This window comes from Oceanicella sp. SM1341, assembly GCF_003448965.1.
GTDB lineage: Bacteria > Pseudomonadota > Alphaproteobacteria > Rhodobacterales > Rhodobacteraceae > Paroceanicella.
Genome location: NZ_QRGC01000035.1, coordinates 1 through 52,171, shown reverse-complemented (window position 1 = coordinate 52,171; position 52,171 = coordinate 1). Strand labels below are relative to the sequence as shown.

Here is a 52,171-nt window from a genome sequence, read left to right as displayed (position 1 = left end):
GGTCCGCGGCCGCCCGCGCGGAGCGAACTCCGGGCGCGGCGTGCCCCCGCTCGGGGTCCCCGCCACGCTGCAACGGCCGGCCGGGCCTCGCGCCTGAGCGCGCGATCACGCGCGCGAGGCAGGACGCGTGGCCGGAACGGCCTCCGCCGGGCCCCGGCAAGGGGCCCTGCCCGGCCGGCCACCCCGGGCTGCCCGGAAAGCCTTTGCCATTCCCGCCCGGCGGGAGTATGCCCCGCCTGCCCCGAGGGCCCGTCCGCATGTGCCCGCCGAACCGCCAGAGGCCTGTACCCGGATGCCCGAATTCACGCTCACGCTCGTCGCCGAAATCCTGCTCGTCGCCCTCTGCCTCGCCGGTGGCGGCGTGCTGAAGGGCGCCACCGGCGCGGGCGCCCCGCTGCTCGCGGTGCCGGCCATCGCGGCGATGTTCGACGTGCGCCTCGCGGTGATGGTGATGCTGGTGCCCAACCTCGTCACCAACCTCTGGCAGGCCTGGCGCTACCGCTCGGAGATGCCGGTGCGCGCGCTCATGCTGCCGCTGGTGGCGGGCGGCATCGCCGGGATCCTGCTCGGCACCTGGGCGCTGCGCGACCTGCCGATGACCGTGCTGCCCCTCACCGTCGCCGTGGCGGTGGCGGGCTACATCGGCCTGCGCCTCGCCCGGCCCGGCTGGGGGCTCTCGCTCGCCCAGGGGATCCGCTACGCCTTCCCCGCCGGCCTCGCCGCCGGACTGCTGCAGGGTGCTACGGGCATTTCCGCCCCGGTGTCCATCACCTTCCTCTCTGCCCTGCGGCTCGGCCGGGTGCCGTTCATGGCCGGCATCTCGCTGTTCTTCTGCACCTTCACCGCGGTGCAGATCCCGGCCTTCTGGGCCGGCGGGCTGATGACCGGGTCCGGCCTGCTCGCCAGCGCCTGCGCCCTCATCCCGATCACCGCCGCCATGCCGCTGGGCGCGCGGCTGGCGCGGCATGTCTCGCCCGCCACCTTCGAGCGCATCCTGCTGGTGCTGCTCGGCACGCTTTCGGCCAAGCTCGCGATCGACGCGCTCACGGCTCTCGCCGCCTGAGGCGGGGGCAAGCGGGGGCCTCGCCCGGGGCCCGCGCCTTGGCTATACTCCCGGTGCGGCCCGCGTCAGGCGACGGGCCGGCAGACCGGAAGGAACCCCCGATGCGTCTCGTCCCCGGCTTCACGCCGCGCCGTGCCCCCCGCTCCCGCCCCCACCATACCGCCATGCCCCCTGCCGGGCTGCGCGCCGCCCTCCTGCTCCTCGCCGGGCTCGCGGGCGCCCAGCTGCCCGGTGCGGCGCCGGCGCAGGAGCTTTCCCCGGTGCCCGCGCGCCGGGCCGTCGCCACCTCGGGGGTGGATTTCTTCGGCGCCGACCTGCGCTCCATCCTCGACACCGAGCTGCGCTTCTGCGACAGCGCCTGCCGGGCCGACGCCTCCTGCACCGCCTTCACCTACAACCTCTCCGCCTCCGCCTGTTTCCTGAAATCGGGACCGGGAGAGGAGCGCCCCTTCGCCGGCGCGCTCTCGGCCCGGGTGCTCGACGTGCCGGCCGCCACGCGCCAGACCGCGGCCGCCCGCGCATCCTCGCTCACCTTCCTGCCCCGCGGCCGGCTGCAGGGTGCCGCCGCCCTGGCCCGCAGCCTGCCCTATGATTATCCCGCCCCGCCGGGCGCTGCCCCCGCCGCGGCCGGAAGCCCGGTGGCCGCGGCCGCCGCCACCGCCGCGGCCGAGGACACGGCGGAGGCCTGGCTCGCCCTCGCCCGCGCCGCCGCCATGGCATCCGAGCGCGGCGGGCAGGACCGCTACCAGCTCGCCGAGCTCTCCCTCAACGCCGCGGTGAACGCCGTGTTGCGCGCCGGCCCGCCCGAGCTCGCCGCCACCGCGCTCGACATGCTCGCCGCCCGGCTGGAAGCGGCCGAGGAGGGCGAAGCAGCCCTGGGCGCCCTGAAGCTCGCCGCCTCCCTCTCCCCCGCGCCCGAGATCGCCGAGGCGCTGGAGCGGGCCCGCCGGCTCTGGGGCTTCCGCATCCTCGACCAGCAGGTGGAGGCCGACAGCGCCGCCCCGCGCCTGTGCATCCGCTTCTCCGCCCCGCTCGCCCCCGCGGGGGTCGATTACGCGCCCTTCGTGCAGATGGGCGGCCCCGCCCTGCCGGCCGAGCCCGAGGGCGACCGGCTGTGCATCGAGGGCCTGGCACATGGCGAGACTTACGCCCTCACCCTGCGCCGCGGCCTGCCGGCGCGGGACGGCGAGACCCTGCGCACCGCCGCCACGATCGAGGCCTACCTGCCCGACCGCGCGCCCGCCGTGCGCTTCCCGGCCCGGGCCTGGGTGCTGCCGCGCAGCGCCGAGGCCGCCCTGCCGGTGATCACGGTCAACACCGACACCGTGCGCCTGCGCATCAGCCGGGTGCCCGAGCGCGGCCTGGTCGACACCCTGCGCAACGGTCGCTTCCTCGGCGCGCTCGACGCCTGGGACGAGCGCCGCATCGCTCAGGACAGCGGCGCGCTGGTCTGGGAGGGCACCGGCGACGTGGCGCGCCGCGACAACGCGGAGGTGACCACGCTGCTGCCGCTGGGCGCCGCGATCCCCGAGTTCGAGCCCGGCGTCTACCTGATGACCGCCCGCACCGGCGCGGACGAGGAGGACTGGCAGTCCGCCGCCACGCAATGGTTCGTGGTCACCGACATCGGCGTCGCCACGCTGGGCGGGGCCGACGGGCTGCATGTCTTCGCCCGCTCGCTGGGGGAGGCCACGCCGCTCGAGGGCCTCACGGTGAAGCTGCTCGCGCGCAACAACGACCTGCTCGGCACCGCGCGCACCGATGCCTCGGGCGCCGCCCTCTTCGCCCCGGGCCTCACCCGCGGCGCGGGCGGCATGGCCCCCGCCGCCGTGACGCTGGAGGGGCCGGACGGCGATTTCGCCTTCCTCTCGCTCGAGGACGCGCCGCTCGACCTCTCCGATCGCGGCGTCTCCGGCCGCCCGGCGCCCGGCCCGGTGGACGTGTTCCTCAGCCTCGACCGCGGCGCCTACCGCCCGGGCGAGACCATGCATGCCACCGTGCTCGCGCGCGATGCGCAGGCCAAGGCCCTGCCCGGCCTGCCGCTCACCGCCATCCTCACCCGCCCCGACGGGGTGGAGGCCACGCGCCGGCTGCTCGCCGATGCGGGCGCCGGCGGCCATGTCTTCGACGCCGCCCTGCCGGCGGGGGCGATGCGCGGCACCTGGTCGCTGCGCATCCACGCCGACCCCGAGGCGCCGGCCCTCGCCGAAACCGCGCTGCTGGTGGAGGATTTCGAGCCCGAGCGCATCGATTTCGACCTCACCCTGCCCGACGCGCTGCTCGACCCTGCCGCCCTGCCGCCCCTGGGCGTGACGGCCCGCTACCTCTACGGCGCGCCCGGCGCGGGGCTCGAGGCCGAGGGCGAGCTGGTGCTCGCCCGCACCGACCGGCTCGAGGCCTGGCCCGGATACCGCTTCGGCCTCGCCGAGGAGAGCATCGCGCCGGTCGCCGCTCCCTTCGCCCCGGGGCTCATCACCGGGCCGGAGGGGCGGCTCTCGCTCGCCCTGCCCACGCCGGAGGTGCCCCCGGTCTCCGGCCTGCTCACCCTCACCGCGCGGCTGCGCCTCGCCGAGGGCTCCGGCCGGCCGGTGGAGCGCGAGATCACCCGCGCCCTGCGCCCCGAAGGCCCGCGCATCGGCCTGAAGCCGCTGTTCGAGGGCAACCTGGGCGAAGGCGCCACCGCCGCCTTCGAGGCCATCGCCCTCGCCCCCGGCGCCGACGGCACGCTGGCCCCCGCCACGCTGACGGAGGTGCGCTGGACCCTCTCGCGCCTGCACATCACCTACCAATGGTACCAGGACGGCCAGGACTGGCGCTATGAGACCCTCACCCGCCCCGAGCGCGTGGCCGCAGGCACCGTGAGCCTCGCGCCCGGCACCCCCGCGCGCATCGAGGCACCGGTGGACTGGGGCCGCTACGCGCTCGTGCTCACCGCGCCCGATGGCGGCGGCATCGCCACCAGCGTCACCTTCTCCGCCGGCTGGAACACCGCCGCCGCCGGCACCGACACGCCGGACCGGCTGGAGGCAGCCCTCGACAAGCCGCGCTACGCCGTGGGCGAGACCGCGCGCCTCCACCTCGTGCCGCGCGAGGCGGGCGAGGTGCTGGTGCAGGTGATCACCGACCGGCTGGTCGCCATGCGCGCGGTGCGCCTGGGCGCGGAGGAGACCACCGTCTCCCTCCCCGTCACCGACGACTGGGCGCCGGGCGCCTATGTCTCGGCCACGCTCATCCGCCCGGCGGACGCGGGCGCGGGGCGCAACCCCACCCGGGCCATCGGCATCGGCTGGGCCGGCATCGAGCCGGGCGCCGGCGCGCTCGACGCGCGCTTCACCTCCGCGCAGGAGGCCCGCCCCCGCGCGCCATACGAGGCGGTGTTGGAGGTGGAGGGCCTCGCCCCTGGCGAGACCGCCCATGCCACGCTGGCGGCGGTCGACCTCGGCATCCTCAACCTCACCGGCTTTGAGACGCCCGACCCGCTCGGCCATTACTGGGGCCAGCGCCGCCTCGGCATGGAGATGCGCGACCTCTACGGCCGGCTCATCGACGGCTTCACCGGCGAGACCGGCGCCCTGCGCTCGGGCGGCGACAGCTCGCCCTCGCGCCTGCAGGCCCCCGCCCCCACGCAGGAGCTGCTCGCGCGCTTCGCCGGCCCCCTCACCGTGGGCGCCGACGGCACCCTGCGCGTGCCCCTCGATGTGCCGGCCTTCAACGGCACCATGCGGCTGATGGCGGTGGTGTGGTCGGCAAGCGGCGTGGGCGCGGCCACCAGCGACGTGCTGGTGCGCGACCCGGTGGTGATGAGCGAGGCCCTGCCGCGCTTCCTCGCCCCGGGCGACGAGAGCCGCCTCGGCCTCACCCTCACCCATGCCTCCGGCCCCGCCGGCGAGGTGAGCGTGCGCGTGCAGGGCACCGGCGTGGAGATCCCCGCCCAAGCCCGCGAGCAGGTGGTGACGCTGGCGGAGGGCGGGCGCGCCACGCTCGACATCCCCCTCACCGCGGGCGCCGCCGGGCCGGGGCACATCGACGTGTCCCTCACCACCCCGGGCGGCGAGACGCTCGACACCCGCCTCGCGCTCGACGTGATGGCGAACGACCTGCCGGTGGCCCGCCAGACCCGGGTGGAGATCCCGCCGGGCGGCAGCCTCACCCTCGGGGCGGATGCGTTCGACGGGCTCGTGCCGGGCACCGCCTCCGCCACCCTCGCCCTCGGCCCCGCGGCGCGCTTCGACGTGCCGGGCCTGCTGCTGGCGCTCGACCGCTACCCCTACGGCTGCACCGAGCAGCTCGCCTCCGCCGCGCTGCCGCTGCTCTACCTCGGCGACATGGCGGCCGCGGCGGGCATGGACACGCCCTCCGGCCTCGCCGCGCGCATCGAGAAAGCCATCGCGGGGGTGCTCGCCAACCAGTCCGGCTCCGGCGCCTTCGGCCTCTGGGGCCCGGGCGACGGCGACCTCTGGCTCGACGCCTACGTGACCGACTTCCTCTCCCGCGCCCGGGCCACCGGCCACACGGTGCCCGATGTCGCCTTCCGCATGGCACTGGGCAACCTGCGCAACCGGGTGAGCTATGCCGGCGACTTCGAGCATGGCGGCGAGGGCATCGCCTATGCGTTGATGGTGCTGGCGCGCGAGGGCGTCGCCTCCACCGGCGATTTGCGCTACTACGCCGACACCCGCGCCCATGCCTTCGCCACGCCGCTGGCCCTCGCCCAGCTCGGCACCGCGCTCGCCTATTACGGCGACCAGCCCCGGGCCGACGCTCTGTTCCGCCGCGCCGCCACCCTGCTCGGCGCAGGCGAGGCGGACGACACGCTCTGGCGCGTCGACTACGGCTCCACCCGGCGCGACGCGGCCGGCGTGCTGGCGCTGGCAGCCGAGGTGAACAGCACCGCGGTGGACCGCGAGGCGCTGGCGCGGCAGATCACCCGGCCGGGCCCGCTCTCCGAGCGCTCGACGCAGGAGAACGCCTGGGCGCTGCTCGCCGCCCGCGCGCTGCTGGAGGGGGGGGCCGTCGAGGCCACGCTCGACGGCGCGCCCCTCACCGGCCCCGCCATGCGCCGCCTGCCCGCGCCGGCCGAGGGCGCGCCGGGCACGGTGATCGGCAACGCGGGCGCGGCACCGCTCGAGGCCGTGGTCACCACCCTCGGCGTGCCCGACCAGCCCGAGCCCGCGGGCGGCAACGGCTACCGCATCACGCGCGACTACTACCACCTCGACGGCACCCCGGCCGACCTCACCGCGCTCAGGCGCTCCGAGCGGCTGGTGGCCGTGCTCACCGTCACACCCGAGCGCGACACGAATGCCCGGCTGATGGTGGACGACCCCCTGCCCGCGGGCCTGGAGATCGACAACCCGAACCTGCTGCGCGCCGGTGACATCGCCGGGCTCGACTGGCTGGGGCTCATCGAGACCGGGGCGCATACCGAGGCGCGGGCCGAGCGCTTCCTCGCCGCGGTCGACTGGTCGGGCGACGCGCCGCTGCGCCTCGCCTACGTGCTGCGCGCCGTCTCTCCGGGCGTGTTCCGCCAGCCGGCGGCGAGCGTGGAGGACATGTACCGCCCCGCCTACCGCGCCCGCACCGCGGCCGGCGAGGTGACGGTGCGCCCGTGAGGCGGCTGGCCCGGCGGCTCGCGGCGGGGCTCGGCCTCACGGTGCTGGGCTGGCTCACGGCCGGCGCGGTGCTGGACGCCTGGGTGGCCCGCACCGAGCTGCCGCCGCTCGCACCCGCGATGTCGGAGACCGTCACGGCCCGCGACGGCACGCTGCTGCGCGCCTACACGGTGGGCGACGGCACCTGGCGCCTGCCCGCCGGGCCCGCCGAGGTCGACCCCGGCTATATCGCCCAGCTCCTCGCCTGGGAAGACCGCCGCTTCGCCCGCCACGATGGCGTGGACTGGCTGGCGCTGCTCCGCGCCGCGGCCCAGGCACTGCGCCACGGGCGCATCGTCTCGGGCGGCTCCACGCTCACCATGCAGGTGGCGCGGCTGATCGAGCACGGCGCCCCGGGCAGCCTGCCGGCCAAGCTGCGCCAGATCCGCGTGGCGCTGGCGCTGGAGCAGCGGTTGGGCAAGGACGAAATCCTCGCCCTCTACCTCGCCCGCGCGCCCTTCGGCGGCAACGTGGAGGGGGTGCGGGCGGCCGCGCTGAGCTGGTTCGGCCACGAGCCGGCGCGGCTCTCGCCCGCCGAGGCCGCGCTCCTCGTCGCCCTGCCGCAATCCCCCGAAACCCGGAGGCCGGACCGCTTCCCCGAGGCCGCCCGCATCGCCCGGAACCGCGTGCTGGAGCGCGCCGCCGCCCGCGGGCTCATCGACGCGCGCACGCTGGAGGGCGCCCGCGCCGCCCCGGTGCCGCGCGCCCGCATCCCCTTCCCGATGCTCGCCCCGCATCTCGCCGACCGGCTGCGCAGCGGCGACGGCGCGCGGCACGAAACCACCCTCGACGCCGGGCTGCAGGCGCGGCTGGAGCGCCTCGTCTCCGCCCGCGCCCGGGCGCTGGGGCCGGGGCTTTCGGCGGCAATGATCGTGGCCGACCACCGCAGCGGCGAGGTGCTGGCCGAGGTCGGCTCGGCCGATTACCTCGACACCGCCCGGCGCGGCTTCGTGGACATGACCCGCGCCCCGCGCTCGCCCGGCTCGCTGCTCAAGCCGCTGATCTACGGGCTCGCCTTCGAGACCGGCATCGCCCATCCCGAGACGCTGATCGAGGACCGCCCGATGCGCTTCGGCGCCTGGGAGCCGCAGAATTTCGATCATGCCTTCCACGGCACGGTGAGCCTGCGCCGCGCGCTGCAGATGTCGCTCAACATTCCCGCCGTGGCGCTGCTCGACGCGGTGGGCCCGGCCCGGCTGATGGCGCGGCTGCGCCGGGCGGGGGCGCGGCCGGTGCTGCCCGACACCGCCGGCCCCCCCGGGCTTGCCATCGGGCTCGGCGGGCTGGGGATGTCGCTGCACGATCTCGCCACGCTCTACGCCGGGATCGCCCATGGCGGCGTGCCGATGCGACTTTCCGCACTGCCCGGCCAGGGCGGCGACGCGGCGGGGCCGCGCCTGCTCTCCGCGCCCGCGGCCTGGCAGGTGGGCGACGTTCTCGCAGGTGTCGCCCCCCCGCCGGCGGCGGCACCCCGGCGCGTCGCCTACAAGACCGGCACCTCCTACGGCAGCCGCGACGCCTGGGCCATCGGCTTCGACGGCGCGCATGTGATCGCGGTGTGGATCGGCCGGGCCGATGCCGCGGCGGTGCCCGGCGCGCTGGGGGCGAGCGAGGCCGCCCCGCTGCTCTTCGACGCTTTCGGCCGGCTCGCCCCCCGCGCCACCCCGCTGCCGCCGCCCCCCGGCCCGGTGCTCACGCTGGCGAACGCCGGACTGCCGCCGCCCCTGCGCCGCTTCCGCCCGCGCGGCGCGGCCCTTGCCGCCGCCCCCGGCCCGGAAATCGCCTGGCCGCCCGACGGCGCGCGCATCCCTCTCGCGGCCGGTCCCGCAGCCGCGCTCACCATCCGCGTGCGCGACGGCAGGCCGCCCTATACCTGGCTCGTCGATGGCCGGCCGCTGCCGAGCATGCCCTTCGACCGCGCCGCCCGCTGGACCCCCGCCGGCCCCGGCTTCGTCTCCATCTCGGTGATCGACGCGAGCGGCGCCGCCACCCGCGCCCGCGTGCGCCTGGAGGCAGCGGCCCCCGCAGGCCTCTCCGCCACCTGCTCCGGCCCCCTGCGCCCGGTGACCTGCGGCAACTGAAGCGGCACAGGGGCGTGCGCCCGCGCCGGTGTCACGCCCCCGGGGCCATGCCCATCCCAGCTCTGCCGGTATCGCGCGGCCCCGTGGCGGGCGCCGCCGGCCCCTCGGGAAAGGCGCCCCGTCCCCTTCTCGGCCAGGCCGACACCGCCACCCGCGGTCCCGCCGCCAGGCGGGGCCGGGCCCGACGAACTCCCCTCCCGCCCCGGGAGGGGATGAGGAGGGCCTCCCCCCGGGTGCCGCCCCCCCGCGCCGTCAGGACCGCGGGCGGTCCTCCGGGTGCCGCGCCTCGGGGCGGGGCACCCGGGAGGCGTCGCGCAGCCAGCCCTTGCGCAGGATGAAGGTCAGGATGCCCCCGGCCACCAGCACCATCACGCCGAGCGCCGCCGGGTAGCCGTAGGCCCATTGCAGCTCCGGCATGTTCCAGGGCGAGCCCTCGAAGTTCATCCCCCAGAGTCCGACGAGAAAGCTCAGCGGGATGAACACGGTCGAGACCACGGTGAGGATCTTGATGATCTCGTTCATCCGCGCGTTCTGCATCGAGAGATACACCTCGAGCAGGCTGGAGGCGGTCTCGCGGTAGCTCTCGTTCATGTCGATGATCTGCACCACGTGGTCGTGCACGTCGCGCAGGAAGACACGGGTCTCCTCGCTCACCAGCGCGATGTCGCCGCGCTGCAGGCTGTTGACCATGTCGCGCGTCGGCCACATGGCCCGGCGCACCGCCATCAGCCGGCCGCGCATCTCGTGCAGGCGCAGCATCTGCGAGGGGTCCGGGCCGGTGAGGATCTCGTCCTCGAGGTCGACCAGCGTGTCCCCCGCCCGCTCCAGCGCCGGGAAATAGCCGTCGACCACCGCGTCGATCAGCGCATAGGCGAGATAGCCGGTGCCGCGGCGGCGCATCTGGCTCTTCGGGTCGCCCAGCCGGCGGCGCACCTCGCCGAAACAATCGCCCCTGCGCTCCTGGAAGGTGATCAGGAAGTCCTCGCCGAGGAAGAGCGAGATCTGCTCGCTTTCCAGCGGCCGGTCCTGGTGGAACATGCGCAGCACGGCGTAGACATTGGTCTCGAAGCTCTCCAGCTTCGCGTGCTGGCCGAGGTTCACCACGTCCTCCAGCGCGAGCTGGTGCAGTCCGAACTCCTCGCCCACCGCGCGGATGAAGCCGATGTCGCGCAGGCCGGTGACGTCGAGCCAGAGCTTCCGGCCGGCGGCGCGGGCGGCGCGCACGGCCTCGAGTGTGCCGGGCCCGGACGCGCCCGCCGACCCGTCGTCGAAGGTGATGAGCGTGGCTTCGGTCTCGTGGGCCTGGGGATCGGGCGTGAGGGTGCCCGGGCGGGCACCCACGGGTGTGCGCTTGCGGCGGCGGGATCGAAGGCGCGGCGAGGACATGGGCAGGCTCCGTTCGGCGGGCCGCGACGGGCACGCGGCGGAAAGGCGTCAGGCCGCGGGCGCGGCCGGGGAAACCACCCGCCGGAGTGCGGCGCGTGGGGGCGGGGCGGCCCCGCTGTCCACATATGGACGGGCGCGCGGCCCTGTCAAACCGCCCGCGCTCAGCCGCCGCCCAGGGCGACCTGCAGCGCCACGGCCCCGGCATAGAGGGCGAGCATGATCGCGCTCTCCGAGCCGATGCGCGCGAAGCCCACGCGCTCGCGCAGGATGAGCCCGCCGGTGAGCGTGCCGGTCATCAGCAGCCCCACGGCCACCCAGAAGTAGTCCTGCATCCCCACCGCGTGGTAGAGCGAGCCCTCGCGGTAGGAGATGTCCGCGGCGGTGAGGAACAGGGTGTCGAACGTGTTGCCGCCGATGATGCCGCCGACCGCGAGCTGCAAGGCCCCGCGCCGCACCGCGGCGAGGGTGGTCACCAGCTCGGGCAGCGAGGTCACCACCGCCGTCAGCAGCGCCCCCACCAGCGAGGCCGACAGGCCCAGCCTGTCGGTGCCCACCGCCGCGGTCCGCGCGATCACCCATCCCGCCAGGCCCATCGCCAGCATCAGCAGGCCGAATTCCGCCGCCAGCCGGGCGGTGCTGCGGCGGGCGACATGCGCGGGCTCCTCCTCCGGCGTGTCGGCGCGGGTGTCATGGGTGTGCACCGGCGTCCACATCGGCGCCTCGCGCACGCCGCGGCTGGCGCGCAGGCCGAAGAGGTAGACGAGCAGGATCGCGAGCGACACCGGGTGCACGCCGAGCAGGGTCCATTCCGGCAGGGTGAGGGCAAGCACGGGCAGGCCCAGCAGCACCATCAGCAGCAGGCCCTGGAAGATGTTGGTGAGCTCTGCCGCCGCGTGTTCGAGATTGGCCCGGCGGAACACGAGGTCGGCGAGGCCGAGGAAGGCGGTCTGCGCCGCGATGCCGCCGATGCTGTTGGAGAAGGCGAGCGAGGCGCGCCCGTCGAGCGCCGAGGTGATCGAGACGATCGTGCCGCTGAGCGAGGTCGCCGCCCCGAGCAGCAGCCCGCCCACCAGCGCCTCGCCCAGCCCGGTGCGGTCGGCCAGCCGGTCGGCGAGCCCGGTCATCCGCAGCCCGCAGCCCAGCACCACCGCGCCGGCGGCAACGAAGGCGAGCGCCAGCCAGCCGGTGGCGAGATCGGTAAACACGTGCTTCCCCCTTCCCTTGCGCGACGGCCTGCCGCGCCTCCCCATGGTGATCGGGCCCCGGTCATCGGCACCCCGGTCCTCGGAGCGCTCCCCGACAGCCCGCGCCCGACCTCGCGTCGCGCCGGAACGCGCGCCGGCGAGTTCGCGTCGCGCCGGGACGGGCGCCGGCAACATGGCGGGCCGGCGGCGCCCCCGGGGGGTCAATGCCTGCCTCCGCGACAGGGTTTCGCGCCGCCGGGCGCGGCAATCGGTCTCCCCGCCCGCCGCGCCTTCTCGCGCCCTTCCCCCCGCGGCCCGGTTGCGCCAGCGAGGGGGCCGTGCGCCCGCGCGCACTCCCGGGACCGTGCCCGTGCCGGCACGGCAAATCGTGCCCGCGGCGCGCTGTCGTGGCAATCGGCCTGAGCCCGAGGGGCGCGACTGCTCTGCCCGCGCTCGCCTTCCCGCCCTCGCAGCAGGCCGGCGCGCCCCTGCCTCACGCAGCGGTGAGGCGGGCCGGCCGGAACCCATGCGGGCCGCCTCCCGTTGAGCAGCCATCACCGGATACAACGGAACACACGAAAGGAGACCCGGCATGACCGACATCCGCGACTCCCGCATTCTCATCATGGCCACCGACGGGTACGAGCGCTCGGAGCTGCGCTACCCGCATCTCGAGCTCAGCCGCCGCGGCGCGACCGTGGAGATCGCCGCCCCGCATGACGGAGAGATCCGCAGCTGGGACGAGACGGACTGGGGCGACAGCATCGCCGTCGACCGCCAGGTCTCCCGGACCAGCGCCGAGGATTTCGATGCGCTGGTGCTGCCCGGCGGCCAGATCAACCCCGACAAGCTCCGGCTCGACAAGGATGCCGTGGCGTTGGTGCGCGCCTTCCTCGATGCCGGCAAGGTGGTGGCCGCGATCTGCCACGGCCCCTGGCTGCTCGTGGAGGCCGACGCCCTGCGCGGCCGCGAGGCGACCTCCTTCTGGTCGATCCGCACCGACCTGCGCAACGCCGGCGCCCATTGGGTCGACAAGCCCGTGACCGCCGACCAGGGCATCGTGACCTCGCGCTGCCCGGACGATCTGCCCGCCTTCGTCGACAAGATCGAGGAGGAACTGCGCGAGGGCCGGCACGAACGCCGCGCGGCCTGAGCCGGCGCGACACGGACGCAGCGCCGCCCGAGCCGGCGCAGCACGCAGCATCCTGCGCGAAGGGGGCCCGCCGGGCCCCCTTTCTGCTGCGCTCTCAGCGCCCTATCGCATAGGCCTGCTGGAGCCGCGGCGTGGCCGCTGCCTGCACCTGGCCGTCGGCATGGCGCATCACCGCGGTGAGGCGGCCGAGCGACCATTCCGGCGCCACGCTCACCCGGTGGCCGCGGCGTCGCAGGCCGGCGATGGTGGCCTCGCCCAGCCCCGGCTCGACCACCAGCTTCCCCGGCTCGGCCCTGCGCGGCCAGAAGGACGACTGGAAATGCGCACTGTGAAACAGCGGTGCGTCGATGGCCCGCTGCATCCCGTAGCCGTGGTGGACCATGCGCAGGAACCAGACGAGCTGCCACTGGTCCTGCTGGTCGCCCCCGGGGGTGCCGAAGGCGAGCCGGGTGCCCCCCTTCTCCGCCAGCGTGGGGGTGAGGGTGGTGCGCGGCCGCCGGCCGGGGCCGAGCGAAGCGGGCTGGCCCTCGTCGAGCCAGAACATCTGCGCGCGGCTGTTGAGGCAGAAGCCGAGGCCGGGGATCACCGGCGAGCTCTGCAGCCAGCCGCCCGAGGGCGTGGCCGAGACAATGTTGCCCCAGCGGTCGGCCACGTCGAGATGCACGGTGTCGCCGCGCCCCGCTTCCAGGTGCGCCATCGTGGGCTCGCCCGCCCCTCCGGCCACCTCCCCCGCGAGCGGCGGCCAGGCCGCCCGCTCCACCACTGCGCGGGCGAGATGCTCGCGCCCCGGCAGCAGGCCGGGCCGCTGGTCGAGCGACGCGGAGGGGCCGATGAGCCTGCGCCGCCCGGCGGCATACTCCTCCGACAGAAGGTGGTCGAGCGGGATATCGTGCCAGGCGGGGTCGCCGTAATAGGCCTCGCGGTCGGCATAGGCGAGCTTGATCGCCTCGGTCACCAGATGGACGAATTCCTCGCCTTCCGGGTCCATGGCGCCCAGATCGAAGCCGCGCAGGATGGCCAGCGCCTGCAGCAGCACCGGGCCCTGCCCCCACGGTCCGGTCTTGTGCAGGGTCCAGCCGGCATAGTCGAGCCGCACGCTCGGCTCGTAGCCCGCCCGCCATTCCGAGAGGTCGGCGCGCGAGAGCAGGCCGCCATGCGCGGCGCCGCTCGCGTCGACCACCTTCGCGGTGGCGAGGTAGCCGAGGACGGCCTCGGCCACGAACCCCTCCCGGAAGATGCGCCGTGCCGCCTCGATCCGGGCCACGCGATCGGTGGCGGCGGCCTCCGCCTCCTCGACCAGGCGGGTCCAGGTGGCAGCGAGCGCGGGGTTGGCGAAGAGCGCGTCGGGCCGGGGCAGCGCGCCGCCGGGGGTCCAGGTTTCGGCCGAGCTCGGCCAGTGCCGGGCGAAGAAGGGCGCGAGCCCGGCGATCTCTTCCGCCGCCCGGGGCAGCAGCGGGTGGCCGTCGCGCGCATAGCCGATGGCGGGCATCAGCGCCTCGCGCAGCGACAGCGTGCCATGGTCGCGCAGCAGCAGCATCCAGCCGTCGAAGGCGCCGGGGATCACGGTCGCGAGCAGGCCGGAGCCGGGGATCTCCTCCAGCCCTTCGGCGCGGTAGCGCGCCGGGGTGGCGGCGCGCGGCGCACAGCCCTGGGCGCATAGGACCCTCGTCCCGCCCTCGCGCACCGCGTGGAAGATCGCCGGCAGGTCGCCCCCCGGGCCGTTCAGGTGCGGCTCGACCACCTGCAGCACGAACCCCGCGGCCACGGCGGCATCGAAGGCGTTTCCGCCCCGCTCCAGCACCCCGAAGCCCACCGCGGACGCCAGCCAGTGCGTGGTGGCGAGCGCGCCGAACGTGCCGCGGATCTCCGGGCGGGTGGTGAAATGCTGCATGCGGTCTCCGGAAAGCTGCGGCGAGGGAGGCGCAGGAATTCATAGCGCCATCCCGGCCCCGTTGCACGCGGCAATGCGCCGGCACGCGCTCCCCCGGGCGGGGCCGCGGTTGACATCCCGGTCGCACCGGCGGCACCCTTTGCCGGTCCACGCCCCGCCACGCCCGAGACAGGCCATGCCGCATCCCGCACCCGACACCGCAGCCACGCCCCACGCGGCGCTCTTCGCCCGCCTCGGGCGCTCGCGCTTCCGCAGCCGCTTCCGCCTCGGCGCGCGCGAGCGGGCGGAGCTGGACCGGCGCGGCAGGGAGAAGATCCTCGCGCACGGGAGCGATTTCATCGCCGACCGCCTCGCGCCCGCCGCCCCGCGCAACGACGGCCGCCAGACCCCGATGCGCGGCCATCCGGTGTTCATCGCCCAGCACGCCACGGCCACCTGCTGCCGAGGCTGCCTGGCGAAATGGCACGGCATTCCCGCCGGCCGCGCCCTGTCGGCCGCCGAGCAGGCGCATGTGCTCTCGGTGATCGCAAGCTGGCTCGACCGCGAAGCCGGCATCCCCTGACCCCCGCCCGGACCCGGAAGGACCCGCCATGGCCGCAGCCACTCCCGGAACCCGCGCCCTCCGGGCCGCCGGGGTCGATTTCGAACTGCACCCCTACCCCTACGATGCCGCGGCCGCCCGCACCGGCCTGCAGGCGGCCGAGGCGCTGGGCATCGCCCCCGGTCTGGTGCTCAAGACCCTGATGCTCGAGGCGGACGGACGCCCCGCCTGCGCCGTGATCCCCTCAGACCGCGAACTGTCGATGAAGCGCGCCGCAGCGGCCTTCGGAGCGCGCCAGGCCGGGATGATGCCGGTGCCGAAGGCGGAGCGGCTCACGGGCTACCATGTCGGGGGCATCAGCCCCTTCGGCCAGAAGCGCCGGATTCCGGTGGCCTTCGAGGAAACGGTGCTGGGCGCGGATCGGGTCTGGATCAACGCCGGCCAGCGCGGGCTCCTGCTCTCGCTCGCGCCCGCCGCCGCACTGGCGGCGCTCGGTGCCGTCGGTGCCGTCGGTGCACCGCTGGTGGCACAGGCAGGCCGAGACCATCCCGAATGATTTAATTTTCCGTATAAGTATATCGCATATCATTTACCATTTCTTGAACATCGTTTATTTTATAATATCGTCTTTATTTTTATCTCATCTCTACTTCGTATGTATTTTGGTAAACTACTTTTTTACGGATCGCTCCGAACAATCCAGCCCAGCAAACCGGACGTCGGAGGCATTGCAGCGTGACCGTAAAGCAGGACAGAACCGCCGGGGCCAACCCCCCGGCGACGGGGTATCTCTCGGCCCGGTCAGAGGGCGTGGCGGCGTCGCCGAGCGCCGCGGAGACCGGGCAGATGCAGCCTGCCCTCCGCGGCCCGGCCCGCTCCCCGCACCACGTGCTTCCCGCCGGACAGCCCGCGGCCGTCGCGGCGCGGCGCGGCCCCTCGGCGGATGCCATGGAGGCCGGGGAGATCGATGCGCTGCTGCGCCGCGCCGCGGCCGCCCGCACGCAGGAGGGGCCGGAGGCCGCGGCGGAGATGCTGCTCGGCCCGTTTCCCGCCGAGGCCCCGCCGGAGCGGCTGTTCCGTGCCGCCGTGCGCCATTTCATCGAGGCGGGGGAGCCCGCGGGCGCCGTGCCGCTGTTCGACAGGCTGGCCCGCCCCTCGCCCCTGCGTGCCCGGCTCGCGCCGCTGTTGCTCGAAACGCTGATCCGCGCCGGCGCGCTGGACCGTGCCGCCGCGGTGCTGGAGAATGCCACCGGTCGCGCCCGCCCGGACCCGCAGGTCGAGCAATGGCGCATCGCGCTGCTCTGCGCGCGCGGCGACATCGAGGGCGCGGTGGCGGAGCTGCACGCCCATCTCACCCGGTTCGGGGAAGACGCGCAGCCGCTGCTCGGCGTGCTGCGCATCCTGCAGCCGCGCGAGCCGTTCCTGGACGTGCTCGCCCTGCGCTGCGGCGACACGCTCACCGACCCGAAGGTGATGGTGGCCTTCACATGGGGCTACTGGACGGCCGGGCGCCCCTCCGACGCGCTGCACTGGGCCGAGCGCGCGCTCTCGGCCGGCGCCACGGCGGCCAGCCTCAACCTCATCGCCGCCCGCGCCGCCCAGGCCTCCGGAGAGGCGGAGAAGGCGCGCCGGCTGCTCTCGGTCTTCCTGATGACCTGCGTGCCGCAGGAGCACGCCGGCAACGGGCTCGCCGCCCTGCAGGAAGTGCTGCTGTGCGAGGACAACCTGCAGGAGTTCCAGGCCGCGCTGCTGAGCCAGGGCGAGTTTCCCTTCTCCCGCCAGATGCGCAGCGCCCTCGATCTCGCCCGCGGCGACATGCAGACGATCATCGATCGCTACCTTGAGGACAGCCGCGCGCCCGACTTCGTCTTCGACGCGGGGGAATTCATCTGTTTCTGCGGCGCCTGCATCGAGACCAGTCGCTACGAGCTGATGCGCAGCGAGATCCTGCGCATCCCGCCCGGCGCCGAGCTCGAGCGCAACCACCTGATGCGCATGCTGCGCATGCCCACGGTGGAGGAGACGGCGGAGACCCGGGCGCTGGTGGTCAGCCGGCTGCACGCCCTGCCCCAGGCCGACGAGGACACGGCCGAGACGCTCATTCTCGGGCTGAGCCTGGCGGAGAGCGGCAGCGAGCTCGAGCGTTTCGCCGCCCGCGCCGCGGCCCATCTCGACCGGGGCCACCCCGCGGCCGAGCTGCGGCTGTTCCTCGCCGAGCATGGCGCGGCCGTGGCCGGGCGGCTGGCCGACGGCGCGGTGGCAGAGCGCCTGCGCCTGCATGCCACCACCGCGATGGAGGTGCTCACCGACCCCTATTGCGTGAGCTTCGTGGAAAGCGAGCGCCACCTGTGCGAGATCATGCACCAGCGCATGGTCGCGGCGGAGCAGAGCACCCCGAGGGTGAGCATCCTCGCCCCGGTCCACCGCGCCGACGACCTCCCCAACCTGCGCGACAGCATCGCCCGCCAGAGCTGGCCCGCGCTGGAGGCGGTGGTGGTGGCCAACGGCCCGCTGCGCGGCGATCCGGCGGTGGAGCGCTGCTTCGAGGACCTGCCGGGCGTGCGGGTTCTGCACCATGACGGCCGCCATGTGGGCGCCTTCCTCAACGCCGCGGCCGATGCCGCGACGGGCGACTACCTGGTGCGCTTCGACGCCGACGACATCTACTTCGACCATTACGTCACCACCGCCATCCGCACCATGCAGTCGGCGGATGCCGACATGGCGGGGAAATCGGCGGTCTTCTTTTATTCGCAGGCCTTCGACCGCATCTTCCTCGCCCGGCACGCCCGCTACTTCGGCGAAGCGCGCAAGCTGGGCTGTTACGGCACCGGCTCCACCCAGTGCTTCAGGCGCGAGGTCTTCGAACAGATCCGCTTTCTCGAACACATCGACCGGGGCGAGGACTACCTGTTCTACACTGCCGCGATCCAGACCGGCTGGCGCGTGTTCAACCTCGATCCGTTCAACCATCTCATCATCCGTCGCGCCGACCGCTCGGCCCACACCTGGCACGCGGGCGACCGGGCGCTCTTCCCCGGCGCGCTGCACTGCATCGGCGGGCCGCAGAACCTCGGCCGCCTCGCGACCATGGGCCCACCGACCCCGCCGATCCGTCTCTTGCACATCGGCATGCCCGGCATCCCCTCCGCCTCCGGCCGCTGAACCGCGGCCGGCGCATGCCGCGCCACGGGGCCGGCCCGCCTGCCGCCGGCGACACGAGAGCCCGGAATGCGCGCCGGCACGACCACCCCCGGGCCCGGCGCCATGCGCGGCGCGGGGGCGGGCCGGCGAGGCCCGTTGCCGCCGGCGCGCCCGAGGGCTCCCGGCGGGCAGCGTTTGTCGGGGGCACCCTGTCCCTGCCCGGCGGGTCCGGGGCCTGCGCCGGAGCGGCGGGCCCATCGGACGCGGCCCCCGCCATCGGCGGAGCCCGGCCGGGCGGGCGGGACACTAAAGGTCCAATGGAGCGACGCAAGCGCTCCGGCCCGCCTTGGGGGATGTCTGCGGCCCGGCGCCGCCCGCCGGGCCGGAGCGCGGCTCAGAGCTCGGATTGCTGCATGATCAGCGCGGCGAGCGCCCCGGAGAAGCCGGCGTTGTAATCTGTCGCCACTTCGTTGGAGATGTAGTCGGAGCGCAAGTCCGAGTAGGTTCCCCCCGCGTCCGGCCCGCCGACCAGCGCGCCGTAGAGCACATGCGCGTTGGGCGCGGGGTCGGAGACGCTGGTGGTGCCGGAGGCGCCGCGATGGTGGGGGTTGAGCGGGTAGTCATCGCCGAAGCCGACGACATAGCTCTGCCCGTCCGGGTTGTCGCCCAGCACGTAGTCGAGCTGGTCCGCGGCGAAGTCGATCACCTCGCCCACCCGCGCCGCGCCGCCGCCCCGCGCCTCCGTCAGGTCGGCGTATTCCATCGCGAGGAATGCGGTGGTGGTGGCGTAGCGGTTCGACCCCCAGGTGTCGAGCCAGGCGAGCCCGGCATTGGTGTCCGTGCCCGGGGTGCGGGTGAGGTCGTTCATCCAGTGGTCGATGTGCCGCCCGAGGTCGGTGTAGTAGCGGCTCGCGTCGGTCTGCCCGGCGAGCAGCGCCGCGGTGCCCATCGACTTGTTGTCCCAGGACAGCGCCCAGGTGAGGCCGGTGGGGCTGTACCAGTCCTCGGCCTTCGCGAGGTAGTCGGCCTCGCCGGTGGCGCGGTGCAGCCAGGCCGCACTCCAGGCCAGTTCGTCCTGGTAGCCGCTCCAGGAGTTGTAGTAGCCGGCCGCGTCCGGCACCGCGTTGGTGTAGGTGCCCTGGTAGGCCTCGGAGAAGGCGAAGAGCTTGCGGGCCGCGGCGAGCAGTTCGTCGGCCTCGGCCTCGCGCCCCGCCGCGCGGAACACGATCGCGCTCGCGGCCAGCGCCGCGGCCGTTTCCGCCGTGACCTCCGTGCCGGGAGCCTGCGCCGTCACCGCATAGGCCGGACGGGCCATGCTCATGTCTTCCGGCGCGCCCCACCAGGCATGGTCGGCCCCGCCGTTGCCCACCTGGGCCCAGAACACGTCGTCGGAGAGATCGGCGGTTCCCTTGTCGTCGTAGGCGCGCAGGAAATAGTCGGTCACCCATTCGAGATGGGCGAGGATGTCCTCGTAGCTGCCCGAGGCCTTGTAGCCCTCGGCATAGTCCGCCGCGCCCCAGGCGAGCACGCTGGCCGAATAGGCCATGGGCAGGCCGAACTTCACGTGGTCGCCCGCGTCATACCAGCCCCCCGAGAGGTCGCGGCCCACGTCGGCGCCGTCCGAGAGCGCGCTGTCGCCGCGCCAGTCGAGCGGGAAGTCGTCGGGCAGGTCGCCCGAGTACTGCGCGTAGTAGAACTGCATGGAGAGCGAGAGCGCCTCCTCGTAGTCCTGCGCGCCGAAAGGCGTGTCTGCGGACGGATCGGGGTCCGGGTCGGGGCCCGGATCGGGATCGGGGTCCGGTTCCGGCAGCGGGTCCGGGTCGGGCTCCGGTGTCGGGGTCTCGCCGGTGTCGATGTCGAGCGCAAGCGCGCCGGGCACGCTGCCGCTTGCGGTGAAGCCGAAGGTCACCGACTGGCCCGGCGCCAGGTCGAGGGTCCAGCCCTCGCCCACCAGCGAGATGTCGCCGTCCGGGGCGGTCTCGACACGCGCGCCCCAGGCATTGGTGATGCTGAAACCGGGGTCGTCGATGCCGATGGTCCAGGCCGCGAGCGGGCTGTCGGTGTCGTTGGTGAGCACGATCTGTCCGTTGAACCCGCCCTGCCAGCTCGACGAGACGGAGAAATCGACTTCCGGCAGGTTGCCCCCCGGCTCGGGGTCCGGCTCGGGTGCGCTGTCGCCGTCGCGGATGGTGAGGGTCGCCGTACCGGTCACGATCTCCGCCCCCGTGGCCGAGAGCAGCGCGATCCGCAGGGTCTCGTCCGGCTCGGCCAGGGTGTCGTCGAGCAGCGGGATCTCGATGAAGGCCTCGCGGGCGCCGGCGGCGAAGGTGAGGGTGCCGCCGGCGGCGCCATGGTCGGAGCCGTCGGCGCTGCCGCCCGGGGCCAGGCCCCAGGTGACGGTCACGTCCTGCTGCGCGGGGGCGGAAAGGCTCACGCGCAGGCGGGCGATGCCGTCTTCCTCGGCCGCGCTCGCATCGGCGATGCTCAGGCCGGGGAGATCGTTGTCGAGCACCGTGAGCGTGGCGCTGTCACGGCCCGGGGTGGCGCCCTCGGCCGAGAGCAGGCGGATGCCCAGCGTCTCGGTGCCCTCGACGATCGCGTCATCCGCGAGCGGCACCTCGATCCAGGCCTCGGTCTCGCCGGCACGGATGGTGAGCGTGCCGGGGGCCGCGGAATGGTCGGCGCTGCCGGCCGTGCCGCCATCGAGCCCCCATGTGAAGGTGATGTCAGTGTCGCTCGCCTCCGAGAGGGTGAGGCGCAGGCGCGCGGTCCCGCCCTCGGTGGCGGTGGCATCGGCGAGGTCGAGCACCGGGAGGGGCCCGGGCTCGGGCGGCGGCGGGTCGCCGCCGGGCGTGAGGCCGTTCACGCTGGTGATGGTGAACTCCGGCGCGCTGCCGGCGGCCTGGAAGCCGAATCCCGCGCTCTGCCCCTCGGCGAGCCGGCCATTCCAGCTCTCCGCCTCGATGGTGTAGAGATCGCCGCTGCGCGAGACGATGCGCGCGCCCCATATGTTGGTGATCCGGGCTTCCATCGCGATCACGATCGTCCAGCCGTCGAGACTGTCGAGCGCCGTGAGCTCGGCATGCGCCACGAAGCCGCCCGACCAGCTGTCCACCTGCCCCACGCTCACCAGCCCGGTGGGCGCGGCATCTTCCGAACGCACAGTATCCGCCAAGCCGTCACTCTCCCCTTCAACGGGTCCGGGCCGCGGCCCGGCGGCGGAAGCGGCGGGATGCCGGCTCCTTCCTGCCGAGGAGGATGCTAGCGCAAGGCGCGCCGGGTTGTCAGCCGTATCGGTATGCAACCCGTGGTCGCTCTCACCCGCGCCGGGACGCGGGAAACATATCGCTTCGCCGGGCGGGCGATCGGGAGTAGCATGACCCGGGAAGATCCCCCGCAAGAGGAGGCACAGGGACAATGAACGTCGTGCTGCGCCTGCTGGCCATCGGAGTGCTCGCGGGCGCGCTGCCTGCCGCGGCACAGCAAGGCGCCTCGTCCTCCGGGCAGGAAGACCTCGCCAAGCAGCTCTCCAATCCCATCGCCTCGCTCATCAGCGTACCGCTGCAGTTCAACCAGGACAGCGGCTACGGCCCGGCCGACGGCTCGCGCTCGGAGCTCAACATCCAGCCGGTGATGCCCTTCTCCATCGACCCGGAGTGGAACCTGATCTCGCGCACCATCCTGCCCGTGACCCGGCAGGAGGACGTGGCGGGGCACTCGGGCGTGCAGTTCGGCCTCGGCGACACGGTGCAGAGCCTGTTCCTCTCGCCCAGCAAGGGCAGCCTGATCTGGGGCGTGGGCCCGGTGTTCCTCGTGCCCACCGCGACGGAAGACGGCCTGGGCAGCGGCAAGTGGGGCATGGGCCCCACCGGCGTGGTGCTGAAGCAGTCGGGCCCCTGGACCGCGGGGATGCTCGCCAACCACATCTGGTCGGTGGCGGGCGAGGCCGGCCGGAGCGAGGTGAACGCCACCTTCCTGCAGCCCTTCGTGAGCTACACCACCCCGAGCGCCTGGACCTACACGCTCAACACCGAGAGCACCTATGACTGGGCGGGCGAGAGCTGGGCGGTGCCGCTCAACGCGGTGGTGAGCAAGCTGGTGACCATCGGCGACCAGCCGGTGAGCCTCGCCGCCGGCCTGCGCTACTGGGCGGAGTCGCCGCGCGGCGGGCCCGAGGGGGTGGGCTTTCGCTTCGTGGTGACCTTCCTGTTCCCCAAGTAGCTCAGAACCGCGCCACGCCGCGCTCGGGCCGGGCGGTGACGGAGATGAGCTCCATCTCGCCCAGGCCCTTCACCGCCTCGCGGCCGAGATCGGCGATCTGGAACTCGTCCACCAGCTCCGAGGTCATCGAGACGGGGGCGACCACGGTCATCGGCTCGGCCAGCACCTGCAGGCGCGCGGCCATGTTCACCGCCGGGCCGAACACGTCGTAGACGTATTTCTGGATGCCCACAACCGAGCCCACCGCGGCCCCGTAGCCCAGCCCGATGCGCGCCCGCCAGGTGAACTGGTGGCTGAGGTTGCGCCGCTCGAGGTAGCGCAGGAAGCGGATGGCGCAGCGCGCCGCGGCCACCGGCGCTTCCGGCGCAGGCTCGGGCATGCCGGCCACGGCGAGATAGGCGTCGCCGATGGTCTTGATGCGCTCGCAGCCGAACTGCTCGGCGATGCGGTCGAAGGCGGTGAAGATGTCGTTGAGCTCGCCCAGGGTCACCGTGGGGTCGGTGCGGGCGGCGAACTCGGTGAAATCGACGAAGTCGAGCATCACCACCGCCACGTCCTTGTAGAGCTGGGGGGTGACGACACCGAAGGTGCGGAACTCCTCATAGACCGAGCGCGGCATGAGGTTGAGCAGCAGGCGCTCCACCCGCTCCTTCTCGCGCTCCAGCTCGCGGGTGTTGCGCTCGACCATCGAGGAATAGCTGTCGATCATCGACTCGAGCTCGCGGATGCGGGTGATGTTCTGGCACTCGACCACCATCACCCCCTCGCCCCCGGCCCGCGCGGCGGAGAGCGTGAGCGCGATCACCAGCGTGCGCCGGCGCACCCGGGTGGTGAACTCGGCCACGTAGCGCCCCTGCCCGGCCAGCGCCTCGGCCGCCTCGGCCTCGGGGAAATCCGCGATCACCTCCGAGAGCCGGGCCTCGGGCGCGGGCTGGCCGAACCACTCGGCGAAGGCATCGTTGTGGAACACCAGCCGGTAGTCGGGCGCGCGCACCACCGCCACGCCCACGCCGATGGCGCGCAGCAGCGACTCGTTGATCGCCGCGATGCTCATCCGGCAGCCCCCGCGGTGACGATGAGCGGCCGGCGCGCCTCCACCTCGCCCACCAGGGTTTCGATGTCGGCGGGCTCCACCCCGTGGCCGGCGAGGGTTTCGCGCAGCAGGCTGGCCATCTCGTCCATGTCGGCGTGGCTGATGCCGAGGTGGCGGTGCACCTGGCGCAGGCGATCGTCGCCGATGCTGGCCGGGCCGCCCATGAGGCCGGAGATGAACCGGGTCTGGTGGTCCATAAGCCGGGGCATGTCGACATCGGCGAAGTAATCGCCGATCTGGTCACTGTCGAGCGCGCGCTCGTAGAAGGACATCACGATCTTGCTTACGGTCCTGAATCCACCGTATTTCTCGAACAATGACCCCGCCATGCCGCCGGTCCTTTTCATGATAATCCGAAAAGGCTACCCCGTGGCGCGGCGTCGATCAATCTTCCATGCATGCATGAGGCTCTCGCGCCGCCGGGGCCCGGCGGCGCGAGGCGGGCCGTGGTTCAGCCGATGCGCGCGCCGTCCTCGCGCCACACGGCGATCACGGCGGAGCGCGGCTTGCCGGCGCCATCGGGCCAGGAGCCGCCGGGGTGCTGGATGCCCACGAAGGCCACCCGGCCGTCCGGGCTCCAGGTGAGGCCGGTCACCTCGGCGCCGTTGGGCGCGGTGAGGAAGCGGGCGATCTCGCCGGTGTCGGGGTTGCCCACCAGCATCTGGTTGTTGCCCATGCCGGCGAATTCATCGGCGTTGCTGTCCTCGCCGTCGGTCTGGATCCAGAGCATCCCGTCGGAGGAGAAGGCCATGCCGTCGGGCGAGTTGAACATGTTGCCCGGGGTGACGTTGGCCGAGCCGGCATAGGCGTCCTCGAACAGCTCGGGGTTGCCGGCCATCACGTAGAGGTCCCAGGTGAAGCGGTCGGCGCCGTGGTCGCCGCCCTCCGGGCGCCAGCGCACGATCTGGCCGAAATTGTTCGCCTCGCGCGGGTTGGGGCCGCCCACCGGGGTGGCGTCGCCGCCGGCATTGGGCTTCAGGCCGCGGTTCTTGTTGTTGGTGAGGGCGCAATAGGCCTCGGCGCGGCTCGGGTGCGCGGCGATCCACTCCGGCCGGTCCATGGTGGTGGCGCCTGCCTTGGAGCCGGCGATGCGCGCGAACACCAGCAGTTCCTCCATCGACATGCCGGTGCTCTGAGGCGTGAGCGGCAGCCACTCGCCGCTCATGTCGTCGTTGAACTTCGCGACGAAGAGCGTGCCCTCGGCGAGCAGGCTCCCGCCGGGCTGGCCCTCGGCCCAGGTGCCGTTCGAGACATAGCGGTAGATGAACTCGCCGCGCTCGTCGTCGCCCATGTAGACCACTACGCGGCCGTCTGTGGCCTGCACCATCTCGGCGTTCTCGTGCTTGAAGCGGCCGAGGGCGGTGTGCTTCACCGGGGTGCTTTCGGGGTCGGAGGGGTCGATCTCGGTCACCCAGCCGTGGCGGTTGGGCTCGTTGGGCTCGGCGCTGAGGTCGTAGCGCGGGTCGAAGCGCTCGTAGGCGTAGCGGCCCTCGCCCTCGACGCCGTAGCGCTTCAGGCCCTCGCTGTCCTCGTATGCCCCAGTGGCGCCGAAGTAGCCGTTGAAGTTTTCCTCGCAGGTCAGGTAGGTGCCCCAGAGCGTGCGGCCGGAGCCGCAGTTGTTCATCGTGCCCTTGGGCGACATCCCCTCCGGGTCGGCGTTGGTGCGCAGCAGGGCGGAGCCGGCGGCGGGGCCGTCCATGGTCATCTGCGTCTCGTGGGTGATGCGGCGGTTGTACGGGCTGTCGAGCACCACGGCCCAGCCATCGGCGCCTTCGGCGATCTCGAGCACGGTGACGCCCTGCAGGTTCTTGAGCAGGCGCACCTCGGCCGCGGTGCGGGGCATGCCCTTCGCCTCCGCCGGAAGGTTGATCTTCGGGTTCACGTATTCGGAGTTGATGGCGAGCAGCACATGGCCGTCTGCCTCGAAGGTCTCCATGCCGTCGGTGTTCTCGCCGAACACCTTGTCGGACATCTCCACCGGCACGCCGGCCTCGGCCGACCATGCGCCTTGCGCCTCGGAGAACAGCGGATCGCCCCAGCGCACCAGCGGCTTCCAGGCGTAGCCCTGAGGCACATGCACCTCGTGGTCGGTCGCGATGCCGACGGGGGTGAAGGCGAAGCCCGAGCCCTGGGCGCGCGCCACACCCTCGAGGATGCCGGAGCCGAACACCGCCGCACCCGAGCCGAAGGCCAGCGTGCCGCCGAGGAAGCCGCGGCGCGAGATCGCGCGCTCCACCACGCGGTCGAACTCGGTTTCCGCGGGGCGCGGGTCACGCAGCTCGTCGAAATCGTCCCAGGTGAGGTCGACTGTCTTGCGGATGTCCATGGCGGGTCTCCTCTGGCAAGTGTGCTGGATGGGCCCGCCCCTGCGGCAGGCACCGCGACGTGATCCCATCCATCCTACCAGTTCCCGCGACGGCCGCGTGACGCTTTGATGACAAAGCCGCCCCCGGGGGGCCCGGGGGCGGCGCGTGTCGGCTTGCGCGGCGCGGCCCCTACCCGCGCGCGGGCAGCTTGAAAAAGGGCGCCGCGGTCATCAGCTGGGTTTCCTGGCGGATGAGGTTGCCCGCCTCGGCGCTCAGCGCGAGGAACTTCTGCCAGGCCGGGTCGGCGGCCATGGCGGCGCGTTTCTCGGCCCGGTCCTGTGCGCTGTCGAACACCCAGATATGCACGTAGCTGTTCACATCGCCCGTCTCGACCGCGCCGTAGAACAGCGGCGTGCCCAGGTGCTTCGACTGGGTTTCCCAGCCATGCTCCTCGTAGAGCTTCATGTGCTTCCTGATCGTGCCCGGGCGGCAGGTGTAGGTACGATGGTCGAAAATCATGCGGAGACCTCCGGTCTTGCTGGGGAAGTGGTGATGAGGCGGACGAGATCGGCCAGCGAGCAGGCCAGCATCACGGCGCCGGAGAGCGGGATGGCGGCGTAGAACAGCGACACCGGCATCTCGAGAATGGGGGTGAGGGCGCGCGCACTGCGGGCGAGCCCGAACCCGTACCAGGTCATGGCGGCGAGAAAGCAGATCGAGAGCAGCGCGAGCAGGATGTGCAGCATCTGCGCCGGCCGCCCGGTGAGGGCGAGGGGCAGCCAGTCGACCGCGAAATGGTCCTTCTCGCGCCACAGGGCGGCGGCGCCGGTGAAGACCATCCAGGCGAAGAGCCCCTGCACCACCTCGTCGAACCAGGGAAAGCTCGCGAGGCTGAAGCTGCGCGCCACCACGTTGACCAGCAGCAGCACGAAGAGGGCCGCGAGGCAGGCGATGGGGATGGCGCGGAACACGTGCCCCACGCAGCGGTCGATACGGGCGAGCATCAGTTTTCTCCCAGCATGAGATAGGGCAGCCAGGTGGAGACGGCCGGGATGGCCACCACCATCAGCAGCACCACGCACAGGCCGATCAGGTAGGGGGTGAGCGCGCGGCTCAGCCGCCCCACGGTAAGGTTCGAGATCGAGGAGACGGCGAAGAGCACCATGCCCACGGGCGGCGTGAGCAGCCCCACCATCGAGCACATGATCATGATCACGCCGAACTGCACGGGGTCGACACCCACCTGGGCCACCACCGGCATGAACAGCGGCACGGTGAGCACGATCACCGCGATGCCCTCGAGGAACATGCCCAGCACCAGCAGCACCGCCACCACGATGGCGAGGATGATGGCCGGGTTGTCGGAGAAGCCCAGCATGGAGGCCACGAGCTTGTTGGGCACGTGCTGGTGCACCAGAAGCCAGCCGAAGAAGCCAGCCGCCGCGATCACGAACATCACCCGGATGGTGTGGCGCAGGGTCTCCCACAGGATGCCGGGCAGCTCGGAGGGCCGGATCTCGCGGTAGACCACCATGGAGAGGAACAGCGCGTAGGCGCTCGCCACCACGCCGGCCTCGGTGGGGGTGAAGTAGCCGCTGAAGATGCCGTAGATGATGATCACCGGCGTGAGCAGCGACAGGAAGGACTCGCGGAACCCCTCCCAGATGCCGCGCCACTGGATGTGGTCGTAGCGCGGCATGGCATGCAGCCGCGCCATCACCCAGACCGCGACCATGAGTGCGAGCGCCATCAGCAGCCCCGGCACCACGCCGGCGAGGAACAGCTTGGCCACCGAGACCCCGGTGAGCGAGGAGTAGAGCACGAAGGGGATCGAGGGCGGGAACACCGGCCCGATGGTGGAGGAGGCGGCGGTGATGGCGGCGGAGAAATCCGGGTCATAGCCCTTGTCGGCCATGGCCTTGAGCTCGACCTGCCCCAGCCCGGCCGCATCGGCCACCGCGGCACCCGACATGCCGGAGAACAGCAGCGAGGCCAGCACGTTCACCTGCCCCAGCCCGCCGCGGATATGGCCCACGCAGGCATCGGCGAAGCGGAAGATGCGCTCGGTGATGCCGCCGGTGTTCATCAGGTTTCCGGCGAGGATGAAGAAGGGAATGGCCAGCAGCGTGAAGCCGGTGGTGGCCGAGAACATGCGCTGCGGCAGCATGGCGAGGATGCGGGTATCGCCCTGGAACACGTAGAAGCCCACGGCGGTGAGCCCCAGCGCCACCGCGATCGGCAGGCCGAGCACGATGAACACAAGCAGGACGGCGAGAATGACGAAGGTGAGCATGGCGGGTCGCGGCTCCGGAAGGGGGTCGCGCAGCGGCTGCGCGCGCGACCCCTCGTGAACGAGGTCAGTCGAGGAAGCTCAGGAACGTGTCCATGTTCTCCTGGCCGGTGTACTCCGCCACCCGGGCGCGCGCCGGGCCCATCATCGCCACGAAGGGCGCGAGGTCGGGGCGGGTGACCTTCATGCCGGCGGCCTCGAGGTCGGCGATGTTCTGCTCCTCCTCGGCCACCACGGCTTCGCGCATCATCTTGCCTGCGGCGATGCTCTCCTCGCGCAGGATGGTCTGCTGCTCGGGCGTGAGGCTGTCGAACACGTCCTTGTTGATGACATGAACCATCGAATTGTAGACGTGCCGGGTGAGGGCGAGGTGCTCCTGGAAGTCGTTGAGCTTGAAGTGGTAGATCACCCCGATCGGGTTTTCCTGGCCGTCGACCACGCCCTGGTTGAGTGCGTTGGGCAGCTCGGGGAAGGCGATCTGGGTGGTGGTGGCGCCGAGCCCCTCGAGGGCGGCGACGATCTGCAGCTCGGGCGGCGTGCGCAGCTTCAGCCCCTTCACGTCCTCGGGCGTGTTGATGGCATGCTGCGAGTTGGTGATGTTGCGAAAGCCGTATTCCCAGCTCGAGAGCATCACGAGGCCCTGGTCCTCCAGCTTCGGGGCCACCCAGTCGAAGAACGGGCCGTCGAGCACCGCGTGCGCCTGGTCGTAATCGGCGAAGGCGAAGGGGGTCATCACCGTGCCGAAGGCCTTCTCGTACTTGTCGAGGCCGCCTTGCGTGGGCAGGTTCATGTCGATGGCGCCGACGATGGTCTGCTCGAGCTGCTCGGGCGGCGAGCCGAGCTCGTTGGCCGGGTAGAGCTCGACCGCGATGGCGCCGCCGGTGCGCTCCTCCACCCGGGCGGCGAACTGTTCGGCCGCGGCCTGGGCCGGGTGGCTCTCGGCGGCGAAATGCGCGAGGCGCAGCGTGATGTCGGCGGCCGCGGCCGGCAGGCCGAGCAGCGCGCAGGCCATGCCTGACGCGAGAAGGGTTCTGAGCATGTTTTCCTCCCTGGGGTCCTGCTTTGCAGGTTTTCATGTGGGTCGGGCGCGCTTGTCCTCCGGCGGCGCCCGGGGCCGGTCTGCGGTCAGCCCTCCGGCAGGCGTGCGGTGACGCCCGAGAGCTCCTCGTAGGCCTTGATGACGGCGGTGCAGCCCTCGCCCCCGTGGCCCATGATGGCCGCGAGCGCGTAGGTCTGGTGGACGGACTGGGCCATGAAGCCGGGCAGGCCCGCGCGCTCCAGCCACTCGGCGTAGTAGCGCACGTCCTTCTGGGCGTTGGAGAGCGACATGTGGGGCGTGAAATCGCGCCGCAGGGTGAGCTCGCCGTACAGGTCCATCATGCCCGACTTGCCACCCGCGGCGGAGATGATCCCGATCACCTTGGTCATGTCGAGCCCCTCCTTCGCCGCCAGCGCGAAGCCCTCGCAGAAGGAGGCGACATTGGCGAAGGCGATGTAGTTGTGGATGAGCTTGAGGCGGATGGCATGGCCCGCGGGGCCGACGTGGAAGATGTTCTCGGCATAGGCGTCGAACACCGGGCGCAGGCGCTCCATCAGGGCCTCCTCGCCGCCGAAGAGCACGTTCACCTCGCCGCGGTCGGCATGGGCGGGGGTGCGGGTCATCGGGGCCTCGGCATAGGCGATGCCGGCCTCCTCGCAGGCGGCGCGCATCAGGTCCACGTGCTCGGCCGAGACGGTGGTATGGTCGATGAACACCGAGCCCGGGCGCATGGCGGCGAGCGCCCCGCCCTTGCCCAGCATGATGGACTGTTCCGCCTCCGCCGTGGTGACGCAGACCGCGAGCACGTCGACGCGCGCGGCCATCTCGGCGGGGTCGGCGCACTCCTCGGCGCCGCGGCCGGTGGCCACCGCCACCTTCGCCGGGTCGAGGTCCGCCACCAGCAGCTTCGCGCCCTTCAGCAGCAGGTTCTTCGCCAGCCCCTGCCCCATGCCGCCCAGTCCGATGAGCCCGATCGTTTCGTGAATCATGGTTCCTCCCTTTCGGCGTGACTGTATGCATATGTCATGTTGTCTGACAACATGTTTGCTGATATTGGTTTGCAAGCGCGCCGGCAGGCCGTAGACTTGACGCACCGCAAGCAGCCTTGATGCAACGCAACACGTGAGGGGACCTGGAATGTCTGACGCCGCATCGCTCTTTGCCCGCATCGACCGCCCCCGCCGCCTGCCCGACGAGGTGGCGACCTCGATCATCGACGCGATCGAGAACCGCCAGCTGCAAACCGGCGACCGCCTGCCCACCGAGGCCGAGCTCTCCAAGCGCTTCGGCGTGGCGCGCACCGTGGTGCGCGAGGCGATCTCGCTGCTGCGCTACGACGGCATCGTGGAATCGCGCCGCGGCGTGGGGGCGTTCATCGCCGATCCGGCGCAGAAATCCTCCTTCCGCATCAGCCCGGCCTGCTTCGAGAAGCGCAAGCGCATCGTGCAGCTGCTCCAGCTGCGCACCGGGGTGCAGGCGGGGGCGAGCGCGCTCGCGGCCGGCACCCGCTCGGCCGAGCAGATGGCCGGCATCCGCCAGGTCTTCGCCGAGGTGGAGGCCGCCGACCTGCTCGGCCCCAAGGCCGCGCTCGAGCTGCGGGTGGACAGCGAGCTGCTGCTCTACCGCCGCATCGCCGAGGCCTCGGGCAATGATTACTACGTCGAGGTCACCGCGATGATCGAGACGAACATCCAGAACAACCTGCGCTCGGCCTTCCTCAAGAACGCCGCCGCCTCCGAGTTCGGGCCGGCGATCATCGAGGAGCACCGCGCGGTGGTGGAGGCGCTGGAGGCGGGCGACGCGGAGGCAGCCCGCCTCGCCACGCGCACCCGCTTCGAGCGCGCCGCCGACCGGCTGGCCGCGCGCGAGGATTTCCTCTGAGCGCGACACGCGCCCGAGTCCAAGGGAGAGACGACGATGAAGGACAACCAGACCGCCGTGCATGGCGGCCGTCTTCTGGTGGAATGCCTGGCCGCGCAGGGGGTTGAGCGGGTTTTCTGCATCCCCGGCGAGAGCTTTCTCGCCGCCCTCGACGGGCTGCATGACAGCGGCATCCGCACCGTGGTCGCCCGCCAGGAAGGCGGGGCCGCGATGATGGCGGAGGCCACCGGCAAGCTCACCGGCAAGCCCGGCGTGGCCTTCGTCACCCGCGGGCCGGGTGCGACCAACGCGAGCTCGGGCGTGCATGTCGCCTTCCAGGACAGCACGCCCATGGTGCTCTTTGTCGGCCAGGTGGCCAGCGACCAGCGCGACCGCGAGGCCTTCCAGGAGGTCGACTACCGCGCCATGTTCGGCCCGCTGGCGAAATGGGTGGCCGAGATCGACCGCGCCGACCGCATCCCCGAATACGTGAGCCATGCCTTCCACGTGGCGCAGAACGGCCGCCCCGGCCCGGTGGTGCTCGCCCTGCCCGAGGACATGCTCTCCGGCCCGGCGGAGGGCTCCGCGCTGCCGCCCGCCACCCTCACCTCCGGCCGCGCGGCGGAGGCGGATGTCGCCGCGGTGGTCGACCGCCTCGCCACCGCCGAACGCCCGCTGGTGATCGTGGGTGGCGGCGGCTGGTCGGGTGCTGCCGCGCAGGCACTGGGGCGGTTTGCCGACACGATGGGCCTGCCCGTCGGCGCCTCCTTCCGCTGCCAGGACTACCTCGACAACCGCCACCCGAACTACGTCGGCGACATCGGAATCGGCATCAACCCCGCGCTGGCGCAGCGGGTGCGCGAGGCGGACGTGGTGCTCGCCCTCGGCGCCCGGCTGGGCGAGATGACCACCTCCGGCTACACGCTGCTCGAGCCGCCCCTGCCCCGGCAGGCGCTGCTGCACGTGCATTCCGACCCCGACGAGATCGGCCGGGTGTATTTCCCCGAGCTCGCGGTCACCGCCCGCCCCGGCCCCTTCACCGAACAGCTCGCCGCCGCGGCCCGCCCGCGCGAGGGCGGTGCCTGGCTCACGGACGCGCGCGCCGCCTACGAGGCCTGGCAGCAACCCTTCGAGACCCCCGGCGCGCTGAAGATGGAGCAGGTGATCGCACATCTGAACGATGTGCTCCCCGATGACGCGGTGCTCACCAACGGTGCCGGCAACTACTCGGCCTGGCTGCACCGCTACTACCGCTACCGCGGCTGGCGCAGCCAGCTGGCGCCCACATCCGGCTCGATGGGCTACGGGCTGCCGGCGGCCATCGCCGCGAAGCTGCAGCAGCCGGAGCGCGAGGCGATCTGCCTCGCCGGCGACGGCTGCTTCCAGATGGTGAGCCAGGAGTTCGGCACCGCCTGCGAATACGGCGCCAACGTGGTGGTGCTGCTGTGCGACAACGGCATGTACGGCACCATCCGCATGCACCAGCAGCGCAACTACCCCGGCCGCCCCTCCGGCACCGCGATGCGCAACCCGGATTTCGCCGCCCTCGCCCGCGCCTACGGCGGCTTCGGCGCCACCGTGACCCGCGACGCCGACTTCCCCGCCGCATTTGCCGAGGCCCGTGCCGCCGGCGTGCCCGCCATCCTGCACCTCAAGACCGACCCGAAGGCGCTCGGCCCCCGGCTGCTGCTGGAGTGAGCCTCCCGCCACCGCGAAAGCGCAAACCCCCGCCGGAGCGCTCCGGCGGGGGTTTTTCATCTCCGGCCTGCGCGCGCGTCAGGCGGTGCGGCGCGGCCTGCGGAACAGGATGAGGTACACCGCCACCGCCGTGAGCCCGAGGAAGAACAGGCTGTCGGGATTGGTGAGGAACACCATCGGGTTGCCGTCGTTCAGCGACAGGGAGCGGCGCAGGTATTGCTCGAGGTCGGGACCCAGGATGAAGCCCAGCAGCAGCGACACGGTGGAGTAGTTCTGCCGGCGCATGAAATAGGCCAGCACGCCGAAGATCAGCGCGAGGAACATCTGGAACACCGAGTAGGTGGCCACGTAGCTGCCCACCAGCGCCACCACGGCGATGGAGCTGTAGAGCAGCCCCTTCGGAATGGAGACGATGCGCACGAAATACGGCCCCAGCAGCCACAGCGTGAGCGGGATCAGCACCAGTGCTGAGATGAACAGCGAGGCGAGCATGGGCGCCAGCAGGTCGGCCTGGTTCTCCAGCAGGCGCGGCCCGGGCTGCAGCCCGTTGATCACGAGGACGCCCAGCACGATGGCGGTGGTGGGGTCTCCGGGGATGCCGAACATCAGCATGGGCACGAAGGCGCCGCCGCACATGGCGTTGTTGGCGCTCTCGGCCGCGGCGATGCCCTCGCGAGAGCCCTTGCCGTATTCCTCCGGCTTCTTCGAGCCCGAGCGCGCCACCGCGTAGGAGACGAAGGCCGCCATCGAGCCGCCCGCCCCGGGCAGGATGCCGATGCCGTAGCCGATGATGGCGCTGCGGATGTAGGCGAGGAAGCCGATGGCCCGGATCTCGGAGAGCGGGGGGATGAAGTCGCGCCGCAGGATCTTCAGGTCCTTCGCCTTCGCCAGCGTGCGGCTCAGCCCGCCGTCCCAGCTCTGCGCCTGGATCAGCACCTCGCTCACCGCGAAGGCGCCGATGACGAGGGGCATGATGTCGATGCCCTCCACCAGCGTCTCGGTGCCGAAGTTGAACCGCGGGATGGGCTGGAGCACGTCGATGCCCACGGTGGCGAGCATGATGCCCAGCAGCGTGGCGACGATGCCCTTGGCAATGTTGCCCTTGTCCACGATCACGATCACCGCGAGGGCGAAGAGCACGAGCGAGAACTTGCCCGGCGTGCGGATGAGCAGCGAGATCTCGGCCGCCACCGGCATGAAGGCCATGAGCAGCAGCGCGCCGAGGCTGCCGCCGATCATCGAGCCAAGGGCGGCATGGCCGAGGGCGTTGGCCCCGAAGCCCTTGCGCATCAGCTGGTTGCCCTCAACGGCCGTCATCATCGAGGAGGGTGCGCCGGGGATGTTGATCGTCGTCGCGGTGATCGAGCCGGAATACATCCCCGCCATGAAGATCGAGGAGCACATCACCAGCGCCGGCACCACGTCGATGGAATAGGTGATGGGCAGCAGCAGCGCGATGGCGAGCACCGAGGTGAGCCCGGGCATGGCGCCGAAGAAGGTGCCGATCAGGAAGCCCGAGATCATGAAGGCGAGCACCGTCCAGTCGAGCAGCGCGGCGAAACCGCCCGAGAGGGTGAGGAACATGTCCATCAGAGCAGGCCTCCGAGCAGGCCGGGCAGCCGCACCCCGAAGATGCCGGCAAAGAGCCCGTAGAACACCGCGGTCACGCCCGCGGCGGCGAGCACGAAGCGCAGCGGCCGCCGCGTCTCGAACTGGAAGATGGCGAAGAGTGCGGCGACGAAGAGCAGCGTGGAGATCACGTAGCCCAGCGGCGCGAAGAGCAGGATGTAGGCGGCCGTGGCCACGGTGACGCCGAGCGGGCGCAGCAGGCCGCCCTCGCCCGCTTCCTCGTCGGCCACGGGGTCTTCGGGCGGCTTGCGCAGCTCCTGCACGATGACCCAGAGCAGGGCCGCGTACATGCACACCGCCGCGAGCAGCGGGATGGTGCGCGGGCCGATCTCGCCGTCACCGGAGAATTGCGCCCGGATGTCGAAGGCCGCCGCGGTGTAGATCACCGTGAGCAGCAGGAAAAACAGGGGCAGCAGCACCCCCGCCGTCAGGAAACGGCCCGAACCGCGCATCGCGTGTCCTCCCGGTGGGGCGGCCGGGCCCGGGGGTATGCCCCCGGGGCCCTGCCGCCCGGATCTGCCCGATGGGTTATTTCGACAGCACGCCGCTCTCGACGAGGGCGTCCATCTCGGTGAAGAGGCCGGTTGCGGTCTCGTCGGCCCAGCCGGTCACCTCGTCGGAGCCCGCCCAGTCCGGCGTCACACCCACTTCGGCCACCCAGTCCTGGAACTCGGGGCTGTCATAGGCGGCCTTGTAGGCGGCCTCGATCTTCGCGACATCCTCCTCGGGCGTGTTGGCCGGGGCGGCGAACACGATGAAGCTGCCGTTCTTCAGGTCCACCCCCTCCTCCTCGGCGGTGGGCACGTCGTAGGTGGGGTTGCGGGCGTTGGCGAATTCCACCACGCCGCGCACCGTGCCGTCCTGGATCAGGTTGGCGAAATCGCCGAGGCTGGTGAGGGCGATGTCGACCTCGTCCGACAGGATGGCCTCCTTCTGCGGCGCGGCGCCGCCGGGGTAGGAGACGATCTTGAACTCGGCGCCGGTGAGGTTCTGCAGCTGCAGCAGCGTGAGGTGCACGCGCCCGCCGAGGTTCTGCACCGCCACGCGCACCTTGCCCGGGTCGGCCTTGGCGGCGTCGATGATGTCCTGCAGCGACTGGTAGTCGGAATTCGCGTCGACGATCAGCGCGTCCGGCTCGCTGGTGATGCGGGCGATGAGCTTGAGCTTGTCGAGCTTGTAGCTCGGCAGCATGCCCTGCCAGGGCACGGTGACGATGCTGTCATAGGTGAGCGCGCCGATGGTGTAGCCGTCGGCCTTGGCGCTCATCACCTGGCCCACGCCGGTGGCGCTCACCCCGCCCTCGATGTTCTCGACATACATCGAGGCGCCGTCGAACTGGTCTTCCGCGATGCTGGTGATCTTGCGCACGATACCGTCGGTGCCGCCGCCCGCGCCCCAGGGCACGACCACGCGGATGTCACGGTCCGGATATTCGGCCAGCGCCGCGAAGGGCAGAGCGGCCGAGGCCAGCAGCGCGGCCACACCGAGCAGGGTTCTTCTGTTCATCTGGTTTCCTCCCGAGTTTTTCTGGTCGACAGGGATGCCGCCCGGTGCCGCAAGCGGCGCCCCGGACTGCCGGGGCCGGAGCCGCCGCGCCTGTTTCCGGCGCATACGCCCCACCATATGGTTTCCCTGCCTGAAATTGATACAGCACAACGTGTGATGAGTCCACGATGTCATTACATCAGGCCTGCAGATGAGGCATATCCTGTAGTTTATTGTTTTTATTCAATTTATATCTCATGAGAGCCCGGAATTCCCTCCTCTCACGCCGCAAGTGATCTGAAAAGATATGATGACTTGGCGCGGCGATGCGCCGGTTTGCGGCAGCCGGCCGGGTCGCTGCCGGGAGCGTCGGAAAACCCACATCCGAGCGACGCGGAACTGTCACGAGCCTGGTCTATGGAACCTGCGCACCGTCCCCGGCCGCCGCAGGTGGCGGGGCAGAACCATCCGGAGCCACGAGATGAATTTCCGACCGAAAGCGCGGCTGGCGCTCTCCGCCCCCGCCCTTGGCCTTGCCCTTGCCGCCACCGGCGCGCTGGCCGACCCCTCGCAGGAGCTGATCGACGCGGCGAAGGCCGAGGGCATGCTCACCACCATCGCCCTGCCCCATTCCTGGTGCGGCTACGGCGATGTCATCCAGGGCTTCAAGGACAAGTACGGCATCGAGGTGAACGAGCTGAACCCCAACGCGGGCTCGGCCGACGAGCTGGAGGCGGTGAAGGCCAACAAGGGCAACACCGGCCCCCAGGCGCCCGACGTGCTCGACGTGGGCCTCTCCTTCGGCCCCACGGCGAAGGAACAGGGCCTGCTGCAGCCCTACAAGGTCTCCACCTGGGACAGCATCCCCGATGACGCGAAGGACGCCGAGGGCTACTGGTACGGCGACTATTACGGCGTTCTGGGCTTCGCGGTGAACGAGGACATCTTTCCCGACGCGCCGCAGAGCTTCGCCGCGCTGAAGGACAGCGAGTTCATGAACTCCGTCGCCCTGCAGGGCGACCCGCGCACCGGAAACTCGGTGATGATGGCGGTCTATGCCGCGGGCATCGCCGAGGGCGGCGCGCCGGGCGCCGATGCGCTCAACAAGGGCATCGCCTATTTCAAGGGCCTCAAGGACGGCGGCAACTACGTGCCGGTGAACGGCAGCGCCCAGAACATCGCCCAGGGCACCACGCCGATCTACTTCGACTGGGACTACAACCTGCTCGCCATGCGCGACAAGCTGGCCGGCAACCCGCCGGTGAGCGTGGTGGTGCCCGAGGACGCGGTGATCGCGGGCGTATACGTGCAGGCGATCTCGGCCTACGCGCCCCACCCGAACGCGGCGAAGCTGTGGATGGAGTATCTCTACTCCGACGAGGGGCAGCTCGGCTGGCTTGCCGGCTACTGCCACCCGATCCGCTTCAACGACATGGCGAAGCGCGGCGTGATCCCGCAGGAGCTGCTCGACAACCTGCCGCCGGCCGAGAACTACGCGAAGGCCGTGTTCCCCAGCCTCGACGAGCAGTCCGCCGCCAAGGAAGCCGTGGCGCAGAACTGGGGCACGGAGATGGGCGTCCAGTAAGCCCGCCGCGCGCGCAGACAGGATGGCGGCCGCCGGGCCGCCATTCGCATTTCCCGGCCCCCGAGCGAAGGAGACCCGCCTTGGCCGACCAAGCCCCCGCCGCAGCCCTGCCCCGGGCCGCGGCGCCCGCCCTGCGACGGGTGAACCTGAGCTGGCTGGGCGTGGTGCCCTTCCTGCTCTTCACCACGCTGTTCCTGATCGCGCCGATCTTCTACCTGGTGAACGGCGCCTTCCGCACGCCCGAGGGCGCCTACACGCTCGACAATCTCGTCGCCCTCACCGGGCCCGACATCTGGCCGAGCTACTGGCTGTCGATCCGGCTCAGCTTCACCTCCGCCGCGCTGGGCTGCGTCTTCGGCGCGCTGCTGGCCTGGGCGCTGCAGCTCGGCGGGCTGCCGCCCTGGGTGAAGCGCGCCTTCCTCACCTTCGCGGGCGTGGCCTCGAACTTCGCCGGCGTGCCGCTCGCCTTCGCCTTCATCGCCACGCTGGGCCGGCTGGGGCTGGTGACGCTGATCCTGCGCGATGTCTTCGGCTTCAACCTCTACGGCCACGGCTTCAACCTGTTCTCCTTCTGGGGCCTCGCCATCACCTACCTCTACTTCCAGCTGCCGCTGATGATGCTGATGATGATGCCCGCCATGGAGGGCCTGCGCCGCGAGTGGCGCGAGGCGGCCGAGAGCCTCGGCGCCTCCGGCCCGCAGTTCTGGCGCATGGTCGCCCTGCCGGTGCTCGCGCCCTCGGCGCTGGGCTGCTTCCTGCTGCTCTTCGCCAATGCCTTCGGCACGCTGGCCACGGTCTATGCGCTCACCTCGGCGAACTTCCCCGTGGTGCCGATCGTGCTCTTCCAGCAGATCCGCGGCAACGTGCTCTACAACCCCAACCTGGGCTACGCGCTGGCGCTGGGCATGGTGATCATCATGGCGGTGTCCAACACCCTCTACTTCGTGCTGCGCAACCGCGCCGAGCGGTGGCGCAAATGAGGCGCTTTCCGCTGTTCGCCAGCCTCGTGGCGCTGCTCTGCGCCGCCTTCTTCCTCGTGCCGCTGGCCGCCACCGTCAACTTCTCGCTGCGCATGCGCCGCGGCGAGATCAGCCTCGACGCCTACGCCTCGGTGTTCCGCGACGACACGTTCCTCTCGGTGCTCGGCTTCTCGGCGCTGGCCTCGCTCGCGGCCATCGCGCTGGGGGCGCTGCTGGTGGTGCCCACGGCCTACTGGGTGCGGCTGCGCCTGCCGGGGCTGCGGCCGCTCACCGAGTTCCTCTCGCTCATGCCGCTCATCATCCCGCCGGTGGTGCTGGTGTTCGGCTACGTGCGCATCTACGGCACCGCCTCGGTGCTGCCGCTCACCATGAGCGAGGCCGGCACCAACCTGCTGCTGGTGATCGGCTACACCGTGCTCTCGCTGCCCTACATGTACCGCGCGGTGGACAACGGCATGGCCGCCATCGACATCGCCACCCTCACCGAGGCGGCCGAGAGCCTGGGCGCCTCGCGCCTGCGCACCATCGCCACGGTGATCTTTCCCAACGTGCGCTCGGCCATCATGTCCGGCGCCTTCCTCACCTTCTCCATCTCGCTGGGCGAGTTCGTCATCACCTCGCTGCTCAACCGGCCGGCCTTCGGGCCCTACCTGGTGCAGATGGGGCAGGACTATGCCTACCAGCCCGCGGCGCTGGCCATCATGGCCTTCGCCTTCACCTGGGCCTGCATGGCGCTGATGGATTTCTTCGCCACCCGCAAGCCCGGACAGGGCCTCCTCCCCTTCCTGCGGAGAAAGTCGCCATGAGCTTCCTTCACCTCGACGGCATCACCAAGACCTTCGGCGCCACCACCGTGGTGAAGGGCTTCGACTTCTCGGTGGGCCAGGGCGAGTTCATCTCCTTCCTCGGCCCCTCGGGCTGCGGCAAGACCACCGTGCTGCGCATGATCGCCGGCTTCGAGACCCCCAGCTCCGGGCAGATCACCATCGCCGGGCAGGACGTGACCGCCCTGCCTGCGAACCGCCGCCGCATCGGCATGGTGTTCCAGGCCTACGCGCTCTTCCCCAACATGACCGCGCGCGAGAACGTGGCCTTCGGGCTGAGGATCGCCGGCCTGCCCCGGCGCGAGCGGGAGGCGCGGGTGGAGGAGATGCTGGCGCTGATCCGGCTCGGGCACCTCGCCGAGCGCTACCCCTACCAGATGTCCGGCGGGCAGCAGCAGCGCGTGGCGCTCGCACGGGCGCTGGCGCCGCGCCCGCAGCTGCTGCTGCTCGACGAGCCGCTCTCCGCCCTCGATGCCAAGATCCGCGTGGGCCTGCGCGAGGACATCCGCGCCATCCAGCGCGCGCTCGGCATCACCACCGTCTTCGTCACCCACGACCAGGAGGAGGCGCTGTCGATCTCCGACCGCGTGGTGGTGATGCACGAGGGCCGCGCCGACCAGATCGGCACGCCCGCCGAGATCTACAACCGCCCGCAGACCCGCTTCGTCGCCGGGTTCGTGGGCCACCTGAACACCTTCGAGGCGTCCTGGGCGGGCGAGGCCGGCGTGGCCTTCGCCGGCCACCACCTGCCCGGCCCCCCGGCCCTGCGCGGCCTCGCGCCCGGCACGCCGGTCACGGTGGCGCTGCGCCCGGAGGCACTGGCGCTGCAACGGCGCGCGCCGGACGACATGCCGATCTCCGGCCGGGTGCTCGACGTGAGCTTCCTCGGCTCGGTGATCCGCGCGCGGGTCGAGGTGCAGGGCCGCACGGTGTCCTTCGACATGTTCAACCAGGCCGGCGCCGCCATGCCCCCGGTCGGCGCGCAGACCGAGCTGTGGTTCTCCGGCTCCGACCTTCTCGTCCTCCCCGAATAAGGCACCACGATGCAGCTCGACGCATTCTCCGCCCCCGGCCGGTTCCGCCGCGGCAATCTCCACACCCATTCCACCCTCTCCGACGGCGCGCTGCCGCCCGCGGAGGTCTGCCGCCGTTACCGCGCGGAGGGGTACGATTTCATCGCCCTCACCGATCACATGATCGGGCGATACGGCTACCCCGTGGCCGACACGACCCCCTTCCGCACCGACGGGTTCACCACCCTGCTCGGGGCGGAACTGCACTCCGGCGCGATGGAGAACGGCGAATTGTGGCACATCCTCGCCGTGGGCCTCCCGGCGGATTTCGCCCCCGCCCATGCGCCCGGCTTCACCCCCGAACCGGGCCAGGAGAGCGGGCCCGCGCTCGCCGCCCGGGCGGTGGCCGCGGGGGCCTTCGTCGCCGTCGCGCATCCGCAGTGGTCGGGCATGACCCTCGCCGACGCGCGCTCCCTCGCCGCCGCCCATGCGGTGGAAGTCTACAACCACGGCTGCGCCATCGGCTGCGACCGGCCGGACGGGTTCCAGATCGCCGACCTGCTGCTGTCGGAGGGCCGCGCCCTCACGCTGATCGCCACCGATGACGCGCATTTCACCGAGCCCGACCATTTCGGCGGCTGGGTGATGGTGAAGGCCGAGGAGAACACGCCCGAGGCCCTGCTGGCCGCGCTGAAGGCCGGGGCGTTCTACGCCTCCACCGGGCCGGAGCTGCACGATGTGAGGGTCGGGGACGGGGCGCTGCATGTCGCCTGCTCGGCGGTCAGCACGGTGATCGTGCAGGGCCATGGCTGCGCGGCGCAGGCGCTGCACGGCGCCTCGATGACCCGCGCCACCCTGCCCCTGGAGCGCTTCGCCCGCAGCCCGTGGATCCGCGTCACGGTGGTCGACCGCGCGGGAAGGCGCGCCTGGTCGAACCCGCTGCGCGGCTTCTGAGCGTCCACCCCCCGCCGCGCGGCGGGGGGCGCCGGCTCGGGCCCACCGGGCCTTTCCCCGCGCGTGCCTTCGCACGGGTGCCTTCAGACCTGCGCCATGCCACCGTCGGCGAAGACCTCGCTCCCGGTCATCACCGCGCTGTCGTCGGATGCCAGGAAGAGCGCGACGGAGGCGATCTCCGCGGGCTCCGCGATCCGGCCTGCCGGGGTCTGGGCCACCAGTCCGTCGTACAGCGTGGTCCCGCCCGCCGCCTCCGCGACGCCCTGCAGGCCGGGCGTGTCGGTCGCTCCGGGGGACAGGACGTTCACGCGAATGCCGGTGCCCTTCAGGTCGAGCGCCCAGCTGCGCGCGAGGTTGCGGATCGCCGCCTTGGTGGCACTGTAGATGCTGAAGGCCGGCGTTCCCATGCTCCCGGTGGTCGAGCCGGTGAGGATGATCGAGGCCCCCTCCGACATCAGCGGCAGCGCCTTTTGCACGGTGAACACGGTGCCCTTCACGTTCACGGCGAATGTCTGGTCGAAAGCCGCCTCGGTGATGTGCCCCAGCGGCTCGACATGTCCTGCCCCCGCATTGGCAAACAGGATATCGACACGGCCGTGCTGCGTGCGGACGATCTCGAAGAGGCGATCGAGGTCCTCCGAGGACGTGACGTCCCCCTGCACCGCCGTGACGTTCCCGCCGATTTCGGCGCTGGCCTTGTCCAGTTCCGCCTTCCGACGGCCGGTGATGTAGACATGCGCCCCTTCCGCCACGAAGCGTCTTGCCGTGCTCAGGCCGATGCCGCTGTTGCCGCCGGTGATGACGACGACCTTGTTGTCAAGCTTGCCCATGATGTCTCCTTTCCGAGCGATGCCTGCTACTTGACGCCTGCAGTAGGTTTTTGCCAGTATGCACCAAAAGGTAAGTGCAAACCGGGCATTCCCATGACCTCTCCCTTCACCTGCGGTCTCGACGCGGTTCTTTTCGTCATGGGCGGGAAGTGGAAGCCGCTCATTGTCTACAACCTTGCGCAGGGCACCCTGCGCTACGCCGAGTTGCGGCGCGCGGTCGGCCGGGTCAGCGACAAGGTTCTGGCCCAGCAGCTGAAGGAGCTGATCGCCGACGGGATCGTCGCGCGGCGCGATTTCGGGGAGATCCCGCCTCGGGTGGAGTATTCGCTCACGCCGTTCGGCAAGAGCCTGGCGCAAGCCCTCGTTCAGCTTTGCGAATGGGGCGCGCAGCACACCGACGCGCTCGCCGGGATCGTGGAACGCCGCGCCCGGGCGGAGTGATCGGCCCGGACGGTCGCGGCGCACACGCGGCGAACGAGCGACCCGGCAAGGGCCAGCCGCGGGCCGGCCTCCGCCCTTCGCCCCGGCTGGTCGGGCCGGCAATGCACCGGGGCTCTCGCCCGGCCGGCGGGTGGTGCGTCCGATGCGCCGCTAGTTGCGCCGCAACCGGTCCATCGCCGCCCCCACCGTGAAGCCGTGCAGCATGGTGGACAGCAACACGACTGTCGCGACGACGGTCCACAGTTCGGCCTGCTGCTCGACCTCTCCGTGCGATGCCGCGTAGGCGAGGTAGTAGATCGACCCGATGCCCCGCACCCCGTAGACCGCGATGATCCACCGCTCGCGTGCGGGGAGGCCCGTGCCCGACAGGCTGATCCACCCTGCCAGCGGGCGGACGGCCAGGATGAGCAGCAGCGCGATGGCGAGATGCGTCCAGCTCAGGCCGGCCAGAAGCACCGGCATCACGCTGCCGAAGGCGACCAGAAGCAGCGCGGTGAGACCGTGTTCGATGGCCTCGGAGAAGTCGTGGAGCCTGCGGTGGAAGTCATGCTCCTTCTCGGCCCGTCGCAGGGTGAAGCCCATCACGGCGACGGCGATGAAGCCGTATCCCTCGACCAGTTCGCTCGAGCCGTAGCACAGGAAGACACCCGCCAGCGCGACCACGCCGGAGCCCGTCTCGGCGAGGGTGGCGCGCCGGGGAATGTTGAACAGGATGTAGCCCAGCACCCGGCCCCCGGCCCAGCCCGCGATGCCGCCGACCACGATCCTGTAGACGACATCGATACCGACCCATTCGAGGCCCCAGGCGCCCGGCGCCGGCCCTTCGGCCGCCACGAACAGGGCGAGGTAGACGAAGGGGAAGGCAAGGCCGTCGTTCAGGCCGGCTTCGGTGGTCAGCGCGAAGCGTACCGGGCGCTCGTCCCCCTTGTGCGGCGGGCCGACCTGGACGTCCGACGCCAGCACCGGGTCCGTGGGCGCGAGGACCGCGCCGAGCAGGATCGCGCTTGCAACGGAGAGCCCCGCCACCCCCGCCCCCAGGAGGGCCACCGCGAGAATGGTGAGGGGCATCGCGATGGTCAGCAGGCGCGTCGCCGGCCGCCACCGCTGCCAGTTGCCGATCTCGTCGATGCGCATGCCGCTGCCGAAGAGCGCGACGATCACCGCCATCTCGCTGAGGTGCTCCCAGATCACGGGCGAGGTTCGCGGGTCGGGCAGAGGCGCCAGCCCGGGCAACAGACAGGCGGCGGCCCCCCCGAACAACAGCATCAGGGGCGCCGCGACCGGTTCGCGCCGAGACACCAGCCGGGGCAACCAGAAGGAGAGAATGACGACCAGCCCGACGAAGGTGAGCTGAAGGTGGTAGGTCTCGAAGGCGAAGAAGGAGGACAGCTGCTCTGGGAACATGGAACTCAGGATCGCGCCCTGCGGCACGAACTGCGGGGGCCGATCATGGGTTCGAGGTCCTTTCCTGCAGACAGCGTGTCAGGGGAAACCGGTCACGCGCCCGCGGGTTCCCCGGCGAGCGACAATCCGCGGCTCCCGCCGGGAAATCGTTCCGCCCGCACTCGCGCTCCCCGGCCGGCCCGCAGCGGCCCGTGGCGCCGGCCGCTGCACGCCTGATATCGCGGGAGCGAACCCGCTCACGCCGGCGCGCCGCCTGTCAGACCTGCTGCATGCCGCCGTCGACGAACAATTCCACGCCCGCGACAAAGCTCGCCTCGTCGCTGAGAAGGAACAGCGCGGCGGAGGCGACTTCGTCCGGGCGCGCCATGCGCCCCATCGGGATGGTGGAGACGATGGCGGCGCGGACGTCGTCCGGAACGGCCGCCATCATCTCGGTATCCGTTGATGCGGGTGCGAGGACGTTGACGCGGATGCCGCGAGGAACCAGCTCGGCCGTCCAGGTGCGGGCATAGGCACGCACCGCCGCCTTCGTCGCGCCATAGGTGGCATAGTCGGCAATGCCCGCGCTCCCGGCGACCGACCCCATCAGCACGACGGAACCCCCTTCACCCATGACGGGTACCGCCGCCTGAAGCCCGAACACCAGTCCCCTCACGTTGACGGAGAAAAGACGGTCGAAATGGTCGGGGGTCATCCGGCCCAGCGATGCCGGCTCCGACAGGCCCGCATTGAGGACGAGCGCGTCGATGCGCCCCTGCTCCTGCCTGATCGTCTGCACCACCTGCGCCAGATCCTCGGCATTGCTCGCGTCAGCCACCAGGCCGCGCGCGCCATGGCCGACGGCCTTCGCCGCGTGTTCGACCTCCGCGGATTGCCGCCCGGTCAGGTACACCCTCGCCCCTTCGGCGGCCAGCCGTTCGGCGATCGATCGACCGATCCCCTTCGCGCCGCCAACGACCAGCGCGATCTTGTCCGTCATGCGTCCCATGCTCATGTCCACCTTGTCCCGGAGAGCTGTCATTCCACCGCGCGGGCGGCCCGCGCGATCACTTCGGCCACCTCGTCGGGGCTCGCCATCGGCAGCATGTGGCCGGTCCCGAGCTCGACGACCGTCGACCCCGCACGTTCGGCCATGCGGCGCTGCAGGCCGGACGCGATGACCCGGTCCTCGGTGGCGATGACCGCCCAGGTCGGCTTCCCTCTCCAGGCCGCAGCATCGACCTCATGCGCGAGGTTCGCCGCGTTGGCCATGGGCTGGGACCTTGCGACGAAGCGGGCGTCCTCGTCGGAAAGGCCGTTGCCGATCAGCGCGACGAATGCGTCTTCACGCACCAGGAAATGGCCATCGGCGAAGATCTCGAGCTTGTCGGGCGTGAACTCCGTCGGCTCCGAGGCCAGCAGCATGTTGGCGCTCTCCCCGATGTCCGGCTGGAACGACGCGACATAGACGAGGCCCTTCACCTCCGGGTCGCTGCCGGCTTCGGTGATGACCACGCCGCCATATGAATGACTGACGAGCAGCACCGGGCCGCCCTGGGCATCGAGGTTTCTCCGGACCGCCGCGACGTCATCCTCGACGGATGTCATCGGCAGCTGGGAGATCGTGACGTTGAAATCCTGTGCGGTCAGCCGGTCATAGACCTCTCGCCAGGTGCTGCCATCGACGTTTCCGCCGTGAACCAGGACGATGTTCCGAACCTCGGCGGCGGCCAGGCCCGGCAGCGCCATCATGCTGCCGAGCACCACGCTTCCCGCGAGGAAGAGAGTGCGAAGATTGCTCATTGTCGGGGTCTCCGGTGTTGCTGATCACGTTCCGGAATGGAGATAGCCATGGCGCCCATCAATCACTACACTGATTGACGTGATAGCGCTTATCAGTGGAGATTATCAGTGGATCGCCGTGATCTTCCCGACCTGCAGCTGTTTCAGGTGGTCGCCGAGGAAGGCAGCTTTACCCGCGCCGCCCTGCGGCTCGGCCGCGCGCAGTCTGGCATCAGCCAGGCGATCGCGGCGCTGGAACAGCGCATCGGGGTGCCCCTGCTGGCACGCACGACGCGCAACGTGCGTCCGACCGAGGCCGGACAGCGCCTCCTGAATTCGTTGACCCCGGCCCTGCGGCTGATCGAGGACGGGCTGACCGAACTGAGGGAGGCGCGCGGCGGCGTGGTCGGCACTCTGCGGCTGACCTCCATCGAGTACCCTGCGAGGGCGATCATGGTCCCCGCCCTGTCGGGGTTCATGGAGCGCTATCCGAACGTGACCGTGGACCTGAGCATCAGCGACCGGCTGACCGACATCGTCGAAGCCGGGTTCGATGCCGGCATCCGGATGGGGGCGCACCTGGAACAGGACATGTCGGCCGTGCCCCTCGGGCCCGACCTGCGCGCGGTCGTCATCGGCTCGCCCGACTACTTTGCCCGGCGCGGCGTGCCGGAGCGCCTGGAGGATCTCGCCGAGCACGCCTGCCTGAACTACCGGCATGCAAGCCACAGCGACCTGTTCCGATGGTCGTTCAGGCAGGGCGACCGTCGTACCGAGCTGTCGGTCAGGGGTCCGCTGATCGCCGATGACGCCCATGTGCTGATCGAGGCCGCACTGGCGGGGCAAGGGCTGATCTACCTGTTCGAGCCCTTCGTCTCGGAGCACCTGGCGGCGGGCCGTCTGCGGACCTGCCTGGAGGAGTTCTGCCCGCTCTGGTCGGGTTACCATCTCTACTACCCCGGCAGGCACCAGAAGTCGGCCGCGCTCGCGGCGCTGGTCGATTACCTCCGGTCCTGCAAGCTGCGATGACCGACCCTGTCCGATCATCGGCGCAGGCGAAATGTCGCCGCGTGACACGGCGCACGGGTTGCCAGTCTGCTTGCAGATCAGCGCGACCGTAGTGCACCGCATCGCGTGCGTGCCGCAGATGCTCGGCTTTCCAACGGGTATGCTCAGGATGGCGACCCCGGCAGGAATGTCGTTCTCGGCAATTTCCTCAACGATTTCAACGTAGCAGAGCTCCACACCCGGCTATTTTCTCATGGTTATAAAACAATGACTTACGAGACGGGTGCTCCGCGAAGCTAGTCGTCGTCGGGCCCCACCATACCAAGCAAATCGGAGATTTCTGACGCCCCAATCGCTAGGCCGTTCAGAAAGTCTAGGTCCAGAATGCGCAGAAAGTGGCCACGCTGATCAACTTGGACTCGCTCTCTCTTACCGCCGCGATCGGCCCTCAGCTGACCTTCTGCATGCGCCCCGGCGAACGTCCGTTTGAGAGATCAAGGCTGTCGTTAAACTTTTTTTAGTAAGCATGTCACATCAGTCTTTTCCGGATCGTCATATGGGTGTCAGCTAAAACAGGAGACATCGATGACACCCAGAATGACCGATCACTTCCAGCGTGTTGGCGCCGCCTTTCAGGGGTTGGTGACCTTCGAGACAGAGTTGCTGAAGGGGCCGCTGGAGCATTCCCTGCTTCACCTGATCAAATTGCGGGCCAGCCAGATCAACGGATGTGCGTTCTGCATCCAAATCCATGCGGCCGATGCACTGAAGAATTGCGAAACCCATTTTCGCCTTCACATGCTGGCGGGCTGGCGTGACAGCAATCTCTTTACCCCCCGTGAACGCGCCGCACTGGCTTGGACCGAAGCCCTTACGCTGGTGGCGGAGACCCATGCACCTGATGGTATCTGGGAAGAGGTCTGTTCGCTATTCGACGAGGACGAAGTAGCATTCCTGACCTTCGCCATCGGCGCAATCAATTTGTGGAACCGGACCCAGATCGCGTTTCGGGCAATGCATGCCGACGCGCTTCCCGCCGAACGCACCCGTGCTGCCTGAGGGTGCTACCGAAATCTTCGAGATGCAGCGGCCGATGCTGCTGCGTCTCGCCTAGCGGGCTTTGATTCCCTGCGCAACGAACGACAGCTTCCCGCCCGGACTGGACCTTGCGATCAATGCCAAATGCCTCGCGTTGGGCATTAGAGCAGCCGTCGTCTTGCAGAAGAGCCTGAAGTTCTATGAATGCTGACAAACGACCTCGATATTATTTCCGTCCGGATCCAAGACATAGGCGGCGTAGTAGGCCGCGTGATACCGTGCCCGCACTCCCGGCTGGCCATTGCCACGCCCACCGGCGATGAGCGCCGCCGCGTGGAAGGCGTCGACCGCTCGGCGTGTCTCGGCACGAAATGCCAGGTGCAGAGGCATCCCTGTAGCTCCGGATCCGCGAAGCCACAGGCGTGGATAGCCGTCGGGGCCAAGGCCCACGCGGCGCATTCCCCCGCGGTCTACAGAGACATCCACGACCACTGCAAAGTCGAGACAGGCAAGCGCGGTTCGGAAGAAATGCTGCGAAGCCTCGATGTCTCCAACCACGATCTCGACGTGATCGAGTATGCCGTCAGGTGCCTTTCTCATCCGACCTCATCCTTTCTCCTGCAGGCCCGGCACGCAATCGTCGACGCCGTCAGCATTGCGACGCTCCGCCGTCCACGAACAATTCGATACCGTTAACGTAACTGCTGTCCGATCCCGCGAGGAACAGGGCCGCAGCGGCGATCTCTTCGGGCTCTCCGATCCGGCCGATCGGGCTGCGTTGGGTCAGCCACCGAAGCCCGGCCTCGGCTTCATCGCCAAATCCGTCCACCAGCGACTGCGTGCGCGTTGGACCGGGGCTGAGAATGTTGAAGCGAATGTCGCGGCCACGCACGTCCTGAAGCCAGCCACGCAGCAAGGCGCGCAACGCGGCCTTCGTTGCGCCGTAGACACTCATGCCTGGACCAGGATCAATCGAGGCGCTGGAACCAATGATCACCACGCTGCTTCCTGCCCGGAGCAGCGGCAGCGCCTCCTGCACGGTCAGAATGACGCCGCGCACATTGGTCGCGAACTGGCTGTCTATCCGATCGGGCTCGATCCGGCCGAGCGGCGCGTGGGAGCCGAAGCCGGCATTGGGCACCAAGATGTCGATGCCACCGTGTTGGTCATGGGCGGCGGCGAACACCTGACGCAACGACGCCGCGTCGGTGACATCGGCGGCCATCCCGACAGATCCGCCGCCGATCCGCTCCACGACCGCGTCAAGCCCCGCCTGGCGGCGACCGAGGACGATCACCCTGGCACCCTCCGCCGCGAAGCGGGTGGCGATCGCCTCTCCGATGCCGCTGGACCCGCCGGTGACGAGCGCAACCTTCCCCGCAAGTCTTCCAGTCATCTCGCAATCTCCATGAATGATATGATGCCGCCTGCGAGCCCCGTGGGGGCATCGCGGTCAGAGGTCGATGATCCGGGTGTCCGCAATGGTTTCGGCGAACCCGGCACCGAAGAGCCCCGCCGGGGTCCGAAAGCCCGGCTTCACCTCGCCGGACAACACCCGGCGCGCGGCTTCTGCCGCGGCAAGCGGCGTGAAGCTGTAGCCGTTGGCCGTGTCGAGCAGAGACCTGGTGACGCGCCCATCGGCGCCGGTGACCTCGGCCACGGCCTGGTAGCGATGCATCGCCCGTTCCGCTTCGGTCGGTCCGTCGGCCAATGCTCCCGGGCCACCCGGCGGGAAGGCTCCGCCCGAGATATGGACGAAGGTCCCGACTTCACCGATGCTGGTCGACCGGCCGATGGTCAGCAGATCGGGCAGCGTGACCGCGAAGCAGTCAACGGCTCCCTGGCCGAAATCGAAAAGCCGCTCAGGGGCCCCATCCAGTGGCACGAGCTTGCCGCCATGGAGGACAAGGATCTCGGAGGTCACGCTTTCGGCCGCGCTCAGGACCGAGCCGCGCGACATCGGGCCGGATACGCGAAGCGCTACCGCGATCGCGCGCGGCTGAGCTACCCTCGCCACGGCATGGGCCGCCAGGGTTCCGAGCATCGCGACACTGCCGCCACTGCCGGGAAGAAGCATCACGCCCGCAGCCTTGGCGCGTGCGTTGAGGTCCCGGGCCCGCCGGTAGCTGTCGATCTCGGCGGAGACATCAAGGTAGTGGCAACCCGTGCGCAGCGCCGCCTCCATCAGCGGCGCGGCACTCTGCCGGTAGGGGCCCGCGCAATTCAACAGCGCGGAGGCGCCCGCCAGCCCGGCCCCGACCGTGGCGGGATCGTCGAGGCTGAAGCACCGATAGGGCGTGCCAAGTTCGAAGGCCAGCGCGGCCAGGGCCTCGGCCGAGCGGCCCGCCAGAGTGACGGGCAGCCCGGCTTCGAGGGCGCGACGGGCCGTCAGGCGGCCGGTGTATCCGGTCGCGCCGTAAAGGATCAGGTCTGACATGGTGTTCCCCAGGATCACTCGAGATCGGCATCGATGCGGAGAATGCGACCATCGGCGTCGATCGCGACGTCGAGCCATCCGATCTCGTGGCCGAAATCACCGGTAAAATCGACGCGGAGCCGGGCGCGATCGCGTGCCGGCCTCTGCACCGCGATCACGCGTGAGCAGGTTCGATAGCCGACGAAGAAGCGCATGACATAGTCGCGCACGCCGGCCATCCCGTCGAAGGTCTCGCCGGTCGAGGGATCGTCGATCACCGCTTCCGGACGAAAGCAGCGCAGCGCCGCCTCGATATCGAAGGCATTGGTTGCGGCAAGGAAAGCGCGCGCCACGCTCTCAGGGCGGGACGGGGCGTTCTCAGGTGTCATGCTGCCAGCTCTTGAACACGAATTCGAGCGAATGGCCGTCGGGGTCGCGGACCTGCGCCGCGTAGTAGCGGGGGTCATAGTGCACCTGCGGACCCGGAGCGTGGATCTCCTGCGCCCCGACACCGAGCGCGGCGGCGTGCGCCGCCCGCACTTCAGCCTCGGATCGGGCGACGAAACCCACATGCGCAGCACCGGCGGACGCCTCGCCTTGCCGCAGCCAGAAAAAGATGCGGCCACCGGCACCGAAGCCCTTGAGGTCCGGATGGCCCGCGGGTCCATCCTTGCCGTCGTAATCGTGCCGCACGGTGATGCCGAGGCTGGGCAGGACGGCCTCGTAGAAGGCCACCGATCGCTCCAGGTCACGGACGGTGAGGAATATGTGGTCAAGCATTGTCGCTCCTTCAGAGTGCGTAGCCGCCCGAAACCCCGATGGTCCGGCCATTGATCCGGGCATTCGCCGGCCCGAGCAGGCTTGCGGCCATTGCGCCGACATCCGCCGCCTCGCCGACGCGGCCGAGCGCGATCTGCCCGACCACGGCCTCGGCCGCATCGCGTCGGGCGTTGAAGGCCAGGACGACCCCCATGCCGCGCCGGGCGCATTCGAGTGCGGTGCCGGCGCCAAGGCCACGGCCGCCGCCAGTGATGAGGACAATACTCATGATCGGTCTCCTGTCTGGTCGGGACTGAGATAGCGACCATCCTGCGCGCCTGCGCGCCTGTTCCTCCTCTGATCTTGCCTATTCCTACTTCGTCGTTGCGCGCAGACCTCGGACCTGCCAGCATCCCGGCCATGGAACACCAGCTTCAGGAACTCCGCCATCTCGCGCGGAACGCCGGATCATGGCGCACCGATACCGGCATCCCGCGCGTGGCCATGGTGCAGGGCGAAATCCCGGCGCATCGCCTCGCCGCGGTCTACGACCCCATGGTCAACCTGATCCTGACGGGCTGGAAGACGATGACGGTTGGTGAGCGTTGCCTCCGCTACGATCCGGCCACCTATTTCGTCATGTCGGTCGGCCTGCCCGCGGTCGGCGCAGTCCACCCGGCCGAGGACGGCGCACCCTACCTCGCCGTCAACCTGACGCTCAGACCGGAGATCATCACGAACCTCCTGGCGGACCTGCCCAAACCTGCGACACCGGCCTTGGGCCGGTCCGGCTTCGACATCGCTGCCGTCACACCAGAACTTCTGGACGCCTGGGTCAGGATGCTGCGGCTGATGGAGCGGCCGCAGGACATCTCGGCACTGGCCCCGGCCTACGAACGCGAGATCCTCTACCGTGTGTTGCAAGGGCCGCTCGGCTGGCTCTTGCGCGACATCGCCACGCCAGACACGACACTGTCGCGCATCGATGTGGCCATCCACTGGATCCGCGAGAACTTCGCCGCACCTCTGCGCGTGGAGACCCTTGCCGAGATGGCCGCGCTCAGCGCCTCGGCCTTCCATCGCCAGTTCAAGGCGGCGACGGCGCTCAGCCCCCTGCAGTATCAAAAGCGCGTTCGCCTGCTGCACGCGCGGTCACGCCTGTTGGCGGGCGAGGGCAACGCGACCTCGATTGCCTTCGACGTCGGCTACGAGAGCGCGACCCAGTTCAGCCGCGAATACGCGCGACAGTTTGGTCAGCCACCCGCGCGGGATGTGGCGAAGTTCAGGGCGGAGCTTCAAGCAGTTTGAAATCTGGCCGAGCGTTCTCAGCAGCCGCTCGAGCAGCGGATTTACGACCGCTATCCTGGCGACTGCTCCCCCGCCTCAGCCGAACAAATCCCGCTCCACAGCGCGATCCGCCACCACGAGCTCCGCGGCATCCAC

Annotated in this window: 44 protein-coding genes; 19 read left to right on the top strand and 25 right to left on the bottom strand. The window is 70.9% G+C overall.

Features of this window, described 5'->3' with window-relative positions; translation table 11 throughout:
• Positions 1 to 292 precede the first annotated feature (292 nt).
• The 3 genes from D3P35_RS22860 (at position 293) to pbpC (ending at position 8,795) form a co-directional block, all read left to right on the top strand.
• Complete coding sequence (locus D3P35_RS22860; RefSeq protein ID WP_118138252.1) at positions 293 to 1,063, top strand: sulfite exporter TauE/SafE family protein; 771 nt, start codon at positions 293 to 295, stop codon at positions 1,061 to 1,063.
• Between the two features lie 101 nt (positions 1,064 to 1,164).
• Positions 1,165 to 6,675, top strand: coding sequence for an alpha-2-macroglobulin family protein (locus D3P35_RS22855; RefSeq protein ID WP_232830606.1), 5,511 nt, complete (start codon positions 1,165 to 1,167; stop codon positions 6,673 to 6,675).
• Positions 6,672 to 8,795: a penicillin-binding protein 1C gene (gene pbpC, locus D3P35_RS22850; protein WP_370032331.1), complete on the top strand. Its 2,124-nt coding sequence runs from the start codon at positions 6,672 to 6,674 to the stop codon at positions 8,793 to 8,795. Before D3P35_RS22855 ends, pbpC begins: the two co-directional genes overlap by 4 nt.
• Before the next feature lie 252 nt (positions 8,796 to 9,047).
• On the opposite strand, the gene corA is transcribed toward pbpC, so the two are convergent.
• Both corA and D3P35_RS22840 read right to left on the bottom strand, forming a co-directional pair.
• Complete coding sequence (gene corA / locus D3P35_RS22845; protein WP_118138251.1) at positions 9,048 to 10,181, bottom strand: magnesium/cobalt transporter CorA; 1,134 nt, start codon at positions 10,179 to 10,181, stop codon at positions 9,048 to 9,050.
• A gap of 161 nt (positions 10,182 to 10,342) precedes the next feature.
• Positions 10,343 to 11,386, bottom strand: coding sequence for a sodium:calcium antiporter (locus tag D3P35_RS22840; protein ID WP_232830605.1), 1,044 nt, complete (start codon positions 11,384 to 11,386; stop codon positions 10,343 to 10,345).
• A 571-nt stretch (positions 11,387 to 11,957) separates the two neighbouring features.
• On the opposite strand from D3P35_RS22840, the gene D3P35_RS22835 reads away from it, so the two are divergent.
• A complete protein-coding gene (locus tag D3P35_RS22835) occupies positions 11,958 to 12,518 on the top strand; it encodes a type 1 glutamine amidotransferase domain-containing protein (RefSeq protein WP_118138249.1) in 561 nt (186 codons plus the stop codon).
• 94 nt (positions 12,519 to 12,612) lie between these two features.
• On the opposite strand, the gene D3P35_RS22830 is transcribed toward D3P35_RS22835, so the two are convergent.
• Entirely contained in the window at positions 12,613 to 14,409 is a 1,797-nt protein-coding gene (locus tag D3P35_RS22830; RefSeq protein ID WP_118138248.1) for a gamma-glutamyltransferase family protein, read from the bottom strand.
• 175 nt (positions 14,410 to 14,584) lie between these two features.
• Here D3P35_RS22830 and D3P35_RS22825 point away from each other — a divergent pair, with 175 nt between their 5' ends.
• The 3 genes from D3P35_RS22825 to D3P35_RS22815 all read left to right on the top strand — a co-directional run bounded on the left by D3P35_RS22825 (position 14,585) and on the right by D3P35_RS22815 (position 18,115).
• Entirely contained in the window at positions 14,585 to 14,971 is a 387-nt protein-coding gene (locus D3P35_RS22825; protein ID WP_118138247.1) for a DUF4186 domain-containing protein, read from the top strand.
• 28 nt (positions 14,972 to 14,999) lie between these two features.
• Positions 15,000 to 15,506 carry a YbaK/EbsC family protein gene (locus D3P35_RS22820; protein WP_118138246.1) on the top strand — a complete coding sequence of 169 codons (507 nt, stop codon included), beginning with the start codon at positions 15,000 to 15,002 and terminating at the stop codon, positions 15,504 to 15,506.
• A 290-nt stretch (positions 15,507 to 15,796) separates the two neighbouring features.
• Positions 15,797 to 18,115, top strand: a complete 2,319-nt coding sequence (locus D3P35_RS22815) for a glycosyltransferase (RefSeq protein WP_118138245.1) — start codon at positions 15,797 to 15,799, stop codon at positions 18,113 to 18,115.
• A 373-nt stretch (positions 18,116 to 18,488) separates the two neighbouring features.
• Here D3P35_RS22815 and D3P35_RS22810 read toward each other — a convergent pair whose 3' ends face one another.
• On the bottom strand, positions 18,489 to 21,269 hold the full coding sequence (locus D3P35_RS22810; protein ID WP_198670765.1) for a glycoside hydrolase family 9 protein: 2,781 nt from the start codon (positions 21,267 to 21,269) through the stop codon (positions 18,489 to 18,491).
• Between the two features lie 242 nt (positions 21,270 to 21,511).
• Here D3P35_RS22810 and D3P35_RS22805 point away from each other — a divergent pair, with 242 nt between their 5' ends.
• Entirely contained in the window at positions 21,512 to 22,315 is an 804-nt protein-coding gene (locus D3P35_RS22805) for a transporter (RefSeq protein WP_198670764.1), read from the top strand.
• A gap of 1 nt (position 22,316) precedes the next feature.
• On the opposite strand, the gene D3P35_RS22800 is transcribed toward D3P35_RS22805, so the two are convergent.
• The 8 genes from D3P35_RS22800 to D3P35_RS26340 form a co-directional block, all read right to left on the bottom strand.
• Complete coding sequence (locus tag D3P35_RS22800) at positions 22,317 to 23,369, bottom strand: adenylate/guanylate cyclase domain-containing protein (RefSeq protein WP_118138243.1); 1,053 nt, start codon at positions 23,367 to 23,369, stop codon at positions 22,317 to 22,319.
• Positions 23,366 to 23,737 (bottom strand): group 1 truncated hemoglobin, encoded by a 372-nt coding sequence (locus tag D3P35_RS22795; protein ID WP_118138242.1) that lies wholly within the window; start codon positions 23,735 to 23,737, stop codon positions 23,366 to 23,368. The genes D3P35_RS22800 and D3P35_RS22795 overlap by 4 nt, the downstream gene beginning before the upstream one ends.
• A gap of 122 nt (positions 23,738 to 23,859) precedes the next feature.
• On the bottom strand, positions 23,860 to 25,734 hold the full coding sequence (locus D3P35_RS22790; protein ID WP_118138241.1) for a PhoX family phosphatase: 1,875 nt from the start codon (positions 25,732 to 25,734) through the stop codon (positions 23,860 to 23,862).
• A 169-nt stretch (positions 25,735 to 25,903) separates the two neighbouring features.
• Positions 25,904 to 26,233 (bottom strand): NIPSNAP family protein, encoded by a 330-nt coding sequence (locus tag D3P35_RS22785; protein WP_118138240.1) that lies wholly within the window; start codon positions 26,231 to 26,233, stop codon positions 25,904 to 25,906.
• Complete coding sequence (locus D3P35_RS22780) at positions 26,230 to 26,718, bottom strand: TRAP transporter small permease (protein WP_118138239.1); 489 nt, start codon at positions 26,716 to 26,718, stop codon at positions 26,230 to 26,232. Before D3P35_RS22780 ends, D3P35_RS22785 begins: the two co-directional genes overlap by 4 nt.
• On the bottom strand, positions 26,718 to 28,007 hold the full coding sequence (locus D3P35_RS22775) for a TRAP transporter large permease (RefSeq protein WP_118138238.1): 1,290 nt from the start codon (positions 28,005 to 28,007) through the stop codon (positions 26,718 to 26,720). Before D3P35_RS22775 ends, D3P35_RS22780 begins: the two co-directional genes overlap by 1 nt.
• A 64-nt stretch (positions 28,008 to 28,071) precedes the next feature.
• Positions 28,072 to 29,043 (bottom strand): TRAP transporter substrate-binding protein, encoded by a 972-nt coding sequence (locus D3P35_RS22770; protein WP_118138237.1) that lies wholly within the window; start codon positions 29,041 to 29,043, stop codon positions 28,072 to 28,074.
• Positions 29,044 to 29,129: 86 nt separating this feature from the next.
• The gene (locus D3P35_RS26340; protein WP_255418377.1) at positions 29,130 to 30,212 is read right to left on the bottom strand and encodes an NAD(P)-dependent oxidoreductase; all 1,083 of its coding nucleotides are present in this window, start codon (positions 30,210 to 30,212) and stop codon (positions 29,130 to 29,132) included.
• Here D3P35_RS26340 and D3P35_RS22755 point away from each other — a divergent pair.
• Together D3P35_RS22755 and D3P35_RS22750 are read left to right on the top strand one after the other, a co-directional pair.
• A complete protein-coding gene (locus tag D3P35_RS22755) occupies positions 30,181 to 30,924 on the top strand; it encodes a FadR/GntR family transcriptional regulator (protein ID WP_118138235.1) in 744 nt (247 codons plus the stop codon). The genes D3P35_RS26340 and D3P35_RS22755 overlap by 32 nt on opposite strands.
• Before the next feature lie 36 nt (positions 30,925 to 30,960).
• Entirely contained in the window at positions 30,961 to 32,601 is a 1,641-nt protein-coding gene (locus tag D3P35_RS22750; RefSeq protein ID WP_118138234.1) for a thiamine pyrophosphate-binding protein, read from the top strand.
• 78 nt (positions 32,602 to 32,679) lie between these two features.
• On the opposite strand, the gene D3P35_RS22745 is transcribed toward D3P35_RS22750, so the two are convergent.
• The 3 genes from D3P35_RS22745 to D3P35_RS22735 all read right to left on the bottom strand — a co-directional run bounded on the left by D3P35_RS22745 (position 32,680) and on the right by D3P35_RS22735 (position 35,736).
• Positions 32,680 to 34,191 carry a tripartite tricarboxylate transporter permease gene (locus D3P35_RS22745; protein ID WP_118138233.1) on the bottom strand — a complete coding sequence of 504 codons (1,512 nt, stop codon included), beginning with the start codon at positions 34,189 to 34,191 and terminating at the stop codon, positions 32,680 to 32,682.
• Positions 34,191 to 34,682 carry a tripartite tricarboxylate transporter TctB family protein gene (locus tag D3P35_RS22740; protein WP_118138232.1) on the bottom strand — a complete coding sequence of 164 codons (492 nt, stop codon included), beginning with the start codon at positions 34,680 to 34,682 and terminating at the stop codon, positions 34,191 to 34,193. Before D3P35_RS22740 ends, D3P35_RS22745 begins: the two co-directional genes overlap by 1 nt.
• Before the next feature lie 76 nt (positions 34,683 to 34,758).
• Complete coding sequence (locus D3P35_RS22735) at positions 34,759 to 35,736, bottom strand: tripartite tricarboxylate transporter substrate binding protein (protein WP_118138231.1); 978 nt, start codon at positions 35,734 to 35,736, stop codon at positions 34,759 to 34,761.
• Positions 35,737 to 36,196: 460 nt separating this feature from the next.
• On the opposite strand from D3P35_RS22735, the gene D3P35_RS22730 reads away from it, so the two are divergent.
• The 5 genes from D3P35_RS22730 (at position 36,197) to D3P35_RS22710 (ending at position 41,071) form a co-directional block, all read left to right on the top strand.
• A complete protein-coding gene (locus D3P35_RS22730; protein ID WP_118138230.1) occupies positions 36,197 to 37,300 on the top strand; it encodes an ABC transporter substrate-binding protein in 1,104 nt (367 codons plus the stop codon).
• 80 nt (positions 37,301 to 37,380) lie between these two features.
• Positions 37,381 to 38,280, top strand: coding sequence for an ABC transporter permease subunit (locus D3P35_RS22725; RefSeq protein ID WP_118138229.1), 900 nt, complete (start codon positions 37,381 to 37,383; stop codon positions 38,278 to 38,280).
• Complete coding sequence (locus D3P35_RS22720) at positions 38,277 to 39,086, top strand: ABC transporter permease (protein ID WP_198670762.1); 810 nt, start codon at positions 38,277 to 38,279, stop codon at positions 39,084 to 39,086. The genes D3P35_RS22725 and D3P35_RS22720 overlap by 4 nt, the downstream gene beginning before the upstream one ends.
• The gene (locus D3P35_RS22715) at positions 39,083 to 40,138 is read left to right on the top strand and encodes an ABC transporter ATP-binding protein (protein ID WP_118138227.1); all 1,056 of its coding nucleotides are present in this window, start codon (positions 39,083 to 39,085) and stop codon (positions 40,136 to 40,138) included. The genes D3P35_RS22720 and D3P35_RS22715 overlap by 4 nt, the downstream gene beginning before the upstream one ends.
• A 9-nt stretch (positions 40,139 to 40,147) precedes the next feature.
• A complete protein-coding gene (locus tag D3P35_RS22710; RefSeq protein ID WP_118138226.1) occupies positions 40,148 to 41,071 on the top strand; it encodes a PHP domain-containing protein in 924 nt (307 codons plus the stop codon).
• Between the two features lie 83 nt (positions 41,072 to 41,154).
• Here the strand turns inward: D3P35_RS22710 and D3P35_RS22705 are convergent, their stop codons facing one another.
• Positions 41,155 to 41,901, bottom strand: coding sequence for an SDR family NAD(P)-dependent oxidoreductase (locus D3P35_RS22705; RefSeq protein WP_118138225.1), 747 nt, complete (start codon positions 41,899 to 41,901; stop codon positions 41,155 to 41,157).
• 93 nt (positions 41,902 to 41,994) lie between these two features.
• On the opposite strand from D3P35_RS22705, the gene D3P35_RS22700 reads away from it, so the two are divergent.
• Positions 41,995 to 42,342 (top strand): helix-turn-helix domain-containing protein, encoded by a 348-nt coding sequence (locus tag D3P35_RS22700; RefSeq protein ID WP_118138224.1) that lies wholly within the window; start codon positions 41,995 to 41,997, stop codon positions 42,340 to 42,342.
• Between the two features lie 150 nt (positions 42,343 to 42,492).
• Here D3P35_RS22700 and D3P35_RS22695 read toward each other — a convergent pair whose 3' ends face one another.
• From D3P35_RS22695 to D3P35_RS22685, 3 genes are all read right to left on the bottom strand, one after another.
• Positions 42,493 to 43,746, bottom strand: a complete 1,254-nt coding sequence (locus D3P35_RS22695; protein WP_118138255.1) for a sodium:proton antiporter — start codon at positions 43,744 to 43,746, stop codon at positions 42,493 to 42,495.
• Between the two features lie 256 nt (positions 43,747 to 44,002).
• Positions 44,003 to 44,725, bottom strand: coding sequence for an SDR family NAD(P)-dependent oxidoreductase (locus D3P35_RS22690; protein WP_198670761.1), 723 nt, complete (start codon positions 44,723 to 44,725; stop codon positions 44,003 to 44,005).
• A gap of 38 nt (positions 44,726 to 44,763) precedes the next feature.
• Entirely contained in the window at positions 44,764 to 45,528 is a 765-nt protein-coding gene (locus D3P35_RS22685) for an alpha/beta fold hydrolase (protein ID WP_232830604.1), read from the bottom strand.
• Positions 45,529 to 45,636: 108 nt separating this feature from the next.
• Between D3P35_RS22685 and D3P35_RS22680 the strand changes: the two genes are divergently transcribed.
• Together D3P35_RS22680 and D3P35_RS22675 are read left to right on the top strand one after the other, a co-directional pair.
• Positions 45,637 to 46,536 carry a LysR family transcriptional regulator gene (locus D3P35_RS22680; protein ID WP_118138223.1) on the top strand — a complete coding sequence of 300 codons (900 nt, stop codon included), beginning with the start codon at positions 45,637 to 45,639 and terminating at the stop codon, positions 46,534 to 46,536.
• Between the two features lie 576 nt (positions 46,537 to 47,112).
• Positions 47,113 to 47,574: a carboxymuconolactone decarboxylase family protein gene (locus tag D3P35_RS22675; RefSeq protein WP_232830603.1), complete on the top strand. Its 462-nt coding sequence runs from the start codon at positions 47,113 to 47,115 to the stop codon at positions 47,572 to 47,574.
• 177 nt (positions 47,575 to 47,751) lie between these two features.
• Here D3P35_RS22675 and D3P35_RS22670 read toward each other — a convergent pair whose 3' ends face one another.
• The 6 genes from D3P35_RS22670 to D3P35_RS22645 are packed head-to-tail and all read right to left on the bottom strand — an operon-like array spanning position 47,752 to position 51,017.
• Positions 47,752 to 48,153 (bottom strand): VOC family protein, encoded by a 402-nt coding sequence (locus D3P35_RS22670; protein WP_118138221.1) that lies wholly within the window; start codon positions 48,151 to 48,153, stop codon positions 47,752 to 47,754.
• Between the two features lie 49 nt (positions 48,154 to 48,202).
• A complete protein-coding gene (locus D3P35_RS22665; RefSeq protein WP_118138220.1) occupies positions 48,203 to 48,949 on the bottom strand; it encodes an SDR family NAD(P)-dependent oxidoreductase in 747 nt (248 codons plus the stop codon).
• 57 nt (positions 48,950 to 49,006) lie between these two features.
• The gene (locus D3P35_RS22660) at positions 49,007 to 49,990 is read right to left on the bottom strand and encodes a trans-acting enoyl reductase family protein (protein ID WP_118138219.1); all 984 of its coding nucleotides are present in this window, start codon (positions 49,988 to 49,990) and stop codon (positions 49,007 to 49,009) included.
• 14 nt (positions 49,991 to 50,004) lie between these two features.
• On the bottom strand, positions 50,005 to 50,358 hold the full coding sequence (locus D3P35_RS22655; protein ID WP_118138217.1) for a nuclear transport factor 2 family protein: 354 nt from the start codon (positions 50,356 to 50,358) through the stop codon (positions 50,005 to 50,007).
• Positions 50,348 to 50,749 carry a VOC family protein gene (locus D3P35_RS22650; RefSeq protein ID WP_118138215.1) on the bottom strand — a complete coding sequence of 134 codons (402 nt, stop codon included), beginning with the start codon at positions 50,747 to 50,749 and terminating at the stop codon, positions 50,348 to 50,350. The genes D3P35_RS22655 and D3P35_RS22650 overlap by 11 nt, the downstream gene beginning before the upstream one ends.
• Before the next feature lie 10 nt (positions 50,750 to 50,759).
• The gene (locus tag D3P35_RS22645; protein WP_118138213.1) at positions 50,760 to 51,017 is read right to left on the bottom strand and encodes a hypothetical protein; all 258 of its coding nucleotides are present in this window, start codon (positions 51,015 to 51,017) and stop codon (positions 50,760 to 50,762) included.
• Positions 51,018 to 51,148: 131 nt separating this feature from the next.
• Here D3P35_RS22645 and D3P35_RS22640 point away from each other — a divergent pair, with 131 nt between their 5' ends.
• A complete protein-coding gene (locus D3P35_RS22640) occupies positions 51,149 to 52,036 on the top strand; it encodes an AraC family transcriptional regulator (RefSeq protein ID WP_118138211.1) in 888 nt (295 codons plus the stop codon).
• Positions 52,037 to 52,171: the final 135 nt, after the last annotated feature.

Coding starts and splice junctions, on each gene's coding strand:
- D3P35_RS22785 (WP_118138240.1), bottom strand. CDS start 26,233: ATGATTTTCGACCATCGTACCTACACCTGCCGCCCGGGCACGATCAGG.
- D3P35_RS22790 (WP_118138241.1), bottom strand. CDS start 25,734: ATGGACATCCGCAAGACAGTCGACCTCACCTGGGACGATTTCGACGAG.
- D3P35_RS22745 (WP_118138233.1), bottom strand. CDS start 34,191: ATGGACATGTTCCTCACCCTCTCGGGCGGTTTCGCCGCGCTGCTCGAC.
- D3P35_RS22795 (WP_118138242.1), bottom strand. CDS start 23,737: ATGGCGGGGTCATTGTTCGAGAAATACGGTGGATTCAGGACCGTAAGC.
- corA (WP_118138251.1), bottom strand. CDS start 10,181: ATGTCCTCGCCGCGCCTTCGATCCCGCCGCCGCAAGCGCACACCCGTG.
- D3P35_RS22700 (WP_118138224.1), top strand. CDS start 41,995: ATGACCTCTCCCTTCACCTGCGGTCTCGACGCGGTTCTTTTCGTCATG.
- D3P35_RS22825 (WP_118138247.1), top strand. CDS start 14,585: ATGCCGCATCCCGCACCCGACACCGCAGCCACGCCCCACGCGGCGCTC.
- D3P35_RS22685 (WP_232830604.1), bottom strand. CDS start 45,528: ATGAGCAATCTTCGCACTCTCTTCCTCGCGGGAAGCGTGGTGCTCGGC.
- D3P35_RS22690 (WP_198670761.1), bottom strand. CDS start 44,725: ATGACGGACAAGATCGCGCTGGTCGTTGGCGGCGCGAAGGGGATCGGT.
- D3P35_RS22720 (WP_198670762.1), top strand. CDS start 38,277: ATGAGGCGCTTTCCGCTGTTCGCCAGCCTCGTGGCGCTGCTCTGCGCC.
- D3P35_RS22755 (WP_118138235.1), top strand. CDS start 30,181: ATGTCTGACGCCGCATCGCTCTTTGCCCGCATCGACCGCCCCCGCCGC.
- D3P35_RS22800 (WP_118138243.1), bottom strand. CDS start 23,369: ATGAGCATCGCGGCGATCAACGAGTCGCTGCTGCGCGCCATCGGCGTG.
- D3P35_RS22860 (WP_118138252.1), top strand. CDS start 293: ATGCCCGAATTCACGCTCACGCTCGTCGCCGAAATCCTGCTCGTCGCC.
- D3P35_RS22655 (WP_118138217.1), bottom strand. CDS start 50,358: ATGACACCTGAGAACGCCCCGTCCCGCCCTGAGAGCGTGGCGCGCGCT.
- D3P35_RS22675 (WP_232830603.1), top strand. CDS start 47,113: ATGACCGATCACTTCCAGCGTGTTGGCGCCGCCTTTCAGGGGTTGGTG.
- D3P35_RS22640 (WP_118138211.1), top strand. CDS start 51,149: ATGGAACACCAGCTTCAGGAACTCCGCCATCTCGCGCGGAACGCCGGA.
- D3P35_RS22770 (WP_118138237.1), bottom strand. CDS start 29,043: ATGCTCAGAACCCTTCTCGCGTCAGGCATGGCCTGCGCGCTGCTCGGC.
- D3P35_RS22730 (WP_118138230.1), top strand. CDS start 36,197: ATGAATTTCCGACCGAAAGCGCGGCTGGCGCTCTCCGCCCCCGCCCTT.
- D3P35_RS22645 (WP_118138213.1), bottom strand. CDS start 51,017: ATGAGTATTGTCCTCATCACTGGCGGCGGCCGTGGCCTTGGCGCCGGC.
- D3P35_RS22670 (WP_118138221.1), bottom strand. CDS start 48,153: ATGAGAAAGGCACCTGACGGCATACTCGATCACGTCGAGATCGTGGTT.
- D3P35_RS22705 (WP_118138225.1), bottom strand. CDS start 41,901: ATGGGCAAGCTTGACAACAAGGTCGTCGTCATCACCGGCGGCAACAGC.
- D3P35_RS22715 (WP_118138227.1), top strand. CDS start 39,083: ATGAGCTTCCTTCACCTCGACGGCATCACCAAGACCTTCGGCGCCACC.
- D3P35_RS22750 (WP_118138234.1), top strand. CDS start 30,961: ATGAAGGACAACCAGACCGCCGTGCATGGCGGCCGTCTTCTGGTGGAA.
- D3P35_RS22735 (WP_118138231.1), bottom strand. CDS start 35,736: ATGAACAGAAGAACCCTGCTCGGTGTGGCCGCGCTGCTGGCCTCGGCC.
- D3P35_RS22805 (WP_198670764.1), top strand. CDS start 21,512: ATGAACGTCGTGCTGCGCCTGCTGGCCATCGGAGTGCTCGCGGGCGCG.
- D3P35_RS22815 (WP_118138245.1), top strand. CDS start 15,797: ATGCAGCCTGCCCTCCGCGGCCCGGCCCGCTCCCCGCACCACGTGCTT.
- D3P35_RS22820 (WP_118138246.1), top strand. CDS start 15,000: ATGGCCGCAGCCACTCCCGGAACCCGCGCCCTCCGGGCCGCCGGGGTC.
- D3P35_RS22650 (WP_118138215.1), bottom strand. CDS start 50,749: ATGCTTGACCACATATTCCTCACCGTCCGTGACCTGGAGCGATCGGTG.
- D3P35_RS22835 (WP_118138249.1), top strand. CDS start 11,958: ATGACCGACATCCGCGACTCCCGCATTCTCATCATGGCCACCGACGGG.
- D3P35_RS22665 (WP_118138220.1), bottom strand. CDS start 48,949: ATGACTGGAAGACTTGCGGGGAAGGTTGCGCTCGTCACCGGCGGGTCC.
- D3P35_RS22660 (WP_118138219.1), bottom strand. CDS start 49,990: ATGTCAGACCTGATCCTTTACGGCGCGACCGGATACACCGGCCGCCTG.
- D3P35_RS22775 (WP_118138238.1), bottom strand. CDS start 28,007: ATGCTCACCTTCGTCATTCTCGCCGTCCTGCTTGTGTTCATCGTGCTC.
- D3P35_RS22695 (WP_118138255.1), bottom strand. CDS start 43,746: ATGTTCCCAGAGCAGCTGTCCTCCTTCTTCGCCTTCGAGACCTACCAC.
- D3P35_RS22740 (WP_118138232.1), bottom strand. CDS start 34,682: ATGCGCGGTTCGGGCCGTTTCCTGACGGCGGGGGTGCTGCTGCCCCTG.
- D3P35_RS22710 (WP_118138226.1), top strand. CDS start 40,148: ATGCAGCTCGACGCATTCTCCGCCCCCGGCCGGTTCCGCCGCGGCAAT.
- D3P35_RS22855 (WP_232830606.1), top strand. CDS start 1,165: ATGCGTCTCGTCCCCGGCTTCACGCCGCGCCGTGCCCCCCGCTCCCGC.
- D3P35_RS26340 (WP_255418377.1), bottom strand. CDS start 30,212: ATGCGGGCAAAGAGCGATGCGGCGTCAGACATTCCAGGTCCCCTCACG.
- D3P35_RS22830 (WP_118138248.1), bottom strand. CDS start 14,409: ATGCAGCATTTCACCACCCGCCCGGAGATCCGCGGCACGTTCGGCGCG.
- D3P35_RS22780 (WP_118138239.1), bottom strand. CDS start 26,718: ATGCTCGCCCGTATCGACCGCTGCGTGGGGCACGTGTTCCGCGCCATC.